We start from the raw sequence: 51,918 nt of genomic DNA, 5'->3' as shown, positions 1-51,918 counted from the left end.
CAAGTAACACGGGGATATTTAGATCTATAAGTTCACCGAATTTTGACATATATAGTACATTGGGTTACAGATCAAATGTATGAAAAAATGTTAAAAAATTCGGTATGCCCTTAATTTTGGGCATAACTTGATAGTTAAATTCAAGTTAAATCTTTCTTTTTAAGCGTTATTACAGTGATTTCCGGCCAAATACCCACCCTACCCGGATAGCCTATAAATCCAAATCCGCGATTTACATTGATAAATTCTCCTAATTCCTCATAAATGCCGGCCCAATACTTATATCGCCATTTTACCGGACTCCATTTTACCCAGCCCGGAATTTCTATCCCAAATTGCATCCCGTGTGTATGACCGCTAAGAGTGAGATGATAATGGTAGTCATCTTTTAAAACAACATCCTCCCAATGCGAAGGATCATGACTCAAAAGAATTTTAAAATCATCTTTACTAATTTCTGAAGTAGCTCTTTTTAAATCGCCTGACTTTCGAAAACCACCTCTCCCCCAATTTTCCACTCCAATTAGGGCCAATTTATCCTCTCCTTTTCTAAGATACCTGCTTTCATTTAACAAAAGATCAAAACCCATTTCCTTTTGCATGAGTTTCAGATCTTCTAAATTTTTAATTTTTTCTTCTGGGGTATCCCAATCAAAATAATCACCATAATCATGATTTCCCAGAATAGAATATTTCCCGGCTTTAGCGGACAAATTAGTAAACAATTCTGCCCAGGGTTTCATTTCATCGGCCTTATTATTTACCATATCACCCGTAAAAAAAATTACATCGCTCTTTTGTTTATTTATCAGGTCTATGGCGTATTCAATTTTTCGTCTGTTGTCAAAACTTCCACTGTGTATATCCGAAATTTGGGTAATTTGATAACCATCAAAAGCCTCAGGAAGATCTTCATACTCCATATTGTACTTCAATACCTTAAAATTGTATTTCCCCCGGTACATCCCATAAAGCAATGCTCCAAAAGGTACAGCGGCGACTCCCATGGCAATTAAACTTAAAAATCTCCTTCTCTCAGGAAGGCTGAACTCTTTTGTACTACCAAAAAACCATTGATACCCCGCTGCTAAGAATCTAAAAATATCCTCAGAAAAAAGAAAGATAATTGTAATTATCTTAAAGGTTAGGATGGCTACTACAAAACCAAAAGCATAACTTTTCGGTTTGCTTAACACCCTGCCTGGTGTCTCACCCCAGGTAAATTGATAAATAAAATTACTGAGAATGATTAAAGACAAGGCTATAAAAACATAATATACCCAGGGAAAGCGCGTAACTGTCTTCAAAGCTTGTAGGGCATAGAAACCCAGGATAAGATAAATGATAATAAAAACAATCAGGCGTAACATATGTTATTTTTTACAAATATATTTCTTTAATAGATTTTCAATTTACAACTTCACCATTATTTAACGCTTCTAATTACAGCGCGGATAATTTCAGGTTCCGTTATAGCTAATTCATCATCTTTGAGATGTGAGGCATTATTCATTGATATTTGAGGTGTTTTCAATAGTGTTTTTCTAAAGCTGACGCCAGATAGATGAATGACTTTAAAGTCATTTTCCTTAAAAAGGGGTGCGTTGTTTTCACGTATTCCACCACCCGGCATAATCGCAATTTTACTTGTCATCTTTTTCCATGAAATTAGTTTTGGCAATGCTTCTTCTGCTGAATTTTTACCCCCTGAAGTAAGAACGCAATCCACCCCTAATCCCTCAAGTTCAAAAAGTGTATTGACAGGCTCCGTAACCCAGTCGAATGCCCGGTGAAATGTAAAATATAAATCCCCTGCTGTAGTTCTAAGCTCTCCGGTCCTGGTTTTATCCAGTGTACCATCAGCAAATAAAACTCCTGAAACTATTCCTGAAACGCCAAGCTGCCTACAAAGCCTAATATTCTCTTTCATGATCTCAAATTCATCATCAGAATAAGTAAAATCCCCACTACGCGGCCTAATCAACACATGCACAGGAATGTTTAAATTTTCAATCGTTTTTTTGATCAGTCCAAAGGATGGTGTTATTCCTCCCACAGCTAATTCTGCACATAATTCAATTCTGTCTGCCCCGGAATTCTCAGCATTAATGGCAGATTGGAAAGAGTTGGCGCATACTTCTACGATCATTTCATATATTTAGGCTTATAAAAATAAGCAACCTAAGCTGATGAAACGTAGAAAATTTTTAAAAAGCTCTTCCTTAAGTACTGCCGGGATCTTATCCACATCACTGCTAACAGCTTGTGAAACAAAAAAGGAACAATTGCCTGTTACTAAAACCATTAAACCCATTGTCATCGCAACATGGGATGTACCCAATGCTACAAATAAAGCATGGCAGGTTCTTACTAATTCCGGAACAGCCCTGGATGCCGTTGAACAAGGGGTAATGATTGAGGAAGCAGATACAAATAATCAATCGGTCGGTAAAGGTGGCAGACCGGACCGGGATGGCAATGTTACTCTTGATGCCTGTATAATGGATAAAGACAGCAATTGTGGAGCAGTGGTCTACCTCCAGAATATAGTACATCCAATTTCAGTTGCCAGAAAGGTAATGGAGGATACCCCCCATGTAATGCTTGCGGGAAAAGGGGCCGAACAATTTGCCTATGAAAAAGGGTTTGAAAAAGAAAACTTACTTACTGAGAAATCAAAATTGGAATGGCTGGAATGGAAAAAAACATCCCAATATCAACCGATTATCAACATAGAGAATCATGATACCATTGGCATGTTAGCCATTGATTCCAAAGGGGATATTGCAGGTGCATGCACGACAAGTGGAATGGCCTATAAGATTGGTGGTCGGGTAGGCGATTCCCCAATTATTGGAGCGGGGTTATTTATAGATAATGAGATTGGCGGAGCCACTGCTACAGGCGTAGGAGAAGAAGTTGTTCGCACTGTAGGAAGCTTTCTTATTGTGGAATTAATGAGGCAGGGAAAAACACCTCAGGAGGCTTGCGAGGAAGGAGTCAACCGCATTATATCTAAAAATAAGGACAAACTTGATTTTCAAATTGGATTCATAGCAATCAACAAAAAAGGAGAAACCGGCGGGTATTGTATACATCCTGGATTTTCTTACAGGGTATATTCTGAGGAAGGACATCTTAATAATACTTCAGGCAGCTATATAAGCACTTAATTACTTTAGATTAGTATTTAAACTTTGTAGTTTTGGAATTGGAATAGAACACTTAATATGGCAGAGCAAAAGCGACTTTTTTTATTGGATGCATACGCATTGATTTTCAGGGGGTATTACGCCCTGATAAAAAATCCCAGGATAAATTCCAAAGGAATGGATACTTCTGCTATCATGGGGTTTGTAAATTCTTTATTTGACGTTATAAAAAGGGAAAAACCAGACCATTTGGCGGTCTGTTTTGACAAGGATGGCAGTACTGAAAGAACAGAACTATATGCAGATTACAAGGCAAACCGGGATGAAACTCCGGATGCCATACGGGTGGCTGTCCCTATTATACAGGATATCCTGAAAGCTATGCATATTCCTGTGATCGAAGTTTCTGGTTTGGAAGCCGATGACATTATCGGAACATTAGCGAAACAAGCTGAGAAAGAAGGATACAAAACTTATATGGTTACTCCCGATAAAGATTTTGGACAACTGGTATCCGAGAATATTTTTATGTACCGCCCATCCCGAATGGGAAATGGAATAGAAATCTGGGGAATCCCTGAAATACAAACCCGCTTTGGCGTAGAACGCCCTGAACAGGTCATCGACTATCTTGGAATGATGGGGGACGCCAGTGACAATATCCCCGGCCTTCCGGGTGTTGGTGATAAAACAGCTAAAAAATTTATCGCCGAGTTTGGGTCTCTCGAGGGACTTCTTGCAAATACCGATAAGCTCAAAGGGAAAATGAAAGAGAAGGTTGAAGAAAATGCCGAATTAGGCAGACTCTCAAAGAAACTGGCAACTATATGCGTAACCTGTGATGTCGTTTTTGATGCCAAGGACTATGAACTCTCCGAACCCGATAGTGAAGAAGTGCAGAAAATATTTGAGGATTTAGAATTCAGAAGGCTTAAAGATCAGTTTTTAAGGCTATTCATTAATGAATCCGAGGTTAAAGATGATAAAGCCCCCACCGAAGAGCCTGAAAAGAAAAGTATCCCTAAAACTGCCGGAAGCGGTCAATTTTCTTTATTCGGATCCGATGGGGATAAATCTGCTACCTTAAAGGAATATTCCAGCAGAAAAACTATTGAGGATACTGCTCATCTTTATCAAAGTGTTTCCCCGGGGATGGCTATGAAATTGTTTCTTAAAAATTTAATGCAGCAAACCCGGGTATGTTTTGATACGGAAACGACCTCTTTAAACCCTTTAGTAGCAGAACTCGTTGGAATAGCCTTCTCCTGGGAAACAGGGAAAGGATTCTATGTTCCCTTTCCGGAAGATCGTGATAATGCACAGGAACTAATTGAAGAACTTCGGCCCTTTTTCGAGACCGAAAGCATTGAAAAAATTGGACAGAATTTAAAATATGATATCAAAGTGCTTCATAAATATAGGGTTTCTGTTAAAGGAAGTCTATTTGATACTATGATTGCACACTACCTTATAAATCCGGATATGCGCCATAATATGGATGTGTTGTCTGAAACTTACCTGAATTATACTCCTATATCTATTACCGAGCTTATCGGTAAAAAAGGCAAAAACCAATTGAGCATGCGCGAGGTTAGTTTAGAGAGACAAACGGAGTATGCCGTTGAAGATACTGACATAACCCTGCAGTTGGCAAATAAGTTTGCAGTTGAACTGAAAGAAGCCGGTACCGAAAATCTTTTCAGAAATATTGAAATTCCGTTGGTAAAGGTGCTGGCGGATATGGAATTGGAAGGAATAAATCTAAACATAGAATTTTTGAATTCCCTTTCAAAAGATCTGAATGATGATATAAAGAACTTAGAAGAAAAGATTTACCAGGAGGCTGGCGAAGAATTTAATATTGCATCACCAAAACAGTTAGGTGAAATATTATTTAATAAACTTAAACTGGTTGATAAGCCAAAAAAAACAAAAACAGGACAGTATTCCACTGCTGAAGATGTCCTTTCATATCTGGCCAAGGAGCATCAAATTATTAGAGATGTATTAGACTACAGAGGCCTGGCTAAGCTAAAAAGCACATATGTGGACGCTTTACCTGAGCAAGTTGAAGAAAATACAGGTAGAGTTCATACAGATTATATGCAAACCGTAGCGGCCACAGGAAGGTTAAGCAGCAATAATCCGAATCTTCAAAATATTCCGATCAGAACCGAGCGGGGCAGACAGGTGCGTAAGGCTTTTATTCCAAGAGATGCTAATTATCTCCTACTGGCAGCCGACTATTCGCAAATAGAACTTAGAATAATTGCATCATTAAGTGAAGAGACTACAATGATTGAAGCATTTAAAAATGGAGAGGATATTCATGCTTCAACAGCTTCCAAAGTCTTTAACGTACCCCTTGAAGAAGTTACAAGAGATCAGAGAAGTAATGCCAAAACCGTCAATTTTGGAATAATTTACGGGGTTTCTGCTTTTGGATTGAGCAATCAGACAGATCTTAGCCGAACCGAGGCAAAAGAGTTAATCGATACCTATTATAAGACCTATCCTAAACTGCGAAACTACATTAGTGAGCAAATAGATTTTGCCAGAGAAAATGGTTATGTGCAAACCGTATTGGGAAGAAGGCGCTATTTAAAGGATATTAACGGACGTAACGCTGTTGTGCGCGGTGCTGCCGAGCGAAATGCGGTTAATGCCCCAATACAGGGTAGTGCGGCGGATATCATAAAAATCGCGATGATCAATATTCACCAAAAGCTTTCTGAAGGAAATTATAAAACCAAGATGCTTCTGCAGGTTCATGATGAACTGGTCTTTGATGTTTTTAAACCAGAGTTGCAAGTTCTTCAGGTTATGATAAAAACCGAGATGGAAAATGCTTATGAATTACTTGTGCCGCTGGACGTGGAAATTGGTTTAGGGGAAAATTGGCTTGAAGCCCATTAATAGGAATCGGGATGTCAAATAAAAAAACCCTTCGTAAATCCGAAGGGTTTTTATTTGTATTGTTTAAAGGCTTTTTTACTGTCTGGTAAAAATCAGTACACCACCGTCATCAAAATTTGTAAAATCGAATTCCGTAGCGTTTACTCTCATGGTATTTCCTGAAAACTCTACATTCACGGTAGTTTCAACCTGGTCTTCATCGACATAGGTTAATACTCCTGCTTCAAAAGTATAACTGTCCACATACGTATCTTTTTGCGTAGGACATGGAACATCAAGGCCCGTACCTCCGGGGTTTACATTTATTTCCAGGTAATTTCCTGAGTTTTCGGTTATAACGCTTAAGTCTTCATTAAAAGTAAGCGTCATAATAGAACAATCTATCGCAGACAAAAAATTTAAAATATCTCTGGCATTTTTTTCGTCATCACTTGCCGTACTGTCATCAATTTCGAGTGCGGTTAGTGCCCATGACCCAATTATACTATTTTCATCCTGAATTATATCATCTTTATCTGATGAACAGGAAAATAACAAAGAAGCTGCTATAAAAAGCAGTAATAGGTTACGTTTCATTTTTACGGGTTTATAAATGATTATTTGTTGAAAAACGTAAAAACCAGTCTTATAGTATATGAATAACGCTACATTTCCGTGCAATAATCAAATACCATTAAGCCGCACTTAAATTTGGATCTCAAATTATTGCCTAAAATCTCATATTAAAACGAACAAAATATTTTCAAAAAATTGAGAAGTAACGGTTTGCATTTAAACTTAATAGTTGTACATTTGCAGCCCGTTATTCGGGATGGAAGAGTTTAATTAATAAAACAAATAGTAGTGGATACATTAAGCTACAAGACTAAATCTGCCAATAAAAGTACTGTTGATAAACAGTGGTTATTGGTTGATGCAGAAGGCCAAACCTTAGGGCGACTTGCTTCTAAAGTGGCTAAAATCTTAAGAGGTAAATACAAGCCAAATTTTACACCACATGTTGACTGCGGAGACAATGTTGTCATTGTTAACGCTGAAAAAATTCAACTTAGCGGCAATAAATGGGAAGACAAGACATACAAGAGATATACTGGATATCCCGGTGGTCAAAGATCTACAACGGCCAGGGAGCTGTTGGATAAAAATCCTGCAGCTATTATTGAAAAGGCAGTAAAAGGCATGCTTCCTAAGAATAAATTGGGCGCTGAGTTATTTAGAAATCTGAGAGTCTATGTAGGCACGGACCATGATCAGGAGGCTCAGAAACCGAAGGCTATTAACATAAATGACCTTAATTAAATGGACACAATTCATAAAATAGGTAGAAGAAAAACAGCTGTTGCCCGGGTATATATTACTGAAGGAAAGGGTAACATTACGGTCAATAAAAGGAAATTAGAAGACTATTTCTCAACGGCTACATTGCAGTATAAAGTAAAACAACCTTTTGCTTTAACCAATACAGTAGACAATTATGATGTAATTGTTAATGTATATGGTGGCGGAATAACAGGTCAGGCAGAAGCCGTACGTTTGGCATTATCCAGGGGATTATGTGAGATAGAGGCTGAAAACAGGGAAGTACTAAAACCTGAAGGATTACTTACAAGAGATCCAAGAATGGTTGAACGCAAAAAGTTTGGTCAGAAGAAGGCAAGGAAGAAATTCCAATTCTCTAAACGATAAAATTATTATTTAGTCCTGAAAAGATTTCAGGATATTAACCCAAGTTCATTGAAAGTCTCTTGTCATAGGGACAATTAAAAACCCGAACCTGTAAACATCGTGATTGCGATGTGTCAAAATCAGGTAAAGGTTAAATTTAGTTTAGCATCTAAATGTTGGAGGCTTTCCCTTAACAGGAATACCACTTCATCATTGCTAATTCAAAAGAACGTAAACTAAGTATTAAAATGGCAAAAAAAGCTGAAGTTAAAGAATTATTAGAAGCAGGTGTACACTTTGGACACCTTACAAGAAAATGGAATCCGAATATGGCTCCTTACATCTACATGGAGCGGAATGGAATTCACGTAATCAATTTATATAAAACGGTTGCTAAATTAGAAGAGGCTAGTGAGGCCTTATCTAAAATTGCCGCATCCGGAAGAAAAATACTATTTGTTGCGACAAAGAAACAGGCAAAGGATATCGTTGCTGAAAAAGTGTCCAATGTAAACATGCCCTACATCACAGAAAGATGGCCGGGTGGGATGTTGACAAACTTTGTTACGATCAGAAAGGCGGTTAAGAAAATGGCCTCTATTGATAGGATGAAGAAAGATGGAACATTTAATACACTTTCTAAAAAAGAGCGTTTACAGGTAGATCGTCTTCGTGCTAAACTGGAAAAAAACCTTGGTTCTATTTCTGATATGACACGTTTACCGGGCGCATTGTTCATTGTCGATACTATGCGTGAGCACATTGCGGTAAAAGAAGCACAAAAATTGAACATTCCAATTTTTGCCATGGTGGATACAAACTCAGATCCCAGGCCAATTAACTATGTGATACCATCTAACGACGATGCCTCTAAATCCATTAATGTGATTTTGACAGAGGTTACTAATGCAATCGCAGTTGGGCTGGAAGAGCGCAAATCAGAAAAACAAGCTGCTAAGGAAGGTGCATCTGAGCAACCGACTCCTAAAGAAACGAAAGCGACTAAAAAAACGGAGGAAAAAGTTGCAGCCCCGGCCGAACCCGCCAAGACTGAGAAGTCAGAAGCAGTAAAGGAAAAAGATACTCCTAAGAAAAAGCCGGAAGAAGCAAAAGCAACTGAGGAGAAAGTTGAGAAAGTGGCAGTAAAAAAATCTGAAAAAACAGCCTCTGACAACCTAACCAAGATTGAAGGTATTGGACCGAAGGCAGCTGAAGCACTTACTAAGGCTGGAATTGGTTCCTATGCGAGTTTAGCAAAAACAGATCCTGAAAAGATTAAGGAAATCCTGACTGAGGCAAGCTCAAGAATGGCGCATCTTGATCCTTCTTCCTGGCCAAAACAATCCGAAATGGCTGCAGAAGGACACTGGGATGAATTGAAAGCCTGGCAGGATAAGGTGAAAGGTGGAGTTGAATAACAAGTATTTATAAAAAATTGAGAACTGAATACGTGCTGACGTGTTCACTAAAAACTAAATAAAATGGTTAAAGTTACCGCTGCAGAAGTTAACAATTTACGAAAAACTACAGGCGCAGGAATGATGGACTGCAAAAAGGCGTTGGTTGAGGCAGAAGGAGATTTTGAAAAAGCAATTGAAATCCTTAGAAAAAAAGGACAGAAAGTGGCCGCAAAGAGGGCTGACAGAGATTCTTCTGAGGGAGCTACAATTGCACGGGTTAATTCTGAGAAAACAAGTGGCGTTATTATTTCACTTAATTGTGAAACAGATTTTGTTGCTAAGAATGATAGTTTTGTTACCCTTGCCAATAATTTGGCAGAACTTGCACTAGATTTTGACAACAAAGATGAATTTCTTAATGCCAGCTTTAATGGACTAACAGTTCAGGAAAAACTTACAGAACAGACTGGTGTTATTGGAGAAAAAATTGAAATTGGTGGTTTTAGAAAGCTTAACGCCCCTTTTGTAGGATCATATATTCATGCAGGAAACAAAATAGCAACCTTAGTTGGACTGTCAAGTGCGGTTGAAGGTGCTGAAGTTGCCGCAAAAGATGTAGCCATGCAGGCTGCGGCTATGAATCCTGTTGGACTCGATGAAGCTGCCGTAGATCAGTCGGTTATTGATAAAGAAATAGAAATTGCCAAAGAACAATTAAGGCAAGAAGGTAAACCTGAAGCTATGCTGGATAACATAGCCAAGGGAAAATTAAAACGTTTCTTTAAGGACAATACACTGGTTAATCAGGCTTTTATTAAAGATAATAAGCAAAGTGTATCTCAGTATGTCAAATCTGTAGATCCAAAGTTGGAAATCACAGGGTTTGAAAGAGTAGCTTTAGGGTAAATTCACAAAATTATCAGAAGGTAAAGACCACTTTTCAGTATGAAAAGTGGTTTTTTGTTTCAACTATTTTTCCTAATCCACCCTTATAATACCCAGAGTTTGATTCTGGTTTTTTCAAAAGTTCTGAATTCTATGCAGACACCTTATTTTTCAATATTGTAGCTGTCCGACCTGTGTATAACTAAGCATTATTTTGAGACGGAATTCAAAGATAAAATCTTTTTTTATTCCTAGCTTTTTAACCAGTACTTTCGTAGTTGAGATTGAGGTGTATTTTCCATCTCATCTATAGGTACTATCGTGGTTACCTTCAGGGTTGGGTTTCCGACTTTACCCTCGAGCACCAATTCCTCCTCTCCCCTTTGCACCACCATAGTAATTTCTCTATCGGCTGACCACCATAAACTTTGTCCAATAATTGTCCTGATAGACTCTAATGAAATAGGTATACCATCAATACTCTTAATGGTATCACCCCCTTGTGCACCAAGATTCGTAAAGAATGTATTTAATTCTATCCCTTTTCTAATAATAATAGCATCTTCATTAGCTTGATCAATATCAATAAAGGGTATTTCGCCATTTATAAAATATCCGCTGGGTTCCTGAATATCAGCGGTTTTTAATCCAACTGAGGCTAAAATTTCATCATAATCCAGGGCGGTAGTTCCAATGACATAAGTATCAAAAAAGGACTTTATTTCCGGATAGGTCATATCAACAATTTCGTCAATAATTTCCGTGTCATCGAATGGCGTATCATTATCATATTTTTTTGAAAGCTCCTTCATCAACCACAATACTCCCTTTTCACCATCACTTAATTCCCTGAGCCTAATATCCAAAGTCATATTAAGTAAAGCCCCCTTCTCATATACATTACCATAATTTGCTTTGTAAGGATCATCCAAAACATTTTTGCTCATAGTTGTAAACGACATAACATCATCAAATGACTTGGAGTTATTTATCTTATCTACAATGCGCTTATAAAATTCGGGTTCATTTATAAGACCTTGCTGAATTTGAAACAGGTGGGCAAAATATTCCGTAGTCCCTTCATACATCCATAGGTGCTCCGACATTTTGGGATCATTATAGTCAAAATATTGTATCTCCTTAGAATGTACATTCAAGGGTGTAACTATATGAAAAAATTCATGTGAAACGACATCAATCATAGCCTTTTCCAAAACTGATTTTGGCATTTGTTCCGGCATCACAACTACGGTAGAAGTATGGTGCTCCAAAGCGCCAAATCCTGACGCATCGTTTTCATCTAGTGTTGATAGGTACAACAAAATATTATATTCTTTGGTGCCGTCAATATCTCCCAGAAAAGCCTTCTGAGCCCTCATCATACTTTCCATGCTCGGCTTTAAATCAGCAGCATCATATAGACTATTAGGTGAGTATATGCTCAAGTTAATGGTGATATCATTGACGGCAAAAGAAGCTGTATTTGCCTTTGCATAAAGAATGGGATTATCTACAACCTCAAAATATCTCGAGGCCAGGAAAATATCAGTCGTATCATTGGCTTCACTTTGTTTTTTTACCAGCGAAGTGGCAGGTACCAAATCCACCGGAGAGCTGACACTTAACTCATAAGGAACTTGTTTTAATTCCTCAAAATATCCCACAAAACCATGAAGGTTCAACAGAAAATTCTTTCCCTTTAAAATATTTGTTCCTGCCGGAGAAAATACCGGATCATTTTGTTCGTATTCCGAATCATAGGTATCTGTAACATAGTAAACAACCTTATCTAATTCAGAAGCATCGGATATGTTCCATTCATTGACTCCAACTGTTGTAAATTTAAGCTCCCGGCCATTATAATCATAAGCCTTAAAGTCTTCAATATACTTTCCATAATTGTCTTCACTATAGGTTCCCGGGACAGTTTTTGGTATAAAAAAACTTATGCTTTTTTTACTGAATAGCCCGGGGTCCACGGTAACCTTTACCCTGTCATTATTTACATTTACTAAGTCTATAGTTGTCTTAATAACTTCTTTATCTGCTGATAATACAGATTTTGAACTACCACATCCATACAATGTAACGAGGAGAACAGCTAGTATAATTAGTTTATTCATGCCTATTTATGTACTAAATACTAAAACAAGATTATTAAAATTATTCCATATCATCCATGTTGTTATGAAATAATTAGGAAGGTATTAAACTTATTAACGAAGAGTTCCCGTAAATATTTTTGACTATTTTTGTTTGCAAATCAGGCAGAGACAATATGTTATATAAAAGAATACTTCTCAAACTCAGCGGTGAAGCACTAATGGGCAATAAGCAATATGGTATTGATGCCAGCAGACTATCGGCCTATGCTGAAGAAATAAAGGAAGTGGTGGACTTAGGTGTGGAAGTGGCAATTGTAATTGGAGGTGGAAATATCTTTAGAGGGCTGGCAGGAGCAAGCAATGGAATGGACAGGGTTCAAGGGGATCACATGGGCATGTTGGCGACCGTTATAAATGGACTGGCTTTACAAAGTGCTTTGGAAGACAAAGGAGTTCAAACAAGGTTACAATCTGCGATAAAGATCAATGAAGTTGCAGAACCTTTTATTAGAAGAAGGGCAATGCGCCATCTGGAAAAAGGACGAGTAGTCATTTTTGGTGGAGGTACAGGAAACCCTTATTTCACCACGGATTCAGCTGCTGTCTTAAGGGCTATTGAAATTGAAGCCAATGTTATTTTAAAAGGCACAAGAGTTGATGGTATATACACCAGTGATCCTGAAAAGGATAAAAGTGCCACTAAATTCGAAACTATTACATTTGAAGATGTCCTTACCAAGGGTTTAAAGGTTATGGATACGACGGCTTTTACATTAAGTCAGGAAAACAATCTCCCAATCGTAGTATTTGACATGAATAAAAAAGGCAATCTTCTTAAAATAGTATCGGGAGAAAATATTGGTACGGTTGTCGATTTGTAGAACGGTATACTTTGTGTTAATATGTTATAAAATTTAATTATGAACGAAGATGTTAAATTTATTTTAGAGGCTACTAAAGATAGTATGGATGCAGCCATATTACATTTAGAGAAAGCGTTGATAAAAATCAGGGCCGGGAAGGCTAATCCATCAATGCTTTCAACGGTTATGGTAGAATATTATGGCTCACAAACTCCATTGTCTCAGGTTTCAAATATAAATACTCCTGATGCCCGAACACTATCGGTACAGCCATGGGAGAAAAGCATGTTGTCTGAAATAGAAACAGCCATTATGAATGCAAACCTTGGATTTAATCCTATGAATAATGGTGAGATGGTCATTATTAATGTTCCTCCGCTTACAGAAGAAAGGAGAATACAACTGGTGAAACAAGCTAAGGCTGAAGCAGAGGAAGCTAAAATAAGCGTTCGAAGTGCAAGACAAGAAGCCAACAAAGAAATAAAAAACATGGGGATTTCGGAAGATCTGGAAAAAAATGCTGAAATCGATATCCAGGAAATGACCAATTCTTACACCGAAAAAATAGACAATATCCTGGATGTTAAAGAGGCTGAAATTATGAAAGTCTGATTTCAACTTATAACTCATAATTATAAAAGCGACTTTTATAAGTTGCTTTTTTTATTCCATTGAAAATAGGGCTGAAATAGAATTTAAAGTTGTATTTGGTAACTTAATTCCCTAAATCCAGTGCATGCTATCCCTTGAAATAAATTGCAATTATCGCCACAATTACAATTATAGCACAAATTACTATTAATGCTCTGTAAAGTATAATTGCAATTCTACTATAGTTCTTTTCATCAGACATTTCATCATTCCTTTAAAGACATTTATGAATACGAAGTTTAATCATTCTAAATTATAGACCAATTTAATTTATGTACATTTTTTAGCTGTTTAAAGATGATACGGATTAATTTACTGATCTTCTAATTTATTAAGGGTTTCTAGGTACAGTCCATGTTCTTTTCTACCTTTGCCGCTATTATTAACTTTAACTAAGATTATCTTTAATAAAACTGCTATTGGTACCAAGATATACAGAGTACGCGTATTTAATGCAAAAAAGTATTCGGGCGGTTATTAAAAGTATGGATTCATATTAGAAGTATGGTTGCAAAGATTACAAGAGGATTTTGGGGAAAGGTTGCAACAATTATTCTTAGAAACAGAATTCTGATCCTATTTTTAATAACAGGGGTTACTATTTTTTTGGCGTTTCAATGGAAGAATATGCAGTTTGCTACCTCCGAAGCAAATTTACTGCCGGATGACCACCCCTTAAATATTGAATACGAAGCTTTTCTTGCAAAGTTTGGTGAAGAAGGTAATACCATTGCGTTCGCTATTAAAGACAGCGCATTTTATAAGGTTGAAAACTTTAATCGTTGGAATAGATTAAGTAAACAACTGGCTGCCTTTCCTGAAGTAGACTATGTAGTGTCTACTGAAAACCTTCAAGAGCTAATAAAGAGTAAGCAAAAACAAGAATTTGAACTGCGACCTTTAATTGTAAAGGCTCCGGTGAATGAAAAGCAGGTCGACAGTCTTACCCGATACATGTTCGACAATTTACCTTTCTATGATAATCTCTTGTATAATAAGGAGACCGGAACGATAAGGACACTGGTCTATCTAGATAAGGACATCGTAAATACTCCTGTTCGAAAAGATTTTATATTAAAAGACCTTCATACGGTGATATCCGATTTTGAAGAAGAAACAAAAATGGATGTTCGTGTATCAGGTATGCCCTATGTGCGAACCATGAATACACAACATATCATTGATGAAATAGGAGTTTTTATTGCAGCGGCACTTATTGTTACCTCCCTGATTTTCTTTTTCTTTTTCCGCAGTTTTCGCGCAACATTTATTTCTATGAGTGTCGTCCTAATAGGGGTTATGTGGGCCTTTGGAATACTGGGACTTTTAAGATATGAAATTACCGTTTTAACTGCATTGATTCCCCCACTCATTATTGTAATTGGGATACCTAATTGTATTTTTCTTATTAATAAATACCAGCAAGAAGTAAAAAAACATGGAAATCAGGCTTTATCCTTAAAAAGAGTAATTGCAAAAATTGGTAATGCCACGCTCATGACAAATGTTACTACGGCCTGTGGTTTTGCAACTTTTATAATAACAGACAGTAAACTTTTGACGGAGTTTGGGATAGTAGCGTCCATAAACATCCTATGCATTTTTATCCTTTCTATACTGATTATACCCATCGTATATAGTTTTATGTATCCGCCTAAAACAAAGCACCTGAAACATCTTAACAAAAAGTGGATAGATGCTTTTGTGAATTGGATGGAGTATCTGGTACGGGAAAAAAGAATAACTATTTATTCGATCTCCCTAATAGCTTTAATAATTAGTATAATCGGGATTTATCAAATCAAGATTTCCGGTAACCTTGTGGAAGATATGCCTAGAAATACGGAGTTTTATAAAGACATACGCTTTTTTGACGAAGAGTTTAACGGTATTATGCCTATTGAGATTGTTGTTGATACCGAAAGAAAAAAAGGTGTCTTAAAACCAGTTTCGCTGAATAAAATGAATCAACTGGGGGAACATATTGATCGCACCCCGGAATTATCAAAACCCATATCCGTTGTTAATTTAGTGAAATATTCCAAGCAGGCCTTTTATAGTGGCATTCCTAAATACTATCAATTACCTACTTCACAGGAATATAATTTTATTATGGATGTAGCCAGGAAGTCGCAGGGCAATGAAAGCTTAATCGGTAATTTTGTTGACAGTACGGGTCAGATAGCCAGGATTACTACATTCATCAAAGATGTTCCAACGGAACGTATGGAGGAAATTGAAAAATCCATTCTTGATGAAATCACAAAGATTTTCCCTGCAGATCGTTTCAATGTCTATGTCACCGGAAAAGCACTACTTTTTCTAAAAGGCACCAAGTATCTGGTAAAGAATTTGGTGATGTCCTTATCCCTTGCCATAGTTTTAATAGCCCTATTCATCGCTTATTTATTCCGTTCGTTTAGAATGATTGTTATTTCTTTGATTCCAAATCTTTTGCCTTTGGCGGTTACGGCCGGAGTTATGGGATTTGTTGGTGTACCCATTAAACCTTCAACAATATTGGTTTTTAGCATTGCATTTGGTATTTCGGTAGACGATACCATTCATTTTCTGGCAAAATACAGGCAAGAACTGTCTGCCAACCATTGGCGTATTCAAAAATCAGTTTATGCAGCTTTACGCGAGACTGGGGTAAGTATGTTTTATACATCCATCGTACTTTTCTTTGGTTTTTCAGTATTTACAATATCGAGTTTTGGAGGAACGGTAGCACTGGGAGCGTTGGTATCTGCAACTTTACTCTTTGCCATGCTGGCAAATTTGATTTTACTCCCTTCACTGCTTCTCTCGTTAGAACGAAGCATTGCCAACAAACAAGTCTTGAAAAAACCTCAAATAGATATACTTCCAAAAGAAGAATTGCCAGGAAGCAGATAGCATTTTTTAGCCAGACTAGCCTGGATGGTATTTTATCAACGGTTTATCGGTATATATTTTTGCCAAAAAGTTATCTTTGACGTTCAAATTCAGAAATGATCTCATATGAAATCGCATAGCATAAAAGAGCTTCTTCAAACTCCTCTTTTAAACCAGGAGGTAGAAGTAAATGGGTGGGTACGGACATTCAGAAGCAATAGATTCATTGCACTAAATGATGGCTCTACCATAGACAATATTCAATGTGTGGTTGATTTTGAAGAATTGGAAGAAGATTTATTAAAAAAAATTGCTACAGGAGCTGCTTTACAAATAAACGGAATCTTAGTAGAAAGCCAGGGAAGAGGCCAAAGCGTTGAAATTCAGGTCAAAGATATCTTTGTTCACGGTGGTGCCGATCCTGACGAATATCCTATTCAACCCAAGAAACATTCCATGGAATTTTTAAGGGAACAGGCACATCTAAGAATTAGAACAAATACCTTCGCAGCTGTGATGCGTGTGCGATCTGCATTGGCATATGCTATTCATGCATATTTTCAGAAAAATGGATTTTATTATTTTCATGCCCCCATTATTACGGGTTCGGACGCAGAGGGTGCAGGTGAAATGTTTAGAGTATCCACTTTAGATCCCATAAAGCCTCCTTTGACAGATAAGGGGGAAGTAAATTATAAAGAAGATTTCTTTGGTAAGGAGACAAATTTAACTGTATCAGGACAGCTCGAGGCAGAGGCATATGCCATGGCATTGGGTAAAGTTTACACTTTTGGTCCTACTTTTAGAGCAGAAAATTCCAATACTTCAAGGCATCTTGCAGAGTTTTGGATGATAGAACCTGAAATGGCCTTTTATGACCTAAAGGACAATATGGATCTGGCCGAAGATTTTATAAAGAATATTATCTCTTACCTGCTAGAAAATTGTGAACGGGATTTGATATTTCTGGAAAAAAGGTTGCTTGATGAAGAAAAGACCAAACCCATGGCTGAACGAAGTGAAATGTCTCTTATAGAAAGGTTGAAATTTATCGTAGAAAATAAATTTATCAGAATTACCTATACAGAAGCCATTGAAATTTTAAAGAACAGCAAACCTAACAAAAAGAAAAAATTTCAGTTCCCGATTAATGAATGGGGCGCTGATTTGCAAAGTGAACACGAGCGATTTTTGGTGGAAAAACACTTCAAGTGCCCGGTTATATTATTTGATTATCCCGCGAAAATTAAAGCATTTTATATGCGATTAAATGAAGATGGTAAAACAGTTAGAGCCATGGATATTCTTTTTCCGGGGATTGGTGAGATTGTTGGGGGATCACAGCGTGAAGAACGATTGGACGTACTCAAGGAAAAAATAGATACTTTAGGAATTGATGAAGAAGAACTATGGTGGTACCTGGACCTCAGGAAATTTGGCACTGCCATTCACAGTGGTTTTGGGATGGGTTTTGAACGAATGGTTCAATTTGCTACCGGAATGGGCAATATCAGAGATGTGATACCTTTTCCGAGAACACCTCAAAACGCTGAGTTTTAAGGGTTACTTCGTCACTTGATATTTATTCTTTAATTTTATAGATAGGAAAAGAATACGCATTCATGCTCAAACAACACTTACAGTTCAAATTATCACAAAAGCTATCGCCTCAGCAAATCCAGTTGATGAAATTAATTCAACTCCCCACTCAGGCATTTGAACAGCGAATTAATCAAGAACTGGAAGAAAATCCGGCATTAGAAAGGGGTAAAGAAGAAAAAGATTCATTAGATGATGAATTTAGTGAGGATTATGAAGTGGATTCTGACAGTGAAAGCATCAATTCAGAGGACATTAATATTGATGATTATTTAAGCGATGATGAAATTCCTGATTATCGTACAAAAGCCAGCAACTATAGCCCTGATGATGATGAAAAGAGCATCCCATATGCAGCAGGTATTTCCTTTAATCAATACCTTCTTAATCAATTAAACACAGTATACTTAAATGACCAGGAATGGGCCATTGCAGAATTCTTAGTGGGAAGTGTTGATGAAAGTGGTTACATCAGAAGGCCTGTATCAGATATTGCAGACGACCTCGCCTTTACGCAAAACATCTATTGCGAGGAAGCGGATATTAAAAGAATTTTAAAAATTGTCCAGGGGCTGGATCCTCCAGGTGTTGCCGCCAGGACATTAGATGAATGCCTGATGCTTCAGCTTAAGCGTAAGGAGCCAACCCCAAATATTGAACTGGCAATCAATATTCTCGACAAATCTTTCGAACAGTTTACCAAAAAGCACTATAAGAAACTGCTTCAGAAGTATGATATCAATGAAGAGGAACTTAAGGGCGCCATCTCTGAAATAGAGAAATTAAATCCAAAACCCGGAGGTTCTTATGCTGGTAGCAATAAAGTGATTGAACATATTGTGCCTGATTTTTCAATAAGGATAGTTGAAGGCGAACTTGAATTAACTTTAAATGGAAGAAATGCTCCTGAACTTCATATTTCCAATGAATATAGCAATATGTTGGCAGGTTATAAGAGTGCCAAAGACAAGTCTAAATCACAGAAAGACGCTGTAATGTTCATCAAACAGAAGTTAGATTCTGCAAAGTGGTTTATCGACGCAATTAAACAAAGGCAGCAAACACTCTATATTACGATGAATGCTATCATGCAATATCAGAGAGAATACTTCCTTAGTGGTGATGAACGAAAATTGCGGCCAATGATCTTAAAAGATATTGCCGACACTATTCATATGGATGTATCTACGGTATCAAGAGTCGCTAACAGTAAATATGTTGACACTCCATATGGCACCAAATTAATTAAAGAATATTTTTCAGAATCAATGAAAAATGAGGAAGGGGAAGATGTTTCAACCAAAGAAATAAAAAACATATTAGAAACTGTAATACGTAATGAGGAGAAGAAAAAACCGCTTACAGATGATAAACTGGCTGCTTTGCTAAAAGAGAAGGGATATCCAATTGCCAGGCGAACTGTAGCCAAATATCGGGAACAACTAGGTATTCCCGTAGCGCGTCTTAGAAAACAGATCTGATGAAACTGTTTCTAAAAATACTTTCCATTTTATTACATCCTATTTTTTTGCCCATAGCAGGCACTATTACCTATTTTGTAATTACTCCCAAATACAGTCCGCTTGAACTTCAAAGTGGGAACATATTACCCATTTTTATACTTACTGTAATTATTCCCATAATTAGTTTTCTGATTCTAAAAAACTTAGGTGTTGTAAGTTCAATATTCCTGACAAAAACTAGTGAACGAACCTTCCCATTGATAATCCAAATAGCCTTATTCCTGATGATTTTGATAAAGGTGATTCCTAATAATTATACCATTGAGGTATATTTTTTCTTTGTAGGTCTGCTTGCTGCTACAATAGCCTGCCTGCTATTAAATTTTTTTAAATTCAGAACCAGTTTACATATGGTGAGTATGGGGAGTTATCTAATGTATTTAATTTCTTTAAGCATTCATTTTGAAATTAATATAATCATTGCAATCAGCCTTTTTACATTATTAACCGGAATATTGGCAACTGCCAGGCTCTTTCTAAACGCAAATAGCAGAGCTGAGGTTCTAATTGGGTTTATAATTGGCTTTGGGTCCCAATTATTGACCATTAAGTTTTGGTTGTAACTTTATAGGATATAGAAGATAATTCCTATTCTTAAGGGCCGGAATTCTATGGCTTCCCCATCAACAGTAGCAACTCCGTCATTAAACAGATTACTTAGCGCATAATATATATGCACATTTACTGTACTGTATCCAAAATTGAGCATTAGCCCATATCTGAACTTTCGTGTGTCAGAGTTAAAAAAAGAAATTTTTTCTGTATTGGATACAAATTTAGATCTGCTCCCGACAACATATCCTAATCTCATACCGGCATATATCCTCCAAAATTTATATTCGCTTGGCGTTGATGTTCGCCATCTGAACTCAATCGGCATTTCTATCACATGTGAATCTATTTTATTTCTTTTGTAGGACACATCGGAGTCAAGAACAATATACTCAAGGCCATTAGGGGTTTCATTGACAAATAAATTTGAATAGTAGTTATAATAAGCATAACCAAGACCTACACCAATTCCAACATTCCTCCTTTTGTTTAAAGGTATATCCTTGATAAAGCCGCCCTGTAACCCATAGGAAAAGTTTCCTTGCGATACGCCATTAGGTTTATTGAGTAGTATGTTATATGTAATCCCGAGATAAAATTGATCCTCAAGGTACTTAAGGTCCTCAGATAAATTATTCTCTTGAGCACAAAGATTAAATGTGAATCCTAAAATCAAAAATAGCCAATTGCGTCTCATGGAAAGATAATTTTAAATAAGTTACGAAACCGCAAGTAAAAAAAAACGCCTCAAAATGTATTTTGAGGCGTTTTTAATACTTATTTAAGAATGAAAGTTAATTCTGCTACTGCAAATTTCTAAAAGCATCACCTTCGTAGGTGGTATAATTAACCTTAAGAGCATTCACCTTTCTTAGCTCCTGCTTAATATCAGATATAAGACCCATATTTGCGTCTTTATCTACTTTCATAGCAGTAGTCAGAACGTTCTGCAGTTCTTGCGGTTTTTTAGCTCTTTCCTGCAAAATAAAATCTCCTACTTCAGAAACATTTGCAAATTTATCATTCAGTTGTATTTTTGGTTCTGTACCAAACACCTTTTGATATTCTCGCGTGGGTTTACCCACATAGATGTACAACACTCTATCCTTTTTCTCCAACTTCTTTACCTCGCTGGCATTTGGCAAGGTATTCTGAACCATCAACGAGCTATCCTTCATTGTTGTTACTGTCATAAAAAAGAACAATAGCATAAAAACAATATCCGGCAATGAAGCTGTAGATACTGCGGGTAAATCCCCATCTTTTTTCTTATTAAATTTTGCCATAATTAGAAGTTAACTTAATTACTGGTTGATGTTTCTGCTTCTGATAATTTCTGTGGAAATAGTCCCTGAACTTTCTGAACCTTTTCCTTTAGATCATCTCTAATGCTGGAAGGTGTTTCCGGATTAAGAAATTCAGCTTCCATTTCCGTAAAATCCCGGCCAAACAACCGTTGTGCTTCCCTGTTTCTGAGATCGTTATAGGCCCCTACCAATTCGTTTTGAACGGTAATATAAGTCCCATACCTCGTTTCCCGATCATTCTTGAGAGAGATAATAGCCTTTGCGGGATTATCCGAAGAACTCGCATCTCTTTTACCTTTACAGTACTTGCAGCTTCCGTCGCCACCATTATCAAGAAAGGCTATAGCTCTTTGCCTGAGCTGTTTAAGATCGAGCAGTTCCTCTTCAACCAGCAACTGACCGCTTTTATTGATGTTGACCGTAAAAATATTTTTTTGCTTAATAACAACATCTGTATCTGGCGGCTCCATGGGCGGAAGCATTCTGTCTAATCCTGCATCTGTTTCTATAGTTGTGGTAACTAAGAAAAAAATAAGCAGTAAGAACGCAATGTCTGCCATAGATCCTGCATTAACTTCTGGTGGTCCTCCTCTTCTAGGCATAACTAAAACTTTTATTTGTTAGACATATTCTTAAATGCACCCAGTGCCATAGCTACAATAGCTATTAAAACCAGGATGAAAAACATATTGAGACCAGTCCCAATTCTTCTTATCGTACTTTCTGAGGTGGCTATACCCCTGTTAGCCATTTCTTCAATACTAACATCGGTACCAGTTGCCAGCGCATACGATATGATTACAACAACTATAAAGCCTCCAATTACCATTAAGGTCTTTTTCAGGCTTTCTGGATTTGAAAATAGGTTCTTAAGTGTAAATACAAGACTTATTACAACCGCCAAACCCAGCAGTATATATGTGATAATGAACATAGTGTTCATCGCCCCACTCTCCACGGCTTCAGAGGCCGGAACATCTCTTCCCGGCAGTTGATACCATAAGATAGCCGCTAGCGCTCCTAAAACAACCAATACTATTTTAACTATTTTGTTCATACTGTTTATTATTTAGTGTGCGACTTATTTTTTATGGTCTACCAACATATCGATCAATGAGATGGATGAATCTTCCATGTCATTAACTATTCCGTCAATTTTAGCAATAATGTAGTTATAGAAAATTTGAAGAATAATGGCCGTAATCAAACCAAATACCGTTGTTAATAACGCCACCTGGATATCACCGGCAATTAACGATGCACTAAGGTTACCAACAGCACTAATCTTCTGGAAGGCCTGGATCATACCAATAACCGTTCCCATGAATCCCAGCATCGGTGCAATAGCTATAAATAGAGATAACCATGAAACATTCTTTTCCAATTGTCCCATTTGAACACCACCATAAGCAATAACTGCTTTTTCTGCAGATTCAATGCTCTCTCCTGCTCTATCCAATCCCTGGTAATAAATTGATGCAACCGGACCTTTTGTATTTCTACACACCTCTTTTGCCGCTTCGACACCTCCTGATGAAAGAGCGTCTTCCACTTGTTGTTTTAGTTTTGAAGTATTGGTGCTTGCCATATTCAAATAAATAATTCTTTCAATAGCAACAGCCAAACCTAAAATCAAACATAGTAGAACAATCCCCATAAAACCAGCTCCTCCTTGAATAAACTGCTCTTTCAAAACCTGGGTGAAACCCCCAGGATCGAGAATAATCTTTTCATTTCTTTCAAACTTAAATTTAGTTAGTTAATAGGGTTAAAGATAAAAAAAAAATACAATTAAAAAATTAAAACTTTGCACTAATAGAAGGCGGGCTTTCATGTATTTTACATTTCCGTATAAACAGTAGCAAAAAAACCTTCCTTCTAATCTCAAGCGGACTACTTAATATTCGTCAATTGCAGAGAGGAAGGGATTCGAACCCTCGATACACTTTTGGTGTATACACACTTTCCAGGCGTGCGCCTTCGACCACTCGGCCACCTCTCTATACTGTAGATTACAGGGCGAGCAATTAACAAAAAAAAAACTAGTTTAAAAAACTTTACCCATTTAATTTTGAGTCAACTCTCCACGTAAGGAAGTTTCAAAAATTGTTCTGAAAGATTTATGTGAAACACCGCTTCCTAAAAGGTACATAAGTTTAGTTATTGCAGCCTCCGTTGTTATATCACCCCCGTTTATAAGTTGTAACTTTTTGAGCTTCTCACTAGTACTATATCTCCCCATCATAACGGAACCACCTGAACATTGGGTTACATTTACAATATGCAAACCTTTGCCTATGGCTTCCTTAAGATCTGATATCAACCAATCATCGGTAGGCGCATTTCCCGCGCCATAGGTCTCTAAAACCAAAGCTTTTAAGTTTGGTATGCCTAATACCCCTCTCAATAATGCCCTGTTAAAACCGGGAAAAAGTTTAAAAATTGCCACATTGGTATCCATAATTTTATGGACAATAAACTTGTTGTGTTTTAAATTTTTTCTAAGACTATTTCGATTAATTTTTAAATGAACACCGGATTCTGCAAGTGCAGGAAAGTTTATGGATGTAAAAGCCTGGAAATGCTCTGCATTTATTTTGGTAGTTCTGTTAGCGCGATATAATTTGTATTCGAAATAAAGGCATACCTCCTGTATAACTGCCTGGTTGTTTTCTTGCAAGGCCGCGATCTGAATAGAGGTAATTAAATTTTCCTTTGCGTCTGTCCGAAGATCTCCTATAGGCAGTTGCGAACCCGTAAAAATTACAGGTTTAGTAAGATTTTCCAGCATAAAACTAAGAGCGGAGGAAGAATAGCTCATAGTGTCGCTTCCCTGCAACACTACAAAGCCGTCATAACGATCATAATGTTTTTCAATTATCTCTGCTATTGAGGCCCAATGCGATGGATTCATGTTTGACGAATCTATTGGAGTTTTAAATGAAATACTTTCAATTTTACATGCAAGCTGACTTAATTCAGGTATGTTGCTTACCAGCTTTTTAAAATTAAAAGCCCTCAGAGCCCCTGAAGAATAGTCTTTAACCATGCCTATTGTACCGCCTGTATAGATGAGTAATATGTTAGCTTTTTTACCCATTGAATTCTAAGTTCTTATAATTTTTCAAATTAAAATAAATGCCCCCATTAAATAATTTATACCCCAAATACATCCATAGAATTCTGAGTTGTAATCTTGGCAATTAATTCCTCGTCGACTCCATAAAGCGCTGAAAGCTTTTTAAGTACCTCAAGTAAATATACACTTTCATTCCTCTTACCCCTATAGGGTACAGGAGAGAGGTACGGAGAATCCGTTTCCAATACGATATGTTTTAGATCTATTTTGTTCAAAAAAGTGTCAATTTTGCCATTCTTAAAAGTTACTACTCCCCCTATTCCTAATTTCATATTATAATTTATGGCCCTTGTGGCTTGTTCTTCAGTTCCTGTAAAGCAGTGAAATATTCCATAAAGGTCTTCCCCTTTTTCATCCTCCAATATTTCAAAAATCTCATCAAAAGAATCTCTGCAATGAATCACAATGGGTAAGTCATATTCTTTTGCCAAATGTATTTGGTATCTAAAAGCCTCTTGCTGCTCAAATAAGTGTGTCTTATCCCAATAAAGGTCAATTCCAATTTCTCCAACGGCATAGAACTTCCTCTCAGATAACATTTTTTCAACATGTATGAGCTCGTTCCTGAAATTGTCTTTCACATGGGTGGGGTGAAGGCCCATCATCAAAAACATATTCTTAGGGTATTTTCTTTCAAGATCCAACATTGCCTTGGTATATGTAGAATCTATAGAGGGTATAAAAAAACGCTTAATACCCCGGGCAATTGCTTTTTCGATAATTTCATCCCTGTCCTCATCGAAGGCGTCACTATATAAATGTGTATGTGTGTCTGTAATGGTCATAGAGCAAAAATAGAATTATCTTTGTCAAAAAACATATTAGATGGGCGATCTGAAGAAAGTTTTAAAAAGTAAAGGATATACTAAAGTCCCCATGGTTCTCAATGGCACCAATCATTTGGAGGTTTCGGCCAAGATTAATGGAATAACCGGACGTTTTATTTTAGACACAGGCGCATCTAACACCTGTGTTGGTATAGATAAGGCCGATTATTTTAAGCTTGTATCAAAGGACTCTAAAATTAAAGCAGCCGGTGCCGGTGCCACAGATATGGATACGCTGGTTTCTACTAAAAATAAAATTGTAGTTGGTGGTTGGAAAAAAAAGAAACAGAAGATTGTGGTTTTTGATTTAGTTCACGTTAATGAAGCGCTGCAAGCCCACAAATCCCTTCCCGTAGATGGTATAATAGGGGCAGATATTCTTATTAAATCAAAGGCGGTAATTGATTACGCCTCCGGAAATTTATTTATGAAAAAGAAAAAATAACCTTTGTCTCTTTTTTAAAAAAATCCGCTACAACTCAAGTGATTTTTTCGGGGATCCCTCCATTAATAATTCCACAGGATTTTCCAAAGCTTCTTTTACAGCCACCAGAAACCCGACCGACTCTTTTCCATCAATAATTCGATGGTCATAGGAAAGAGCGACATACATGATCGGAGCAATGACTATTGATCCTTCTTTTACCACAGGTCTCTCTACAATATTATGCATCCCGAGGATTCCACTTTGGGGCGGATTAATAATCGGGGTTGATAACATCGAACCAAAAACACCACCATTGGATATGGTGAAAGTACCTCCGGTCATTTCGTCTACTGTTATCTGACCATCCCGCGCTCTTAATGCAAGTCGTTTCACTTCAGCTTCTATACCTCTGAAAGTAAGATTTTCAGCATTTCTGATCACAGGAACCATAAGACCTTTGGGGCCGGAAACTGCTATACTAATATCGCAAAAATCAAAAGAGAGCATTTCCTTTCCATCTATCATGGAATTCACTGAAGGAAACATCTGTAAAGCCCTTATTACAGCCTTTGTAAAAAATGACATGAATCCAAGACTTACGTCATGTTTGTCTTTAAAAATTTCTTTGTATTCCTTTCTCAATGAAAAAATAGCAGACATATCTACTTCATTAAAAGTAGTCAGCATCGCCGTCTCATTCTTAGCAGCTACCAATCGTTCAGCAACTTTGCGTCGAAGCATGGAAAGTTTAGTTCTGTGTTCTCCCCTTTTACCACCTGTAGGACTGCCCATGGAAGGAACAGACTTTACTGCATCTTCCTTGGTAATTCTACCGTCTTTCCCGGAGCCGATTAAACTACCAGGATCTATTCCTTTCTCATCAAGAATTTTTCGAGCAGCAGGTGAAGGCACTCCTTTGGCATAAGTCTCTTTTAATTCTTCTTTCTTGACCTCTTTTTCAGGGGTATCACGAACTGCAGGTTCTTCCACATTCTTTGCTTCAGCTTTGGATGCGCTTTCTGTAGGTTTTTCTGCACTGGTATCTATAAGGCATACTACTTCACCAACAGCCACTGCATCTCCTTCTTCGGCTTTCAACGTGATAGTTCCACTTTCTTCTGCCGGTAATTCCAGAGTAGCTTTATCCGAATCTACCTCGGCTATGGCCTGGTCTTTTTCTACATAATCGCCATCGCTAACCAGCCATTCTGCAATTTCCACTTCGGTTATGGACTCTCCCGGGGAAGGGACCTTCATTTCTAAAATCATGCCTTAAATTTTATAATGGTTTCTTTAAATACTATTCCTAACAAAATCCTCCTTTACCGGAAGGTAATCTACTCTAATTTCTCCATTGACGAATATGCGGTCGAAAAATAATTTTGCGCCAACACCATCTTCCTCAACCAGGGTATTCTGTAAACTCAGATGCAGATGCGGTTCTGTAGAGTTGCCCGAATTACCACAGAATGCCAACAACTCTCCCTGCAGCACGTCTTGTCCTTCTTCCACAACTATAGAACCCTCTTTTAAATGCGCTAAGACAACATACTCTTCATTCGTTGTCTGCAATACGATATGATTCCCTGCAAGCTGATCAGGATTTACTACTCCTGGAACATTGTCTTTTATGCCATCTAAAACCAACACCACCCGGGCGTCACATGGAGCTATAACTTCTTCGCCAAAGGCAAAATAATTTTCATTTTTGGAAGGATCTCCTTCATAAGAAGCCCCATCCTTTACTTTCAACATATCATAAGCAAACTGTTGACTGACTTCTTTGATATGTACATTCTGGGCCTCTGTTAATCCTCCCCAAAATACAAACCATTCTCCATTGAAGGGCAAACTCATTGGGGTGATATTCCTTTCAAGGATTTGGTTTTGCAAAGGTTGTGGAGGAGCGATTGACAAGCCGCTTATTTTGCTCTGAGCGTTTAATGAAATTGTTAAATCTGCTATAGATCTATCAAAAATAACCCTGTAAACGTGTGCTCCTTCCCTGATGGTAAAAAAATCCATGGACCTGATATTGCCCATTATCCTATTCACATTGTTCTCAAAAAAATTCCTGGTTTGGATACGTGTGAAAGCGTTTTTCATGCCGCTGTCATACAATTCATAGATGCCGTCATAATCACCACCGTTAAACCGTTCTGTAAATATTGTAACAAGTCGGGCATAAGAAGATTGTTCTCCCTGACAGAAGGAATTGTTAAAAGAAAAAAATAGCAATAAGATAATAGTTATCCTCATTTTTTCTTGTACTCTTTTTTGGTAACCCGCCTGGTCATATTATCCTTCGTTTTGTCAAATACATAATCAATCACCTGTTGTTGGCGCATTCTGGATCTAATGGCACTCCCGGCAGCCGGTGATGCGTAAAAACGTCTTGATGCCACACGAAATTTTTGTGCCTCCTGGTAATGTGTAAAAATATGACTCCACGCACCCATATTTCTGGGCTCTTCCTGTGCCCATACTACTTCATCGGCCTGATCATATTTTCTTATGACTGCAGTTATCTTTTGCTCGGGAACCGGGAATAATTGCTCTATTCTTACCAAGGCTACATCCTTGCGATTGTGCTCCTCTTTATAGGCAAGCAAGTCATAATAAAATTTTCCGGTACAGAAAACCAGGCTTTTAACTTTCTTAATTTCTGCACCTTCGTCATCAATTACCTCTTGAAAACTACCATTGGAAAAATCTTCCACCCTTGAAACAGCTTTTGGGTGTCTCAATAGGCTTTTAGGGGTGAAAACGATCAAAGGTTTTCGGAAATTAGCCTTCATTTGTCTTCTGAACAAATGAAACAAATTGGCTGGGGTGCTGCAGTCCGCTACATACATATTGTCTCTTGCACAAAGTTGAAGATACCTTTCCATTCTTGCTGAGGAATGCTCGGCACCCTGTCCCTCATATCCATGAGGCAGGAGCATGACCAAACCGTTTTGCAATTTCCATTTATCCTCGGCTGCAGATATGTATTGATCTATCATAATCTGAGCCCCATTGCTAAAATCTCCAAACTGGGCTTCCCAAATGGTTAAAGTATTTGGACTGGCCATGGCATATCCATAGTCAAAACCTACCACTCCATATTCGGATAAAAGTGAATTATAAATCTGAAATCTTCCCTGATTATCATTCAGGTTGTTCAACAGCATTACTTCCTCCTCGCTTTCCTCTACTTTCATTACGGCATGACGATGAGAAAATGTTCCTCTTTCCACATCCTGACCCGATATCCTGACATCGAAACCCTCTTCTAAAAGTGTTCCATAGGCCAGTAATTCACCCATCGCCCAATCTAGCCTATCCGTTTCAAAAAACATTTTCTTACGATCCTGAACCAATCTCTCAACTTTACGCAAAAACTTTTTATCTGCAGGAAGCTGGGTAATGACCTTTGCAATTTCTGTTAATTTATCCTTATCATATGAAGTATCTATAAAGTCTAGCATTTCCCATTCACGAACATTTTGAAAACCGCTCCATTCATCAGCCATAAAAGGAGTAATTATGGTCTTGGTTTCTTTTCTTGAATCCTCTAATTCTTCTTCTAAACTGGCCTTGTAATCCAATTCCAGCTCCTTCACAAAGTTTGAATCAATTATTCCCTCACTAATTAATTTTTCTTCATATATCTCTCTCGGATTCTTATGTTTCGCTATCGCTTTATACAATTTTGGCTGTGTAAATCGGGGCTCATCTCCTTCGTTATGTCCATATTTTCTGTATCCCAACAGATCCAGAAAAACATCACCCTCAAATCGCATTCGATATTCAAGGGCAAAAAGAGAGGCGTGCACTACTGCCTCTACATCATCAGCGTTTACATGTAAAACGGGACTTAAAGTTACTTTTCCAACATCAGTACAATATGTAGAAGATCTCCCGTCCAGGTAATTCGTGGTAAAACCAATTTGGTTATTGACCACAATATGAATGGTTCCATTGGTCCTGTATCCGTCTAATTGGGCCATCTGAACCAGTTCATAAGCAATCCCCTGACCTGCAATAGCAGCATCTCCATGAACCACGATAGGCAAAACTTTGGCAAAATCCCCTGGATAATGAGCATCCTGCTTGGCCCTGGTAATGCCCTCAACCACTGCACCGACCGTTTCTAAATGTGAAGGGTTAGGTGCAATATTCATATTGATTTTGTTCCCATTATCGGACATACGCTGAGAAGTCCATCCCAAATGATATTTTACATCCCCGTCAAAAATTTCTTCAGCATAGTCTTTTCCGTCAAATTCACTAAATATATCTTTAGGAGATTTACCAAAAATGTTGGTTAAAACATTAAGCCTTCCCCTGTGGGCCATGCCCATTACAAATTGTTTCACGCCCATTTCGGCAGCTCTTTCCACAACTGCATCTATTGCCGGAATAAGTGATTCATTCCCCTCCAGCGAAAATCTTTTTTGACCCACATATTTTGTATGCAAGAATGCCTCAAATGACACCGCCTGATTTAGTTTTCTGAGGATGTCTATTTTTCGGTCCCGGTCAAATTTCGGGTGGTTATCGTTTATATTTACCCAATCCTGTATCCATTGAACGCGTTCAGGCTTCCTTATATACATATACTCAACACCTATTGCATCACAATAAATACGCTGTAAATGGCTGATAATTTCTCGCAGTTCCTTCGGTCCTAACCCAATTACCTCGCCCGCATTAAATACGGTTGTCAAATCGTCCCGGGTTAAGCCAAAATTTTCAATATCGAGCGTAGGTGTATATTTTCTTCTTTCCCTGACAGGATTTGTCTTCGTAAACAAATGTCCTCTGCTTCTATAGCCATCAATAAGTTTAACAACCTTAAATTCTTTTAATAAAGAATCGGGTATGGTTACAGATTGCCCGTCAACAAGAACAGATAATTCATCACTTCCTTCAATCCCTACTTCATCCAACGCGCTCTCCATTCCAAAATCAAATCCCTGGAAAAAAGCACGCCAACTAGGTTCTATGCTATCAGGATTTGTTAGGTACCTGTCATATAGCTCTGAAAAAAAAGAGGTGTGAGCCGTATTTAAAAAGGAATATTTATCCATGAACGCTTAGCAATATGATATAAAAAATAAGGTCAAAAATACAATAATTAATAGTTTATGAGATTATATAGGAGTGTATTAATAAAAAATCATAGTCTATGTTATTGAAAATTCTATCGAATCATAAATATACTATTTTGTTAGTGGCAGTTCTATCGTTAGGCTTTATTTGTTCCGCACAACGCGTAAAACCACGAAATGAATTTTGGAGCAATGTCCGATATGGAGGTGCTGTAGGCCTTGGTTTTGGAAATCAAAGCTTTAGTATAGCACTTGCCCCAAGTGCCATTTATCAAGTAAGTGAAAAGTTTGCGACAGGCTTATCCCTGAATTTTGAGTATTCCAAAATTGGAGACCCTGTATTTGGAGACTCGGAATTTACGGCTTACGGTGGGAGTATCCTGAGTTTTTTTAATCCAATCCCGCCCATACAATTATCGGCCATCCTTCAACCCTTAAGAGTGAATACAAATTATAGCTCCGCTTCCATGCTATTAGATGAAAATTACTGGACAACATCGCTATTTCTGGGTGTAGGATACAGTACAAGGAATGTTACTTTTGGCATACAATATGACGTATTGCATGATGACAGAAGTCTTTATGCCAATCCCTGGGTGCCCTTTATAAGAATGTATTTCTAAAAAGTATTTTCAATTTTTCTCATTATACTGACGCCTAAACCATATTTTTTGCCATAGCCTTTTTAAAATAAGGAAAGTATAAAAATCACTGACATTTACTATATCGACGTCTAAATTTTGCCTGGTTGTATCTTCAGGTAAATCCACTATATATAAGAGATTCATAAAATCTGAATACTTTTCTTCAATAAGGAACTGAATGTTCTTTTGAAGCAGATATTTCAGTTCGTTTGGATTACAATCCTCAGGTAAATCCAAAGTTAAATTAGCAAGGGCAAAATCCTTTTTTAATTGTAAAACAAGATCTAAATACAGATTATTAGAATCAGCATACTTTATTAGCTCTTCACTTTCATTAAACTCAGGTATCATATAATAATTAGCTCCTTAGTCTTGCTTACTTACTTAGAATAGATTATCCCATTTTTCATTACAAATACAACATTTTCCAATGTTGTAACTTTCTTAACCGGATTTTCATTGACAGCTATGATATCCGCTAAAAAACCTGCTTTTAATTGTCCAAGTTCATTGCTCATGCCCAATAATTCTGCATTGGTAATTGTGGCAGAACGCAGGGCCTCTGCGGCAGGCATCCCAGCCTCAACCATATAACCAAATTCTTTTGCATTCATACCGTGGGGGAAAACCCCTGCATCGGTACCAAATGCAATTTTTACTCCTTTTTTATAGGCTTTGGCAAAGGTATTTTGGATCAATGGCCCAATTTCAAGGGCTTTCTCAGCAACAACAGCTGGAAAAAACCCCGGTATTTTTGCCTTTTCAACTACTTGTTTTCCTGCTGTGATTGTTGGAACCAGATAGGCATCGTATTCTTTCATTAGTTCCATGGTTTCTTCACTCATGTAACTCCCGTGTTCTATTGTTTTTATGCCTCCTTTTATGGCTCTTTGCATTCCTTCATCGCCATGGGCATGTGCCGCCGTAAGCATGCCATAATCATTTGCAATTTGGGTAACGGCTTTTATTTCTTCAATCGTAAATTGGGGGTTTTTACCGCTATTGGCTACGCTCAGTACACCACCAGTTGCTGTAATTTTAATTACGTCTGAACCTTCTTTATAACGCTGGCGTACTGCTTTTTTTCCATCTTCGGGAGAATTTATCACCCCCTCTTTAGGACCCGGGTCTCCGGCCAATTCTTTTCTGCTTCCATTAGTTGGATCTGCATGTCCCCCGGTTGTTGCAATTGCTTTACCCGCCGTATATATTCGCGGTCCAATAACCAATTCCTTGTTAATTGCATTTCTTAAGGCTATATTGACTCCGGTTCCACCTAAATCCCTAACCGTTGTAAAACCAGCCATAAGTGTTTTTTTGGCATAAACTGAGGCCCTAAAGGCTACATCAGCATCATTTAAGGTAAATCTATCAATATATGTTTTAGGGTCGGATTCGAATTCAATATGCACATGCATATCAATAAAACCAGGCAATACCACTTTATTCTTTAAATCTATAACCTCATCGCCGGAAGTACCTAATACAAAACCATCCTGAATCTCCATTATTCTATTTCCCGAGACAATTATGGTTTTCTCTTCCAATACTTTGCCCGTTAGAACATCTAACAAACTACCACATTGTATATACTTTTTTTGCCCATAAATACTTGCTGTAAGCATGAGGGTCATTAAAACTATAAATTTTTTCATCCTAAAAAGTTTTTATGTATTTAATTCCTGATTTTTTGTTCCCAATCCCATGCAGATTTCATAGCCTGGTCCAAACTTGATTTTGCCTCCCAGCCTAAAATTTTATTGGCTTTTTTGGTATCTGCAAATGCGCTGATTATATCACCCGCCCTTCTGTCAACAATGGAATAGTTGAGCTTCAGGCCAGACACCCGCTCAAAACTGGAGATTACTTCAAGAACGGAACTGCCCTCGCCTGTACCCACATTATACACCTCGTAATTCTCAGTATTCTTTCCTTCCAACAAGCGTTCCAGGGCTACCACATGTGCCTTTGCCAAATCCACTACGTGAATATAATCCCTTATACAGGTTCCATCAGGTGTTGGGTAGTCACCGCCAAATACAGAAAGTTGATCCCTTAATCCAACCCCGGTTTGAGTAATAAAAGGAACCAGATTTTGAGGAACACCTATGGGAAGTTCACCAATCTCTGAACTGGGATGTGCGCCCATTGGATTAAAATACCTTAAAGAAATGGCCTGTAATTCTTGATTTACTTTACAGGTGTCAATTATGATCTCTTCTCCTATCTGTTTTGTATTACCGTAAGGCGATTCCGCTTTTTGCACAGGGGCATCCTCCGTAATAGGCATTTTACTTGCCTGACCATAAACGGTGCACGAGGAACTAAAAATAAAACTCTGCGCTTTTTTAGCAGTCAATTCCTGAAGGATGTAAATAAGTGTACTAAGATTATTTTCATAATACAACAAGGGTTTTTCAACACTTTCACCCACAGCTTTGGAAGCTGCAAAATGTATGGTTCCTTGTACATCTGAATGTCTTTTGAAAAAATCCTGAACCTTTTCTTTTTCACGAAGATCAATTTTCTCAAAGACCGGTCTCCTCCCTGTAATGGCAGCAATGCCATCTAATACATTTTCAGATGAATTAGAACAATTGTCGATAATTACAACTTCATATCCGGAATTTTGTAACTCAACAACGGTATGTGAACCAATAAATCCGAGTCCGCCGGTTACCAGTATTTTCATATAGCTAGTATTAGTTTAAATAGATGGTACACTTGCTTTCAATTGAATGCCAGGATCAATCTTTTAAGAATTTAATTACCGTTTGTGTAATAAATGAGATCTGATCATCCTCCAGTTCTGTGTGCATCGGTAGTGATATTACCTCTTTAACAAGTTCATTGGTTACCGTAAAATCTGATTCATTATACCGCGAATCTGCGTAAGCCTTTTGTTTATGTAAAGGAATTGGATAATAAATTCCGAATGGGATATTCTTTTGGGCTAGATGATCGGCTAACAAATCCCTTTTGCCATTCATAATTCGTATGGTAAATTGATGAAAAACATGACAATCACAGTTTTCACAAAATCCGTTGCAGCTGATTCCTGTTTTAGGCAGGACAATATGCTCTTGTCCCTGAAAAGCCTTCATGTATTTACGCGCGGCTTCCCTGCGCTTATTACAATAGGAGTTGAGTCGGGGAAGTTTTGCCCTTAATACGGCTGCCTGAATTGTATCCAACCTTGAATTTACACCAACAACATCATGATGGTAGCGGGTATACATGCCGTGATTTACGATTCCCCGAATAGTATGTGCCAGGTCATCATCATTTGTAAATATAGCTCCGCCATCGCCATAACAACCAAGATTTTTGGATGGAAAAAATGATGTGGAAGCCACATGTGCAATGCCACCGGCTTTTTTCTTTGTTCCATCTTTAAAGGTATAATCCGCCCCAATTGCCTGGGCGTTATCTTCAATTACAAAAAGATCATGTTTTTCAGCTATTTCCATTATGGCTTCCATATTTGCACACTGCCCAAAAAGATGGACGGGCACGATAGCCTTCGTTTTAGGGGTGATGGCCTTTTCTATTGCCAGAGGGTCAATATTGAAGGTGTCAGGTTCAACATCAACTAATACCGGTGTTAATCTTAATAAGGCTATAACTTCAACCGTGGCGGCAAAGGTAAAATCGGCCGTTATAATTTCATCACCTGGCTGAAGCCCAAGACCCATCATGGCGATTTGAAGGGCATCTGTGCCATTGGCGCATGGAATTACATGCTTCACCTGTAAATATTCTTCCAGTTCTTTTTGAAAAGCATGCACCTCCGGCCCATTTATAAAAGCAGCAGAATTCAATATGTGTGATATGGACTCATCTACTTGTTTTTTAATCCCCTGGTATTGACCTATCAGGTCTACCATTTGTAGCTTTTTCATAAGTGCTTGTTAAGTGAACAATAATACAAAAATAAGGAACCGCAGCCAATGTAATTTAACAAAGAAGCGTATTTTAGCAGTAAAATCCTGGTACGTGAATATCTTCTATAATTTCGCAATTTATGTTGCCTTCTTTTTTCTTCATATTATTGCTCTTTTCAATTCCAAAATCAGGCTATTCATTAATGGAAGAAAAAACGTTTTTACGGAATTAAAAAATCATATTTCGGAAAATGATCGTACTATTTGGATACATGCCGCTTCGCTAGGCGAATTTGAACAAGGCCTGCCGGTAATAGATAAATTAAAAGCCGAATATCCCGAAAATAAAATTGTAGTCTCTTTTTTTTCTCCTTCCGGATTTGAAGTGAAGAAGCATACGTCAAAGGCAGATTTTGTAACCTATCTTCCAATGGATACTCCCGGCAATATGAAGAAATTCATTAAGCTGTTGGATCCTAAGTTGGCTATTTTCATAAAATATGAGATTTGGCCTAATTTACTCCGGGAACTTCGTAATAATGGAGTCCCCACAATACTGATTTCCGGAATTTTTAAAAGTAATCAAATCTATTTCAAATGGTATGGGGGATTTATGAGAAAAGCCTTGAATACATTTTCCCATTTTTTTATTCAGGATATTGAATCAAAAAAATTATTGAATACTATTAATTTATACAATACCACAATAAGTGGAGATACAAGATTTGACAGGGTTTCTGAAATCCTGGTCCAGGATAATAAGCTCGACTTTATGGATAGTTTTAAAAAATCTTCACTTTGCTTTGTTTTGGGCAGTACATGGCCCGAGGATGAGGCAATATTGGTGGAATATATCAATTCAACTTCACATGAAATAAAATATGTTATTGCCCCTCATAATATTGTTGCAAAAGATATAGAGCGACTTAAACAAAAAATAACCAAAAGAACGGCTTTATTTTCGGAAAATACTGAAGTTGTTTCGGGAGACCCTGAAGTTCTCATTATAGATACCATTGGGCTATTGACCAAAATATATAGCTATGCAGATATGGCTTATGTGGGAGGGGGATTCACAAGAGGAGGGTTGCATAACACCCTGGAACCTGCCGTGTTTGGCATCCCGGTAATCACAGGTCCTGAATATGAAGGATTTAAAGAAGCTCAGGAATTAGTAAATCTAAGGGGTATCTTTCCTGTTAAAGATACAACTGAATTTGGGCAAATAGCAGACAAACTGCGGTTAGATTCCAATTTCAGATTTAAGGCGGGGAATATAAATGCAACCTACATTTCTGAAAACAAGGGGGCCAGCATCCAAGTGATGAACCATATACGTACATTACTATAGCTATCTGTTGCTCATCGGATTATAACCACTATATAAAAATCCGGCTAACGAAGCTGATATTCAATAAATACCCGGCCAATAAACCAATTTTTATTTAATAATTAATTTCAAAAAAGACAAATGAAATTTGCCCCTTTTCATATCTTGCTTTTATGCTTGTTCATATGTATTATTTCCTGCAAGCAGCGCTCAAATGACCTTAATGAGCCAAAGACAAAAAAGAATACTATTACAGATACCATACCCCATAAGCATACTAAGAAAGAAAGGGGTTTAAAACCAAAATCGGACTCCATAAAACGACCCAACGAGCCGTTTGATCGAGCAATAGAAAAAAAGAAAAAAACCAGCTTTTTGGACTCTTTGAAACCGAGGACAGCCTGACTTAAATCTCTATTTCATTTTCTCTTACTTTTTTTTGTTAGATTTACCAAAATCTGCAGAACATGGACAGAAGAATTTTTAGAATTTCAATAACTGCTGCGCTTGCAGGTTTTTTGTTTGGGTTTGATACGGTAGTCATAAGTGGTGCCAACTTACCTATTAAGGAATTGTGGGACACTTCACCATGGTTTCATGGTACTTTTATTATGTCCATGGCCTTATGGGGCACAGTAATAGGTTCTCTTTTTGGAGGTATCCCATGTGATCTTTTTGGTAGAAAGAAAACCTTATTCTGGATTGGTGTCTTATATTTTACCTCTGCTATGGGATCGGCCATGGCCGTAGACCCCTATATGTTTTCTTTCTTCAGATTTATTGGCGGTCTCGGCGTAGGTGCTTCTTCTGTTGCGGCGCCAATATATGTATCGGAAATTTCATCTTCCAAAAACCGGGGACAGTTGGTTGCCCTATACCAGTTTAATATAGTCTTTGGGATTTTTATCGCCTTTATTTCCAATTATTTACTCAAAGGTTTTGATGGAGCCAATGATTGGCGTTGGATGCTGGGTGTGGAAGCTATTCCAGCATTAATTTATTGTCTACTGGTCCTGAAAATACCTAACAGCCCTCGCTGGTTGGTTATTAACAAACACGATGATAAAGCGGCCCTGGAAACCTTGGAATACCTGTCAAACAAAGAGCATGCGAAAGTGAAGTTCGAGGAAATTAAAAATTCTTATAATCCCGATGATGACAAAGAGCGCCTTTTTACAAGCAAATACAAAAAACCCCTGGTTCTTGCGTTTTTAATTGCTTTCTTTAATCAGTTGTCAGGTATCAATTTTATTCTTTACTACGCCCCGGAAATTTTAGAAAGAGCCGGTTTAGCAGCAAAAGAATCCCTATTCAGTTCTATTTCGATAGGTATTGTGAATTTGGTTTTTACCCTTATAGGAATACGGTTAATTGATAAGATGGGTAGAAGAGAATTGATGAAAATTGGTTCTGTGGGTTATATAGTAAGTCTTGCAATGGTCGGATGGTGTTTTTATAGTGGAGCAAGTTCCACCTTACTACTTATCTTCATTCTCATATTTATTGCTTCACATGCCATTGGTCAAGGGGCTGTGATTTGGGTGTTTATTTCTGAGATCTTTCCAAATAAAGTCAGGGCTTTTGGCCAGTCATGGGGTACAGGTACACATTGGATATTTGCCGCTTTAATAACCCTGCTTACACCAATATTCCTGGATGCCGATAATGGCATATTTAAGGATAATCCATGGCCCATATTTATATTCTTTTCATTTATGATGGTCTTACAATTGCTATTTGTGCTATTCATGATGCCCGAGACCAAAGGTATTTCACTTGAAGACTTAGGTAAAAAGTTAAGCCCGGATAAAAGTTCCTAAAGGGATATTACAGTTTACCGAAAATTCAGGTAGTACATCTCAAAAAGGCCTATCCTGTCTAACTTTTAGTCGAATTATAGTCATCCAAATGTAATTTATTGTCATAAATATGTACATTGTAGGAAATTATATGAATTATGGAAGATCAATTATCTTTTGGTACAAAACTCCTTAATGGGTTTCTTAGCATAATGGTAGTAGTTTTGGTCTTAATCCTGGCAGCAGTTGTGATTTGTCTCATTTTAGCAGGTCTGGGCTTCTTTTAGACAGGATGAAATTCCAAAATTCCCTAATCTTACCTTGTTACATTTTCATACTTTGATTTAGATTCCGGACTTGATCAGGCTTTAACTTCAGCTCTTTTAGTTCTCCTGAAGGCTTTAGCTTAATGTTCGTTTAATATCCCGTGTTACGCAATACTATTTAGCCTATTGATTTACAAAAACACCCTATATCTTACTGATTATTCATTGCCTTAATTAATTATTCCGAATTTTTACACTCTACTTAAGTATATTGCATAGAGAAACCTTAGAAAGGAATTTATGCAATTAAAGACCCTTGGTTATTTTCTTTTGATTATTACGGTCCATTTTGGATGTAAAAATGTTGAGAAAGTCCGAACTATTAAATTAGCACATGGTCTTGATGTCAACCATTCTGTTCATATGGCCATGGTGAAAATGGGGATGGATTTGGAAGAACTATCAGATGGCAAATTACGGCTTGAAATATATCCAAGTCAGCAATTGGGAACAGAGCGTCAATGTTTGGAACTTTTACAAATAGGAAGTCTTGACATGACCAAAGTTTCTGTTGGCGTTCTGGAAAATTTTGCCCCTAAAATGAAGGTATTGGGACTTCCGTTTCTATTTAGAGACAGACAGCATGCATTCAAAGTTTTGGACGGACCTATCGGACAAAAGCTGTTGGCAGATGGAGAAAAATACTGGCTTAAAGGCTTGGGATATTATGATGCGGGTAGCAGAAGTTTTTATACAAAGGACAAGCCTATAAATTCCCCGGATGACCTTAACGGTTTGAAAATAAGGGTTATGGAAAGTGTTACGGCAATAGAAATGGTAACAAGCCTGGGAGGTTCACCTACCCCAATATCATGGGGAGAATTATATACGTCCTTGCAGCAAGGGGTTGTTGATGGTGCCGAAAATAATCCTCCGAGTTTCTATTTATCGCGTCATTATGAAGTTTGCAAATACTATTCACTGGATGAACATACTATGCTACCCGACGTACTTCTCGTTGGCACACATTTATGGAACAGGCTCTCTATGGAAGAGCGCGAGTGGCTTAAAAAGGCTGTAGAAAAATCTATTGCTTACCAGCGCATTTTGTGGTTGGAATCTGAAGAAGAAGCCTTAAATGCAGTGCAGCAGGCTGGGGTTGAAATTATTAGGCCGGATAAGGCCCTTTTCACAAAAAGGATTGAAAATAATTATGAACAATTCCGAGAAAATGAAGCGCTTAATAAGCTAATAAAAGAGATTCAAGAAACCCAATAAATGGAATTAAGAAAAAAAATCGACAAGGTCCTGGCCCATATATTGATCATCATAATGAGTATCATGGTAATCAATGTATTATGGCAGGTCTTTAGCCGGTACTTTTTAGGGGCTCCCAGTTCCTTTACAGATGAATTGGCAAGATACCTGATGATATGGATCGGGATACTTGGCGCAGCCTATGTTTCGGGACGTAATAAGCATGTAGCTATTATTGTACTTCCATCCCGGTTAAGCACTAAAACTCAGAGAAAGTTAAAACTTATTGTACGTATTTTAATCATTCTATTCTGTCTTTTCGCCTTGGTTATAGGGGGTACAAGATTGGTTTATATCACCTATATTCTGGATCAATATTCCCCTGCATTGCAGGTACCCCTGGCTGCAGTTTACATTATCATTCCAATTAGTGGAACACTGATCATTTACTATAAGATTTCCGACATATTAAACCGATAGGGAAAATGGAATATATACCGATACTTGTTTTAATAATTAGTTTTTTAGGCCTGCTGGCAATAGGCACCCCGGTTGCATGGAGTATAACCATTTCCGCCCTGCTTACCATGCTGGTAAGTATCCCTGCATTACCTGCATTTACAACCGTGTCGCAGCGTATTGGCACTGGACTCGACAGTTTTGCGCTCCTGGCAATACCTTTTTTTATTCTTTCCGGAGAGCTAATGAACAAAGGTGGTATTGCGCATAGGCTGATTGCCTTTGCAAAAACATTGGTTGGAGCATTGCCCGGTGGCCTGGCTCTAATAAATATAGTTTCGGCAATGCTTATGGGTGCTATTGCGGGTTCTGCTATGGCATCGGCTTCCGCTATGGGGAGTATTCTGGGACCTGAAATGGAAAAAGAAGGGTATTCCAAAGAATTTGGTGCGGCCGTAAATATTACTTCCGCAACTACCGGACTCCTTATCCCTCCTAGCAATATTCTTATTGTGTATTCTCTGGCCAGTGGCGGAGCATCTATTGCTGCTTTATTTTTAGCCGGCTACCTTCCCGGAATACTAACGGGATTACTGCTGATGTTAGTGGCATCTTTATGGGCCAGAAAAAAAGGATATAAAGTAGGAAAGCGCAGTACTTTTAAAAGTATTCTAAAGACTTTTATTGATGCTGTGCCTAGTTTATTAATGCTGATTGTGGTCATAGGAGGTATTGTAACCGGTATTTTTACTGCTACAGAAGCTTCTGCCATTGCGGTACTCTATAGTCTTATTCTCGGATTTATCTATAAGGAAATTACTTTTGAGAAACTTCCCCAAATTTTATTGGATTCGTCTACAACTACAGCAATTGTAATGTTATTGATAGGTGCATCCATGAGCATGTCATGGGCATTGTCATTTGAGAATATTCCCCAGGATATAAGTACCGGCCTGTTGAGTTTTAGTGACAATAAGATCGTAATATTACTCATTATCAACCTTTTGCTACTGTTTGTGGGCATCTTTATGGATATGACTCCCGCAGTATTAATATTTACTCCAATATTTTTACCTGTTGTAATGAAACTGGGATTAGATCCGGTACATTTTGGAATTATTATGATTTTAAACCTGTGTATTGGTTTATGTACGCCACCGGTGGGATCCGTATTGTTTGTCGGTGTTGGTATAGCCAATACTACGATTGAAAAGGTGATCAAACCCCTTTTACCTTTATTTGTAGTGATGATAATGGCCCTTTTCCTCATTACCTATTTCCCACAAATAAGCCTTTGGCTCCCTGGTTTATTTGATTTGTAGCATATCCTTTATAGTAAAAAAAGGCATGGTTTTAATCAACTATTAAAGAATAGGAAGAGGGTATTAAATCCAAATTGCCTTTCTTAAGAACCCGAAAGCTCTGGAAGCGGTCGTTCCAATAATCCTTAAAAAAGAGATCTTTTTACCTTCGGTTTACCCAAAATAAAAAAGCCGACTCCTAAAAGTCGGCTTTCCAATTGTACAGGCGGAGAGACTTCCCGCTGTGGGCGGGATAAACTTCTCCCCTCTCCACTTTAATAAAAAAGCCCATCCAATAATGAATGGGCCTTTACTTCGTACAGGCGGAGAGACTTCCCGCCCATTGCGGGATAGACTTCTCGTCTCACCGCAATATCAACTTTCCTGAAAAGAAAAAACCTCCGAAGATCGGAGGTTTTTTATAATCGTACAGGCGGAGAGACTCGAACTCTCAGGCGGAGAGACTCGAACTCTCACACCTTTCGGCACTAGATCCTAAGTCTAGCGTGTCTACCAATTCCACCACGCCTGCAAAAACTATTTTTCAAAATGCAGAACCAGACCTTAAGTCTATCGTGTCTACCTCCCGATAACTCCCGATAGTTATCGGGACGGGACCACCACGCCTGCAAATCCCGTGTCAATAACTTATTGTTATTCTGGGGTTGCAAATATAAAGCAAAATTTCAATTTAAAAATAAAGGAAGTTTAAAAATATCTGCCTTCTTTTCGTAAATTTAAGGATTCTTCAAACTCATTAGAATGCAAAACATAAAGTCTTACCTCGATCAACACAAAGAACGATTTATCAATGAACTCATTCAACTTCTTAAAATGCCTTCTGTAAGTGCAGATTCAGCTTATGCACAGGACGTACTAAACACTGCCGAGGCTTTTGCGACTTCCCTAAAAGAGGCAGGTTGTGATCTTGTTGAGATTTGTGAAACTCAGGGATATCCAATAGTATATGGCGAAAAAATAATTGATAAGGATTTACCAACAGTCCTGGTTTATGGTCATTATGATGTACAGCCACCAGATCCAATAGACCTATGGCATTCCCCGCCTTTTGACCCTGTCATAAAAAAAACAGAATTACACCCGGATGGTGCCATCTATGCCCGTGGAGCCTCAGATGATAAAGGACAAGTTTATATGCATGTGAAAGCACTTGAATTTATGGTCGCAAACAATGTACTCCCCTGTAACGTGAAATTTATGATCGAAGGGGAGGAAGAAGTGGGAAGCGAAAGCTTATCAGCCTTTGTAAAAGAGAATCATTCAAAATTGAAAAATGATATTATTTTAATTTCAGATACCGGAATGATCGCAAACGATATCCCTTCCATTACTACCGGCCTGAGGGGCTTAAGTTATGTAGAAGTGGAAGTTACCGGACCAAACCGGGACTTGCATTCCGGCTTGTATGGTGGGGCCGTAGCAAATCCTATAAACATCCTTGCAAAAATGATTGCCTCTTTACATGATGAAAATAACCATATTACAATTCCAGGATTTTATGATAAGGTAGAAGAACTTACCCGGGAAGAGCGCGAAGCTATGGAAAAAGCACCCTTTGAGCTGGATGCATATAAATCTGCTTTGGACATTGATGATGTCTATGGCGAAGCTTCTTATTCCACAAATGAGCGGAATTCCATTAGACCTACCCTTGATGTGAATGGTATATGGGGAGGTTATACTGGCGAAGGAGCCAAAACGGTTATCGCAAGTAAAGCATGTGCAAAAATTTCCATGCGCCTAGTACCTCACCAGGACTGGAAAGAGATCACTGAACTTTTTATAACCCACTTTGAAAAAATTGCTCCAGCTGGGGTAAAGGTGAAGGTAACACCACACCACGGTGGAGAAAGTTATGTAACCCCAATAGACAGTGTAGGTTACCAGGCGGCAAGTAAAGCTTATGAGACAACTTTTGGAAAAGTCCCTGTACCTAAAAGAAATGGGGGTAGTATCCCCATAGTTCCATTATTTGAAAAAGAGTTAGGGACTAAGTCGATCTTAATGGGCTTTGGACTGGACAGTAATGCCATTCATTCTCCAAACGAGCATTTTGGGGTATGGAACTTTTTAAAAGGAATAGAAACGATACCTTATTTCTATAAATACTACACCGAACTTCTTGGTTAGGGAATTTAGATTTGAAATACCTTGTGAATACTTTATAAATCTTGAAGGAATATTCCTGAAATATACAAACCCTTCTTATTGAGGTATTTTTATTTCATTTTAGTGTAACAAATAACCACAAATTGCGTTCTAACCAGTAGAATCAAAAACGAACACTATAATGATACGACGCTTTTTTATCCTCTGTTCCGGAGCGGACACAACTATTCTTGAATCCTGTTCCTCTGGAGAAAAAACCAAATACGCAGGCATAGGAGCCACTGTTTTTTTTACTGCTGTAATGGCATTTATTGCCGGTAGTTATGCCCTGTATACAGTATTTGACAACGTTTATGCTGCAATATTTTTTGGCCTTATCTGGGGGCTGTTAATCTTTAACCTGGACAGGTTTATTGTCTCAACTATTAAAAAAAGAGACAGTCTGAAAAGTGAATTTTTACAGGCAACACCAAGGATAATTTTAGCAGTTATTATTGCCGTGGTGATCTCCAAACCTTTGGAAATGAAAATTTTTGAAAAGGAAATCAACCAGGTTTTATTGGAACAAAAGAATGAACTTACCCTGGCGAACAAAGCTCAAATAGCACAGCAATACACACCTGTGGTTGCCAGCCTGAATGAAGATATTGCATCGCTCAAGAATGAAATAAAGTTAAAAGAAGATGAGACCAACGCCCTTTACGATACCTATATTTCTGAGGCCGAAGGCAGGGCAGGAACTATGCTTTTAGGCAAGGGGCCGGTGTATAAAGAAAAGCGTGAAAAGCATGATGCTGCCTTATTGGAATTACGACAATTAAAGGAAGCCAATTCTAATAAAATTGCCAACATTGAATCCCAAATTGCAAACTTAAATTCGGAATATTCACAAGCCGTAGACGATTCTCAACCTATTATTGATGGTTTTGACGGGCTTATGGCCCGCATCAATGCCCTTGGTGAATTGCCATGGTTTCCTTCTTTCTTTATTTTCTTATTATTCCTGGCCATAGAAACCTCACCAATAATAGTTAAACTACTTGCTCCAAAAGGGCCCTATGACCTTAAATTGGAAGACGAAGAAAGTGCCGTCGAGACCTGGGTGATGCAAAAAGTGCAACAACGTCAACAAATCCTCTCCACAGATACTTCACTGAATGAGAAAATATATGGGGAAATAGCAGAAGAACAAGCTGTTTATGCCTACAAAAAACAGAAAGCAGAAGAATTGCTGCGTCTACAGGCAGATACTTTTCATGACTTGCAGATAAAGAGTCTGTAAATTTCTATCCTGAATGTAAATGCTAAAAGAATTAGACGCTTATTAATTTCCCCAAATTCTTGCCCATAGCTCTAATAAAACGTTTTGAGCGTCTTCCTTGAATTTTGGGGTTTCCTCAACAATGACCTCATTGTTTGTTTTAAGGAGTTTATAACTAAAAGCAAATTTGGGGTCAACAGGGTTCAGGTTTATCAACCCAAAACGGAGATCATTAAACAGCAGGGTTTGTCCTTTCCGTGAAATGGTATACCAGCCTTCGGCTATTTTAATAAGACGATGAATTTTATTTTCACCTGCCAATTCCCCTAATAATAAGTGGTTTTTTTGGTAACCCCTGAACTTAATGGGTTTGGTGTCAAACAAAGAATATTCTCCAATTAAATATTCTTTACCCGTATCTATATTTGCAGTCCATAGTATTGTATTAAAAGGCGTTGGCCTGGTTTGGATCTGCTTATAAACTATCTGTTGGGTCTCTAAATTATCTGTAAATTTCTTAAAGGTAATTCCCTTCAAAAGTATCGTTAATGCCAGATATGATGTACTCACTATAAGGCCTATTTTATTATATTTTCTACGGGCTGGGGACAACCTGTGCTGTCTCATAGTCAAAATCAGGAAAAATAAAAATGGCAAGGTATACAAAGGATCTATTACAAAAATATTCTGGAATGCCAACCGCAGATCAAAAGGCCAAAAAAGTTGAGTTCCCCAGGTGGTAAAAGAATCCAAAATAGGATGCGTGAACAAACCCCAAAACATAAGTTTGGACCATTCCCGCCAATTTACCCCGGAATTTTTCTCGATTTTAGAAATTATCCAGCCAAAAACAGGTGCAAAAAGAAGACTAAATAAAATAGAATGGCTAAAACCCCTATGCCATTCGGTATAGGTGACCGTGTCCACAAAATAACGACTTAAGACATCAAGATCCGGTATTGTGCCGGCAATGGCACCATAAAGCATCGCCTTATTACCTACCTTTTTGCCCAGCACTACCTCACCAACTGAAGCGCCTAAAACTATTTGGGTTAGTGAATCCATAGCTTATTCAACTATATCCATTTTTTTTAATAAAAATGAAGCGTTCATATTTTGACAGATACCCTTTTTAATTTTATAATCAAAATGTAATTCGTCATTTACAATAGCCGCATCAAAATAGTAGTTATCAACCTTTTCCAGGGAATCAGCTACCTCGCAAAGACTTAGATCGTGCGTCGCTATCAGGCCGGTTGAATTAGACTTCACCAACTTCTCAACAAACTTTCTGGAGCCAATAGCTTTATCTGTACTATTAGTTCCCTTTAGGATTTCATCCAACACAATAAAATATTGATCTTCCTTTATCTTATCAATTATAAACTTTAAACGCTTTAGTTCCGAAAAAAAGTAGGATTCATGCTCCGTCAAAGAATCCGCAGTACGCATACTGGTAATTAATTTAATTGGCCGGTATCTTAACGAACTGGCACATACCGGCAAACCTATATTGGCCATTATGATCTGTAGGGAAATAGTGCGCAAAAATGTGCTTTTACCAGCCATATTTGCTCCGGTAATTACAAAGAATTCTTCTCTGTGTATTTTAAAATTATTCCTTACCCCCTCAGACGGATCCAACATAGGATGGGACAAATTATGGGCCTCAATGATAAGTTCATTTTTTGTTATTTCCGGAAAGGAATACCCGGGGTGATTAAAACTGAAATTTCCCAGGCTATTGAAAGCGTCAAAAAAAGCAATCGTATTAAGCCAGGATTCTACGCTACTACCGTGGACCCTAATCCATTTTTCAATGGCAAGGCCGTACCTCAGGTCCCATAAAAGAAAACCATTTGCCAGAACTCCAAAAAGAATATTATTCCTTTGGTCAAAAGCGTTCAGCATCCCAGAAAATTGTTTCAGAACCTGAGATACCTTTACACCTTTTACTAAGATGTCCTCTTTGGCATTTTCCAATAGCCGGGCTTTAAAATTTATTTCTTCCAAAAGCATAATCAACTTTTGGTACTGTTCAAAATTGCGCTGTGCCTGAGAAGTTTTCTGAGAGAGTTCATTAATCCTTTTCAAATACTTTCCGGTAATCCCCAGGCCAAGAACAACCCAAAGTAACAATCCCCAACCAGAAATAAAGTCAAAGTAAAAAAGGCCTATTACGCCCAATGAGCAAAGTGAAAAAATATTGGGTATAGTTTTAAATATTTTTGGAACAAAAGGCTGATATCCCTTGAGCCAATTCACCAGTTTATCAGAAGAAATTTCTGTTCTAATCAATTGAGCAATTGCTGAAAATTCCTGTCTCCATTCTGCCAGGGCTCCTAATTCTTTTATAGCAATCTGCTTTTCAGTTACATTATCAATGTTATTTTCTTTAAACAGGCCGGCCAACATTGCACTACCTTCACCTAAAGCTGTCCGATTACAGTATTGGTAAAATGATCCCTTCCCGAAAAGATCGATATCCTGACAATAATAATGTGCACGGTCTGAAAATTCATTGCCTTCAGGGAGCTGATAAAATTTACGATCCAATACCAGCAATTCTGTCTCATTAATAGAGATCAAGGCCAGTAACTTTCTTTTTCGATGATTCAGGTCGGTATGCCTTGAAACCAAAATCAGGAATGCTATTGCCGCAATAAGTAATACAAAAAGAATGGAATTGGAATTCTCATAAAACAGGTATATTCCCAAAACCGCAAGGGCAAAAACTGTTAACCTAAGCATACTGGTGAAAAACAATTGCCGCTTTACCTGAACAAGCCGTGAATTTAATTTTTCTATTCTTTCTTTGTAGAACTTAGTAGGGTTAAGCATTTATAAGTTGCTCTTTGAATTGAGGTTGTAAAGATATAGTATTCTTTGAGGGGTTTAAAGTTTAAATCATGCCCTCGAGTGCTGTTTTTTGTTTTTTTGTGAGCTTAGAAACCACCAGTTCGTAGGAATGGTCCACCAGTTCCACTATCAGTCCAGCCGGTAAATGCTCCAACAATAATGTGTTCCAATGTACTTTACTCATATGATAGCCCGGGGTAATAATCCCGGCATAGGTTTCCCGCAACTCAATGGCCCTGTCAGGATCGCATTTCAAATTCACCTGTGATGGTATTCGTTCCAGCGGGGCAATGGTAAATATTTTGCCTAGCACTTTAAAGACCAGTGTATCCTCATCAAAAGGAAATTCTTCGGTTACACCTTTTTTTTGCAAACAAAGTTCCCTGAATTCTTCAATGTTCATGCTGTAAACCCTTTGACGATGGACTTAGCTTAAATATACAGATTAATGGGACAGCGGGCTGCTGGAAAGATCACAGTTTAATACCCTGAGAATCGTAAACAATTACCTTGTTCCAGAGGCTTTCTGCTTCTTTAATAAATGCCAGATGTGCTTTTTCATTTTGGTACTTCTCCTGTTGTTTGGCAGATTTAAAGCTAACTATCAAAGCATAGGTAAATGAATCGTCGACCACATCGCGCGTTGCTTTTGGTGGCTTCCCAACAAAATGGGTATTTGCATGTTTTGACTTCTTCATGAATTTCTTCATCGCCTTTTCAAATTGCTTTTGGTCATCCTTGTTGTCAGGATTGTTAAGCCAAAAATATACGGTATGTACAAAATGTGAATCTAAATTTCTCATTGTTTTATCTTCTTGACTGTATGCTGATATTGTAATCAGTAAAAGGGTTAAAATACAAACTGTTTTATTCATCTTATAAAGGTTTTAATTAAAACGTTATTTTTCTAAGAAAGGTTTTTTATAATCGCCTAATTCCAAGGTCGAATAGTCTAATGTCCATCCGATTGTTTCCACAATCTTCTCAATCAACAAAACTGCTTCTAAGGCTTCTCTACGAGCGGTATCCATAAGACCGCTTTCAGGAATTTTCTCCATCACATGTTTTTTGGCTTCCTGGTTGAGTGCAGTCAGGTCCTTGGGAGTAAATGAGTTGAAAAGACCATTTTTTATGTCATAAAATTCAAGTTCGGGTTGTATGGACAGTACTTCCGGCTGGGGAAAGTTAGTCAGGATTATCTTTTTTTTGTCTGTGTCAGCGTGCATAAGAACCTTTTTGAGGTCATAACCAATTTGGGCTTTTGCATTAATGACTATCAGGGCTTTTTTCTTGCTACTCAACATACTCAATAAATGGTGTCGGGTATTTTCATATTTATATATCTCAGCAAAATCACCTTCCACAGATATCAGTTTACAGACACTTTTAATTTTTTCCAATATTATTGTGGATTGATGTTCTGTAAGCTCTTTACTCCTCTTTATACGAAATAAAGAGTACATCCAGTACATTAGGATTGCCCCTAAAATTAATCCTAAAAAGAGTTCTAAGATACTATCCATTACTTTTTACTAATTCGCTTAGGTCCGTATATTTAAATCCTTTCTCATATTTCAATCCATAACCGAAAGCACTGTCCATAGCTGTATGTGAAAATATAGTTAATCCTGTTCCTTCCAACAAAGGAAAGGATAATTCCGAACATAGCCCATTACTCTGATTTGATTTGGGTTTTCATGCTTCTATGGGTTTGAATAATACAGGCCTGCTCGGTGCAGCATCATTCTCAAACGGTGCCAGTTGTAAATTTAGAATATACGTTCCGTCCTTAATAGCATTATTTACATAAATAAATTCGGTGATAGTAGCCCTGCTTCTCAGGTTACCTTCAATTTGCCAGAAAGCCCTGTGGGCCAGAAGCGCTCCATTATCCTTTTCCTTGTCTATGGAAGGAAGGTCAATGAGCAAATGTTCAATTCCGCGATCCACTAAAAATTGGGCTGCTTCTTCCAATAAATAAGGTGGATTTGTATCCGAATACTTTTTTGATAACTTTTCCTTTAGGTTAGGCAGAGTTCTGATGATGATAGCCTCACACTTACTTTTTCCAATGGCATATTGAATTTGTTTCCTGGAAACCACAAAATCATCCTGATATTTCTCAGGAGCAATAGTGACCACTTCGGCAAGGAAAAAATAATCCGATAATTGCTGATTTATAGAATAGCTTTCTTTTGTAATATGCCCGATACATTCTGTATGTGTTCCGTGAGCATGCGGATTAAAACTAATATCGTTAAAATTTACAGAAGCACCTTCAGTTACTTTTCCAATAAATCCCTCTTCTTGGTGTGGTTCAATCTTAGGTGGATCCAGAAGCCAGGCACAGACATTAGATTCATTACCACGCAACGGAATAGAAATATCCAGAGGTTTGGAAAAATCTATCCTGTATTCCTTGTTATTGTGTTTTATCCGTGCAAGCATGATATCTTATCCAAAATCTTAATTCAATTTAATCATAAATAAGTCACTTGCAATCCCATCACATAAAAACTTTCCTTTTTTGGTCACCAATATGGTATTTCCCTTCATAGCGAGCAAATCTTCAGTGATATATTTATCAGATCGTTGCAAAAGATAATCACTATACGAATTCCCAAATTCCGTTCTAACCCTGTCTACAGATATTCCCCAAATTGTTCTAAGGGAGGTCATAATATATTCATTATACCGATCTTTTTTTGTAAGTTTTTCTTCTTCATAGGGGAGTATGTTTTGCTGAATTGATCTTATGTACTTTGAATTATTGTTGATATTCCAAGCCCTTCTAACACCATCATATGAATGTGCGGACGGACCTATACCCATATACTTTTTGCCTTGCCAGTAGGCCGTGTTATTATTTGAGAAATACCCTTTTTTTCCAAAATTGGAAATTTCATAGTTGATATAGCCTTTTGCTTCTAATTGATCTAAAAGCAGCTCAAACTGCTGCTGTGTAATATCATCATTCACATCCGGAATCACTCCTTTTTCTATAAAGGACTTTAAAGCGGTTTTGGGTTCAACTGTTAAAGCATAGCTAGAAATATGAGGTAATTCATAGGCCAATGCTTTGGCAATATTATCTTCCCAACGCGCGTTTGTCATTCCCGGTATTCCATAAATGAGATCAATAGTAATATTATTAAAATACTTTTTGGCTTCCGTAATACTTGTATGCGCTTCATGGGCATCATGTGCCCTGTTCATCAATTTTAAATCCTGATCAAAAAAGGATTGTATCCCTATACTCAGTCTATTTATAGAAGAATCACCAAGTGCCTTGATTTTAAGTGATGATAAATCATCCGGATTGGCCTCTAATGTAATTTCCGGAGATGCTATCACTTTATAATTATTTTTTATTGAAGCCAATAGCTGCTCAATTTCCGAAATCTCCAGCACCGATGGTGTTCCACCACCAAAATAGATAGTCTCGATTTTCTCGTTTTTGAATTCCTCTTTTCGCAGTAATAATTCCTGCTCCAAAGCCAGGAGCATTGGCCCTTTTTTAGACAGACTCGTAGAAAAGTGAAAGTCACAGTAATAGCAGGCCTGTTTGCAAAATGGAATATGGATGTAAATACCTGCCATTAGCTGTTTTGAAATAGAACAATAAGGTAAGACACACCAAAACTTAAGTTTACATAGGCAATATAGGAAAGTATGAATACTATAAATGACTTTATGATAATCACTGATTTATTTGTTCTTAGAAAAGAACACATAGCATAAATA

The 51,918-nt window shown here is 37.7% G+C and carries 49 protein-coding genes and 2 tRNA genes (1 of these 51 cut by a window edge); 22 read left to right on the top strand and 29 right to left on the bottom strand.

Going from position 1 to position 51,918, the window contains the following annotated elements:
• Positions 1–140: 140 nt before the first annotated feature.
• Positions 141–1,370: a metallophosphoesterase gene (locus Q0X77_RS06400; protein ID WP_297794744.1), complete on the bottom strand. Its 1,230-nt coding sequence runs from the start codon at positions 1,368–1,370 to the stop codon at positions 141–143.
• Positions 1,371–1,426: 56 nt separating this feature from the next.
• A complete protein-coding gene (locus Q0X77_RS06395; protein ID WP_297794741.1) occupies positions 1,427–2,149 on the bottom strand; it encodes a copper homeostasis protein CutC in 723 nt (240 codons plus the stop codon).
• 40 nt (positions 2,150–2,189) lie between these two features.
• On the opposite strand from Q0X77_RS06395, the gene Q0X77_RS06390 reads away from it, so the two are divergent.
• On the top strand, positions 2,190–3,173 hold the full coding sequence (locus Q0X77_RS06390; protein WP_297794738.1) for an isoaspartyl peptidase/L-asparaginase family protein: 984 nt from the start codon (positions 2,190–2,192) through the stop codon (positions 3,171–3,173).
• A gap of 57 nt (positions 3,174–3,230) precedes the next feature.
• Positions 3,231–6,068: a DNA polymerase I gene (gene polA, locus Q0X77_RS06385; protein ID WP_297794735.1), complete on the top strand. Its 2,838-nt coding sequence runs from the start codon at positions 3,231–3,233 to the stop codon at positions 6,066–6,068.
• A 75-nt stretch (positions 6,069–6,143) separates the two neighbouring features.
• Here the strand turns inward: polA and Q0X77_RS06380 are convergent, their stop codons facing one another.
• Positions 6,144–6,644 (bottom strand): hypothetical protein, encoded by a 501-nt coding sequence (locus Q0X77_RS06380; RefSeq protein WP_297794733.1) that lies wholly within the window; start codon positions 6,642–6,644, stop codon positions 6,144–6,146.
• A gap of 267 nt (positions 6,645–6,911) precedes the next feature.
• Here Q0X77_RS06380 and rplM point away from each other — a divergent pair, with 267 nt between their 5' ends.
• The 4 genes from rplM to tsf all read left to right on the top strand — a co-directional run bounded on the left by rplM (position 6,912) and on the right by tsf (position 10,039).
• Complete coding sequence (gene rplM, locus Q0X77_RS06375) at positions 6,912–7,367, top strand: 50S ribosomal protein L13 (RefSeq protein WP_297794730.1); 456 nt, start codon at positions 6,912–6,914, stop codon at positions 7,365–7,367.
• Complete coding sequence (rpsI, locus tag Q0X77_RS06370; protein WP_297794728.1) at positions 7,368–7,754, top strand: 30S ribosomal protein S9; 387 nt, start codon at positions 7,368–7,370, stop codon at positions 7,752–7,754.
• A 227-nt stretch (positions 7,755–7,981) separates the two neighbouring features.
• Entirely contained in the window at positions 7,982–9,151 is a 1,170-nt protein-coding gene (rpsB, locus tag Q0X77_RS06365; RefSeq protein ID WP_297794725.1) for a 30S ribosomal protein S2, read from the top strand.
• Between the two features lie 63 nt (positions 9,152–9,214).
• Positions 9,215–10,039 (top strand): translation elongation factor Ts, encoded by an 825-nt coding sequence (gene tsf / locus Q0X77_RS06360; protein WP_297794722.1) that lies wholly within the window; start codon positions 9,215–9,217, stop codon positions 10,037–10,039.
• A gap of 230 nt (positions 10,040–10,269) precedes the next feature.
• On the opposite strand, the gene Q0X77_RS06355 is transcribed toward tsf, so the two are convergent.
• Entirely contained in the window at positions 10,270–12,141 is a 1,872-nt protein-coding gene (locus Q0X77_RS06355) for a peptidase M61 (RefSeq protein ID WP_297794719.1), read from the bottom strand.
• A gap of 155 nt (positions 12,142–12,296) precedes the next feature.
• On the opposite strand from Q0X77_RS06355, the gene pyrH reads away from it, so the two are divergent.
• The 6 genes from pyrH to Q0X77_RS06325 all read left to right on the top strand — a co-directional run bounded on the left by pyrH (position 12,297) and on the right by Q0X77_RS06325 (position 20,199).
• Positions 12,297–13,004: a UMP kinase gene (gene pyrH / locus Q0X77_RS06350; RefSeq protein WP_297794715.1), complete on the top strand. Its 708-nt coding sequence runs from the start codon at positions 12,297–12,299 to the stop codon at positions 13,002–13,004.
• A gap of 39 nt (positions 13,005–13,043) precedes the next feature.
• The gene (gene frr, locus Q0X77_RS06345; protein WP_297794713.1) at positions 13,044–13,598 is read left to right on the top strand and encodes a ribosome recycling factor; all 555 of its coding nucleotides are present in this window, start codon (positions 13,044–13,046) and stop codon (positions 13,596–13,598) included.
• A 543-nt stretch (positions 13,599–14,141) separates the two neighbouring features.
• Entirely contained in the window at positions 14,142–16,535 is a 2,394-nt protein-coding gene (locus Q0X77_RS06340) for an MMPL family transporter (RefSeq protein ID WP_297794710.1), read from the top strand.
• 105 nt (positions 16,536–16,640) lie between these two features.
• Positions 16,641–18,074, top strand: coding sequence for an asparagine--tRNA ligase (asnS, locus tag Q0X77_RS06335; RefSeq protein WP_297794707.1), 1,434 nt, complete (start codon positions 16,641–16,643; stop codon positions 18,072–18,074).
• Between the two features lie 62 nt (positions 18,075–18,136).
• On the top strand, positions 18,137–19,594 hold the full coding sequence (gene rpoN, locus Q0X77_RS06330; RefSeq protein WP_297794704.1) for an RNA polymerase factor sigma-54: 1,458 nt from the start codon (positions 18,137–18,139) through the stop codon (positions 19,592–19,594).
• Positions 19,594–20,199: a hypothetical protein gene (locus tag Q0X77_RS06325; RefSeq protein ID WP_297794701.1), complete on the top strand. Its 606-nt coding sequence runs from the start codon at positions 19,594–19,596 to the stop codon at positions 20,197–20,199. The genes rpoN and Q0X77_RS06325 overlap by 1 nt, the downstream gene beginning before the upstream one ends.
• 2 nt (positions 20,200–20,201) lie before the next feature.
• On the opposite strand, the gene Q0X77_RS06320 is transcribed toward Q0X77_RS06325, so the two are convergent.
• From Q0X77_RS06320 to Q0X77_RS06285, 8 genes are all read right to left on the bottom strand, one after another.
• Positions 20,202–20,885: a porin family protein gene (locus Q0X77_RS06320; protein WP_297794697.1), complete on the bottom strand. Its 684-nt coding sequence runs from the start codon at positions 20,883–20,885 to the stop codon at positions 20,202–20,204.
• Between the two features lie 106 nt (positions 20,886–20,991).
• Complete coding sequence (locus tag Q0X77_RS06315) at positions 20,992–21,474, bottom strand: biopolymer transporter ExbD (RefSeq protein WP_297794694.1); 483 nt, start codon at positions 21,472–21,474, stop codon at positions 20,992–20,994.
• A 14-nt stretch (positions 21,475–21,488) separates the two neighbouring features.
• On the bottom strand, positions 21,489–22,097 hold the full coding sequence (locus tag Q0X77_RS06310; protein ID WP_297794691.1) for a biopolymer transporter ExbD: 609 nt from the start codon (positions 22,095–22,097) through the stop codon (positions 21,489–21,491).
• 11 nt (positions 22,098–22,108) lie between these two features.
• Positions 22,109–22,552, bottom strand: a complete 444-nt coding sequence (locus Q0X77_RS06305) for a hypothetical protein (RefSeq protein ID WP_297794688.1) — start codon at positions 22,550–22,552, stop codon at positions 22,109–22,111.
• A 24-nt stretch (positions 22,553–22,576) separates the two neighbouring features.
• Positions 22,577–23,221 (bottom strand): MotA/TolQ/ExbB proton channel family protein, encoded by a 645-nt coding sequence (locus tag Q0X77_RS06300; protein WP_297794746.1) that lies wholly within the window; start codon positions 23,219–23,221, stop codon positions 22,577–22,579.
• A 188-nt stretch (positions 23,222–23,409) separates the two neighbouring features.
• A tRNA-Ser gene (locus Q0X77_RS06295) sits at positions 23,410–23,497 on the bottom strand.
• A 63-nt stretch (positions 23,498–23,560) separates the two neighbouring features.
• Positions 23,561–24,595, bottom strand: coding sequence for an asparaginase (locus Q0X77_RS06290; RefSeq protein ID WP_297794685.1), 1,035 nt, complete (start codon positions 24,593–24,595; stop codon positions 23,561–23,563).
• A 56-nt stretch (positions 24,596–24,651) separates the two neighbouring features.
• Entirely contained in the window at positions 24,652–25,419 is a 768-nt protein-coding gene (locus Q0X77_RS06285) for a TatD family hydrolase (protein ID WP_297794682.1), read from the bottom strand.
• Positions 25,420–25,459: 40 nt separating this feature from the next.
• Here Q0X77_RS06285 and Q0X77_RS06280 point away from each other — a divergent pair, with 40 nt between their 5' ends.
• On the top strand, positions 25,460–25,906 hold the full coding sequence (locus tag Q0X77_RS06280; RefSeq protein ID WP_297794680.1) for a retropepsin-like aspartic protease: 447 nt from the start codon (positions 25,460–25,462) through the stop codon (positions 25,904–25,906).
• A gap of 27 nt (positions 25,907–25,933) precedes the next feature.
• Here Q0X77_RS06280 and odhB read toward each other — a convergent pair whose 3' ends face one another.
• From odhB to Q0X77_RS06265, 3 genes are read right to left on the bottom strand one after another with little or no spacing between them, the layout of a single operon-like run.
• A complete protein-coding gene (odhB, locus tag Q0X77_RS06275; protein WP_297794677.1) occupies positions 25,934–27,157 on the bottom strand; it encodes a 2-oxoglutarate dehydrogenase complex dihydrolipoyllysine-residue succinyltransferase in 1,224 nt (407 codons plus the stop codon).
• 24 nt (positions 27,158–27,181) lie between these two features.
• A complete protein-coding gene (locus tag Q0X77_RS06270; protein ID WP_297794673.1) occupies positions 27,182–28,147 on the bottom strand; it encodes a M23 family metallopeptidase in 966 nt (321 codons plus the stop codon).
• Entirely contained in the window at positions 28,144–30,963 is a 2,820-nt protein-coding gene (locus Q0X77_RS06265) for a 2-oxoglutarate dehydrogenase E1 component (protein WP_297794671.1), read from the bottom strand. The genes Q0X77_RS06270 and Q0X77_RS06265 overlap by 4 nt, the downstream gene beginning before the upstream one ends.
• 98 nt (positions 30,964–31,061) lie before the next feature.
• Between Q0X77_RS06265 and Q0X77_RS06260 the strand changes: the two genes are divergently transcribed.
• Entirely contained in the window at positions 31,062–31,607 is a 546-nt protein-coding gene (locus Q0X77_RS06260) for an alpha-ketoglutarate decarboxylase (protein ID WP_297794668.1), read from the top strand.
• Positions 31,608–31,616: 9 nt separating this feature from the next.
• Here Q0X77_RS06260 and Q0X77_RS06255 read toward each other — a convergent pair whose 3' ends face one another.
• From Q0X77_RS06255 to Q0X77_RS06240, 4 genes are read right to left on the bottom strand one after another with little or no spacing between them, the layout of a single operon-like run.
• Positions 31,617–31,979: a hypothetical protein gene (locus tag Q0X77_RS06255; RefSeq protein ID WP_297794665.1), complete on the bottom strand. Its 363-nt coding sequence runs from the start codon at positions 31,977–31,979 to the stop codon at positions 31,617–31,619.
• Positions 31,980–32,008: 29 nt separating this feature from the next.
• A complete protein-coding gene (locus Q0X77_RS06250) occupies positions 32,009–33,283 on the bottom strand; it encodes an amidohydrolase family protein (RefSeq protein ID WP_297794662.1) in 1,275 nt (424 codons plus the stop codon).
• 20 nt (positions 33,284–33,303) lie between these two features.
• Complete coding sequence (gene galE, locus Q0X77_RS06245) at positions 33,304–34,320, bottom strand: UDP-glucose 4-epimerase GalE (RefSeq protein ID WP_297794659.1); 1,017 nt, start codon at positions 34,318–34,320, stop codon at positions 33,304–33,306.
• A 55-nt stretch (positions 34,321–34,375) separates the two neighbouring features.
• The gene (locus Q0X77_RS06240) at positions 34,376–35,530 is read right to left on the bottom strand and encodes a DegT/DnrJ/EryC1/StrS aminotransferase family protein (protein ID WP_297794656.1); all 1,155 of its coding nucleotides are present in this window, start codon (positions 35,528–35,530) and stop codon (positions 34,376–34,378) included.
• Positions 35,531–35,624: 94 nt separating this feature from the next.
• On the opposite strand from Q0X77_RS06240, the gene Q0X77_RS06235 reads away from it, so the two are divergent.
• The 6 genes from Q0X77_RS06235 to Q0X77_RS06210 all read left to right on the top strand — a co-directional run bounded on the left by Q0X77_RS06235 (position 35,625) and on the right by Q0X77_RS06210 (position 41,945).
• Entirely contained in the window at positions 35,625–36,863 is a 1,239-nt protein-coding gene (locus tag Q0X77_RS06235; RefSeq protein ID WP_297794653.1) for a glycosyltransferase N-terminal domain-containing protein, read from the top strand.
• Between the two features lie 446 nt (positions 36,864–37,309).
• Complete coding sequence (locus tag Q0X77_RS06230) at positions 37,310–38,662, top strand: sugar porter family MFS transporter (protein WP_297794650.1); 1,353 nt, start codon at positions 37,310–37,312, stop codon at positions 38,660–38,662.
• A 137-nt stretch (positions 38,663–38,799) separates the two neighbouring features.
• Positions 38,800–38,928 carry a hypothetical protein gene (locus tag Q0X77_RS06225; protein ID WP_297794647.1) on the top strand — a complete coding sequence of 43 codons (129 nt, stop codon included), beginning with the start codon at positions 38,800–38,802 and terminating at the stop codon, positions 38,926–38,928.
• 279 nt (positions 38,929–39,207) lie between these two features.
• The gene (locus Q0X77_RS06220) at positions 39,208–40,185 is read left to right on the top strand and encodes a TRAP transporter substrate-binding protein (RefSeq protein ID WP_297794644.1); all 978 of its coding nucleotides are present in this window, start codon (positions 39,208–39,210) and stop codon (positions 40,183–40,185) included.
• Entirely contained in the window at positions 40,186–40,644 is a 459-nt protein-coding gene (locus Q0X77_RS06215) for a TRAP transporter small permease (protein ID WP_297794641.1), read from the top strand. It begins immediately after the preceding gene.
• 5 nt (positions 40,645–40,649) lie between these two features.
• Positions 40,650–41,945 carry a TRAP transporter large permease gene (locus Q0X77_RS06210; protein WP_297794638.1) on the top strand — a complete coding sequence of 432 codons (1,296 nt, stop codon included), beginning with the start codon at positions 40,650–40,652 and terminating at the stop codon, positions 41,943–41,945.
• Between the two features lie 407 nt (positions 41,946–42,352).
• Here the strand turns inward: Q0X77_RS06210 and Q0X77_RS06205 are convergent.
• Positions 42,353–42,456: transfer RNA gene (locus Q0X77_RS06205), tRNA-Leu, on the bottom strand.
• Between the two features lie 230 nt (positions 42,457–42,686).
• On the opposite strand from Q0X77_RS06205, the gene Q0X77_RS06200 reads away from it, so the two are divergent.
• The gene (locus Q0X77_RS06200; RefSeq protein ID WP_297794635.1) at positions 42,687–44,075 is read left to right on the top strand and encodes a dipeptidase; all 1,389 of its coding nucleotides are present in this window, start codon (positions 42,687–42,689) and stop codon (positions 44,073–44,075) included.
• 160 nt (positions 44,076–44,235) lie between these two features.
• Positions 44,236–45,336 carry a DUF4407 domain-containing protein gene (locus Q0X77_RS06195; RefSeq protein WP_297794632.1) on the top strand — a complete coding sequence of 367 codons (1,101 nt, stop codon included), beginning with the start codon at positions 44,236–44,238 and terminating at the stop codon, positions 45,334–45,336.
• Positions 45,337–45,378: 42 nt separating this feature from the next.
• Here the strand turns inward: Q0X77_RS06195 and Q0X77_RS06190 are convergent, their stop codons facing one another.
• The 9 genes from Q0X77_RS06190 to Q0X77_RS06150 form a co-directional block, all read right to left on the bottom strand.
• On the bottom strand, positions 45,379–46,380 hold the full coding sequence (locus Q0X77_RS06190) for a metal-dependent hydrolase (protein WP_297794630.1): 1,002 nt from the start codon (positions 46,378–46,380) through the stop codon (positions 45,379–45,381).
• Positions 46,381–46,383: 3 nt separating this feature from the next.
• A complete protein-coding gene (locus tag Q0X77_RS06185) occupies positions 46,384–48,156 on the bottom strand; it encodes a DNA mismatch repair protein MutS (RefSeq protein WP_297794627.1) in 1,773 nt (590 codons plus the stop codon).
• Between the two features lie 61 nt (positions 48,157–48,217).
• Complete coding sequence (locus Q0X77_RS06180) at positions 48,218–48,577, bottom strand: MmcQ/YjbR family DNA-binding protein (protein ID WP_297794623.1); 360 nt, start codon at positions 48,575–48,577, stop codon at positions 48,218–48,220.
• 70 nt (positions 48,578–48,647) lie between these two features.
• Positions 48,648–48,977 carry a Dabb family protein gene (locus Q0X77_RS06175; protein WP_297794620.1) on the bottom strand — a complete coding sequence of 110 codons (330 nt, stop codon included), beginning with the start codon at positions 48,975–48,977 and terminating at the stop codon, positions 48,648–48,650.
• Between the two features lie 96 nt (positions 48,978–49,073).
• Positions 49,074–49,697 (bottom strand): DUF4230 domain-containing protein, encoded by a 624-nt coding sequence (locus Q0X77_RS06170; protein ID WP_297794616.1) that lies wholly within the window; start codon positions 49,695–49,697, stop codon positions 49,074–49,076.
• Positions 49,690–49,815 carry a DUF4260 family protein gene (locus Q0X77_RS06165; RefSeq protein WP_297794613.1) on the bottom strand — a complete coding sequence of 42 codons (126 nt, stop codon included), beginning with the start codon at positions 49,813–49,815 and terminating at the stop codon, positions 49,690–49,692. The genes Q0X77_RS06170 and Q0X77_RS06165 overlap by 8 nt, the downstream gene beginning before the upstream one ends.
• 54 nt (positions 49,816–49,869) lie before the next feature.
• Positions 49,870–50,622, bottom strand: a complete 753-nt coding sequence (locus Q0X77_RS06160) for a cyclase family protein (protein ID WP_297794610.1) — start codon at positions 50,620–50,622, stop codon at positions 49,870–49,872.
• Positions 50,623–50,640: 18 nt separating this feature from the next.
• Positions 50,641–51,774, bottom strand: coding sequence for a radical SAM family heme chaperone HemW (gene hemW, locus Q0X77_RS06155; RefSeq protein WP_297794607.1), 1,134 nt, complete (start codon positions 51,772–51,774; stop codon positions 50,641–50,643).
• Positions 51,774–51,918: the 3' end of a DUF3667 domain-containing protein gene (locus tag Q0X77_RS06150; RefSeq protein ID WP_297794604.1), read on the bottom strand. The gene runs 599 nt beyond the window's last position; the window shows 145 of its 744 coding nt (coding positions 600–744); its start codon lies beyond the right edge, outside the window; the stop codon is at positions 51,774–51,776. The genes hemW and Q0X77_RS06150 overlap by 1 nt, the downstream gene beginning before the upstream one ends.

The sequence above is a fragment of the uncultured Eudoraea sp. genome (assembly GCF_947258925.1).
In the GTDB taxonomy this organism is placed as follows: Bacteria; Bacteroidota; Bacteroidia; order Flavobacteriales; family Flavobacteriaceae; genus Eudoraea.
This window is presented reverse-complemented; position numbering and strand designations above follow the sequence as displayed.

Coding starts and splice junctions, on each gene's coding strand:
- Q0X77_RS06400 (WP_297794744.1), bottom strand. CDS start 1,370: ATGTTACGCCTGATTGTTTTTATTATCATTTATCTTATCCTGGGTTTC.
- Q0X77_RS06395 (WP_297794741.1), bottom strand. CDS start 2,149: ATGATCGTAGAAGTATGCGCCAACTCTTTCCAATCTGCCATTAATGCT.
- Q0X77_RS06390 (WP_297794738.1), top strand. CDS start 2,190: ATGAAACGTAGAAAATTTTTAAAAAGCTCTTCCTTAAGTACTGCCGGG.
- polA (WP_297794735.1), top strand. CDS start 3,231: ATGGCAGAGCAAAAGCGACTTTTTTTATTGGATGCATACGCATTGATT.
- Q0X77_RS06380 (WP_297794733.1), bottom strand. CDS start 6,644: ATGAAACGTAACCTATTACTGCTTTTTATAGCAGCTTCTTTGTTATTT.
- rpsI (WP_297794728.1), top strand. CDS start 7,368: ATGGACACAATTCATAAAATAGGTAGAAGAAAAACAGCTGTTGCCCGG.
- rpsB (WP_297794725.1), top strand. CDS start 7,982: ATGGCAAAAAAAGCTGAAGTTAAAGAATTATTAGAAGCAGGTGTACAC.
- tsf (WP_297794722.1), top strand. CDS start 9,215: ATGGTTAAAGTTACCGCTGCAGAAGTTAACAATTTACGAAAAACTACA.
- Q0X77_RS06355 (WP_297794719.1), bottom strand. CDS start 12,141: ATGAATAAACTAATTATACTAGCTGTTCTCCTCGTTACATTGTATGGA.
- pyrH (WP_297794715.1), top strand. CDS start 12,297: ATGTTATATAAAAGAATACTTCTCAAACTCAGCGGTGAAGCACTAATG.
- frr (WP_297794713.1), top strand. CDS start 13,044: ATGAACGAAGATGTTAAATTTATTTTAGAGGCTACTAAAGATAGTATG.
- Q0X77_RS06340 (WP_297794710.1), top strand. CDS start 14,142: ATGGTTGCAAAGATTACAAGAGGATTTTGGGGAAAGGTTGCAACAATT.
- asnS (WP_297794707.1), top strand. CDS start 16,641: ATGAAATCGCATAGCATAAAAGAGCTTCTTCAAACTCCTCTTTTAAAC.
- rpoN (WP_297794704.1), top strand. CDS start 18,137: ATGCTCAAACAACACTTACAGTTCAAATTATCACAAAAGCTATCGCCT.
- Q0X77_RS06325 (WP_297794701.1), top strand. CDS start 19,594: ATGAAACTGTTTCTAAAAATACTTTCCATTTTATTACATCCTATTTTT.
- Q0X77_RS06320 (WP_297794697.1), bottom strand. CDS start 20,885: ATGAGACGCAATTGGCTATTTTTGATTTTAGGATTCACATTTAATCTT.
- Q0X77_RS06315 (WP_297794694.1), bottom strand. CDS start 21,474: ATGGCAAAATTTAATAAGAAAAAAGATGGGGATTTACCCGCAGTATCT.
- Q0X77_RS06310 (WP_297794691.1), bottom strand. CDS start 22,097: ATGCCTAGAAGAGGAGGACCACCAGAAGTTAATGCAGGATCTATGGCA.
- Q0X77_RS06305 (WP_297794688.1), bottom strand. CDS start 22,552: ATGAACAAAATAGTTAAAATAGTATTGGTTGTTTTAGGAGCGCTAGCG.
- Q0X77_RS06290 (WP_297794685.1), bottom strand. CDS start 24,595: ATGGGTAAAAAAGCTAACATATTACTCATCTATACAGGCGGTACAATA.
- Q0X77_RS06285 (WP_297794682.1), bottom strand. CDS start 25,419: ATGACCATTACAGACACACATACACATTTATATAGTGACGCCTTCGAT.
- Q0X77_RS06280 (WP_297794680.1), top strand. CDS start 25,460: ATGGGCGATCTGAAGAAAGTTTTAAAAAGTAAAGGATATACTAAAGTC.
- odhB (WP_297794677.1), bottom strand. CDS start 27,157: ATGATTTTAGAAATGAAGGTCCCTTCCCCGGGAGAGTCCATAACCGAA.
- Q0X77_RS06270 (WP_297794673.1), bottom strand. CDS start 28,147: ATGAGGATAACTATTATCTTATTGCTATTTTTTTCTTTTAACAATTCC.
- Q0X77_RS06265 (WP_297794671.1), bottom strand. CDS start 30,963: ATGGATAAATATTCCTTTTTAAATACGGCTCACACCTCTTTTTTTTCA.
- Q0X77_RS06260 (WP_297794668.1), top strand. CDS start 31,062: ATGTTATTGAAAATTCTATCGAATCATAAATATACTATTTTGTTAGTG.
- Q0X77_RS06255 (WP_297794665.1), bottom strand. CDS start 31,979: ATGATACCTGAGTTTAATGAAAGTGAAGAGCTAATAAAGTATGCTGAT.
- Q0X77_RS06250 (WP_297794662.1), bottom strand. CDS start 33,283: ATGAAAAAATTTATAGTTTTAATGACCCTCATGCTTACAGCAAGTATT.
- galE (WP_297794659.1), bottom strand. CDS start 34,320: ATGAAAATACTGGTAACCGGCGGACTCGGATTTATTGGTTCACATACC.
- Q0X77_RS06240 (WP_297794656.1), bottom strand. CDS start 35,530: ATGAAAAAGCTACAAATGGTAGACCTGATAGGTCAATACCAGGGGATT.
- Q0X77_RS06230 (WP_297794650.1), top strand. CDS start 37,310: ATGGACAGAAGAATTTTTAGAATTTCAATAACTGCTGCGCTTGCAGGT.
- Q0X77_RS06225 (WP_297794647.1), top strand. CDS start 38,800: ATGGAAGATCAATTATCTTTTGGTACAAAACTCCTTAATGGGTTTCTT.
- Q0X77_RS06220 (WP_297794644.1), top strand. CDS start 39,208: ATGCAATTAAAGACCCTTGGTTATTTTCTTTTGATTATTACGGTCCAT.
- Q0X77_RS06215 (WP_297794641.1), top strand. CDS start 40,186: ATGGAATTAAGAAAAAAAATCGACAAGGTCCTGGCCCATATATTGATC.
- Q0X77_RS06210 (WP_297794638.1), top strand. CDS start 40,650: ATGGAATATATACCGATACTTGTTTTAATAATTAGTTTTTTAGGCCTG.
- Q0X77_RS06200 (WP_297794635.1), top strand. CDS start 42,687: ATGCAAAACATAAAGTCTTACCTCGATCAACACAAAGAACGATTTATC.
- Q0X77_RS06195 (WP_297794632.1), top strand. CDS start 44,236: ATGATACGACGCTTTTTTATCCTCTGTTCCGGAGCGGACACAACTATT.
- Q0X77_RS06190 (WP_297794630.1), bottom strand. CDS start 46,380: ATGGATTCACTAACCCAAATAGTTTTAGGCGCTTCAGTTGGTGAGGTA.
- Q0X77_RS06185 (WP_297794627.1), bottom strand. CDS start 48,156: ATGCTTAACCCTACTAAGTTCTACAAAGAAAGAATAGAAAAATTAAAT.
- Q0X77_RS06180 (WP_297794623.1), bottom strand. CDS start 48,577: ATGAACATTGAAGAATTCAGGGAACTTTGTTTGCAAAAAAAAGGTGTA.
- Q0X77_RS06175 (WP_297794620.1), bottom strand. CDS start 48,977: ATGAGAAATTTAGATTCACATTTTGTACATACCGTATATTTTTGGCTT.
- Q0X77_RS06170 (WP_297794616.1), bottom strand. CDS start 49,697: ATGGATAGTATCTTAGAACTCTTTTTAGGATTAATTTTAGGGGCAATC.
- Q0X77_RS06160 (WP_297794610.1), bottom strand. CDS start 50,622: ATGCTTGCACGGATAAAACACAATAACAAGGAATACAGGATAGATTTT.
- hemW (WP_297794607.1), bottom strand. CDS start 51,774: ATGGCAGGTATTTACATCCATATTCCATTTTGCAAACAGGCCTGCTAT.